Annotated in this window: 54 protein-coding genes (2 of these 54 cut by a window edge); 28 read left to right on the top strand and 26 right to left on the bottom strand. The window is 64.1% G+C overall.

Annotation, left to right across the window (positions count from 1 at the left end; genetic code table 11):
• Positions 1-719, top strand: partial view of a GlxA family transcriptional regulator gene (locus tag H040_RS06440; RefSeq protein WP_027920414.1) — the 3' portion only. It extends 289 nt beyond the left edge of the window; only the last 719 of its 1,008 coding nucleotides appear in the window; its start codon lies off the left edge, out of view; its stop codon occupies positions 717-719.
• Between the two features lie 6 nt (positions 720-725).
• Here H040_RS06440 and H040_RS06445 read toward each other — a convergent pair whose 3' ends face one another.
• Complete coding sequence (locus H040_RS06445) at positions 726-1,397, bottom strand: TetR/AcrR family transcriptional regulator (protein ID WP_027920415.1); 672 nt, start codon at positions 1,395-1,397, stop codon at positions 726-728.
• 567 nt (positions 1,398-1,964) lie between these two features.
• Between H040_RS06445 and H040_RS06450 the strand changes: the two genes are divergently transcribed.
• Complete coding sequence (locus H040_RS06450) at positions 1,965-3,161, top strand: OmpA family protein (RefSeq protein ID WP_085205636.1); 1,197 nt, start codon at positions 1,965-1,967, stop codon at positions 3,159-3,161.
• Positions 3,162-3,174: 13 nt separating this feature from the next.
• Here H040_RS06450 and H040_RS06455 read toward each other — a convergent pair whose 3' ends face one another.
• Positions 3,175-3,804 (bottom strand): dihydrofolate reductase family protein, encoded by a 630-nt coding sequence (locus tag H040_RS06455; protein WP_256208118.1) that lies wholly within the window; start codon positions 3,802-3,804, stop codon positions 3,175-3,177.
• A gap of 190 nt (positions 3,805-3,994) precedes the next feature.
• On the opposite strand from H040_RS06455, the gene H040_RS06460 reads away from it, so the two are divergent.
• Positions 3,995-4,243, top strand: a complete 249-nt coding sequence (locus H040_RS06460; protein ID WP_027920417.1) for a CsbD family protein — start codon at positions 3,995-3,997, stop codon at positions 4,241-4,243.
• A 24-nt stretch (positions 4,244-4,267) separates the two neighbouring features.
• Here H040_RS06460 and H040_RS06465 read toward each other — a convergent pair whose 3' ends face one another.
• The 4 genes from H040_RS06465 to quiC all read right to left on the bottom strand — a co-directional run bounded on the left by H040_RS06465 (position 4,268) and on the right by quiC (position 7,625).
• Positions 4,268-4,405, bottom strand: a complete 138-nt coding sequence (locus H040_RS06465) for a DUF2256 domain-containing protein (protein ID WP_079230518.1) — start codon at positions 4,403-4,405, stop codon at positions 4,268-4,270.
• 9 nt (positions 4,406-4,414) lie between these two features.
• Complete coding sequence (locus H040_RS06470) at positions 4,415-4,948, bottom strand: DUF3833 domain-containing protein (protein ID WP_027920418.1); 534 nt, start codon at positions 4,946-4,948, stop codon at positions 4,415-4,417.
• A 12-nt stretch (positions 4,949-4,960) separates the two neighbouring features.
• Positions 4,961-5,452 carry a chalcone isomerase family protein gene (locus tag H040_RS06475; RefSeq protein WP_050437261.1) on the bottom strand — a complete coding sequence of 164 codons (492 nt, stop codon included), beginning with the start codon at positions 5,450-5,452 and terminating at the stop codon, positions 4,961-4,963.
• Positions 5,453-5,717: 265 nt separating this feature from the next.
• The gene (quiC, locus tag H040_RS06480; RefSeq protein ID WP_027920420.1) at positions 5,718-7,625 is read right to left on the bottom strand and encodes a 3-dehydroshikimate dehydratase QuiC; all 1,908 of its coding nucleotides are present in this window, start codon (positions 7,623-7,625) and stop codon (positions 5,718-5,720) included.
• Between the two features lie 476 nt (positions 7,626-8,101).
• Between quiC and H040_RS06485 the strand changes: the two genes are divergently transcribed.
• Positions 8,102-9,475, top strand: coding sequence for an MFS transporter (locus tag H040_RS06485; protein ID WP_027920421.1), 1,374 nt, complete (start codon positions 8,102-8,104; stop codon positions 9,473-9,475).
• Between the two features lie 118 nt (positions 9,476-9,593).
• Here the strand turns inward: H040_RS06485 and H040_RS06490 are convergent, their stop codons facing one another.
• The 5 genes from H040_RS06490 to H040_RS06510 all read right to left on the bottom strand — a co-directional run bounded on the left by H040_RS06490 (position 9,594) and on the right by H040_RS06510 (position 15,832).
• Positions 9,594-11,006 (bottom strand): DOPA decarboxylase, encoded by a 1,413-nt coding sequence (locus H040_RS06490; RefSeq protein ID WP_027920422.1) that lies wholly within the window; start codon positions 11,004-11,006, stop codon positions 9,594-9,596.
• Between the two features lie 201 nt (positions 11,007-11,207).
• Positions 11,208-12,152: a LysR family transcriptional regulator gene (locus H040_RS06495; RefSeq protein WP_027920423.1), complete on the bottom strand. Its 945-nt coding sequence runs from the start codon at positions 12,150-12,152 to the stop codon at positions 11,208-11,210.
• A gap of 151 nt (positions 12,153-12,303) precedes the next feature.
• Positions 12,304-13,014 (bottom strand): YebC/PmpR family DNA-binding transcriptional regulator, encoded by a 711-nt coding sequence (locus tag H040_RS06500; RefSeq protein ID WP_027920424.1) that lies wholly within the window; start codon positions 13,012-13,014, stop codon positions 12,304-12,306.
• Between the two features lie 95 nt (positions 13,015-13,109).
• On the bottom strand, positions 13,110-14,501 hold the full coding sequence (locus tag H040_RS06505) for an FAD-dependent oxidoreductase (protein ID WP_027920425.1): 1,392 nt from the start codon (positions 14,499-14,501) through the stop codon (positions 13,110-13,112).
• A 14-nt stretch (positions 14,502-14,515) separates the two neighbouring features.
• Entirely contained in the window at positions 14,516-15,832 is a 1,317-nt protein-coding gene (locus H040_RS06510; protein WP_027920426.1) for an MFS transporter, read from the bottom strand.
• Between the two features lie 244 nt (positions 15,833-16,076).
• Here H040_RS06510 and H040_RS06515 point away from each other — a divergent pair, with 244 nt between their 5' ends.
• Together H040_RS06515 and H040_RS06520 are read left to right on the top strand one after the other, a co-directional pair.
• On the top strand, positions 16,077-16,946 hold the full coding sequence (locus H040_RS06515; protein ID WP_060485825.1) for a LysR family transcriptional regulator: 870 nt from the start codon (positions 16,077-16,079) through the stop codon (positions 16,944-16,946).
• 156 nt (positions 16,947-17,102) lie between these two features.
• Complete coding sequence (locus tag H040_RS06520) at positions 17,103-17,468, top strand: DUF2784 domain-containing protein (RefSeq protein WP_027920427.1); 366 nt, start codon at positions 17,103-17,105, stop codon at positions 17,466-17,468.
• Here H040_RS06520 and tam read toward each other — a convergent pair.
• Positions 17,465-18,241, bottom strand: a complete 777-nt coding sequence (gene tam / locus H040_RS06525; RefSeq protein ID WP_027920428.1) for a trans-aconitate 2-methyltransferase — start codon at positions 18,239-18,241, stop codon at positions 17,465-17,467. The genes H040_RS06520 and tam overlap by 4 nt on opposite strands.
• Before the next feature lie 96 nt (positions 18,242-18,337).
• Between tam and H040_RS06530 the strand changes: the two genes are divergently transcribed.
• On the top strand, positions 18,338-18,517 hold the full coding sequence (locus tag H040_RS06530; RefSeq protein ID WP_027920429.1) for a hypothetical protein: 180 nt from the start codon (positions 18,338-18,340) through the stop codon (positions 18,515-18,517).
• Between the two features lie 3 nt (positions 18,518-18,520).
• On the opposite strand, the gene H040_RS06535 is transcribed toward H040_RS06530, so the two are convergent.
• Positions 18,521-19,933: an amino acid permease gene (locus H040_RS06535; RefSeq protein WP_027920430.1), complete on the bottom strand. Its 1,413-nt coding sequence runs from the start codon at positions 19,931-19,933 to the stop codon at positions 18,521-18,523.
• A gap of 326 nt (positions 19,934-20,259) precedes the next feature.
• Between H040_RS06535 and H040_RS06540 the strand changes: the two genes are divergently transcribed.
• Complete coding sequence (locus tag H040_RS06540; protein ID WP_027920431.1) at positions 20,260-21,684, top strand: aminotransferase-like domain-containing protein; 1,425 nt, start codon at positions 20,260-20,262, stop codon at positions 21,682-21,684.
• Positions 21,685-21,811: 127 nt separating this feature from the next.
• Here the strand turns inward: H040_RS06540 and H040_RS06545 are convergent, their stop codons facing one another.
• Complete coding sequence (locus H040_RS06545) at positions 21,812-22,390, bottom strand: flavin reductase family protein (RefSeq protein ID WP_027920432.1); 579 nt, start codon at positions 22,388-22,390, stop codon at positions 21,812-21,814.
• Between the two features lie 171 nt (positions 22,391-22,561).
• Here H040_RS06545 and H040_RS06550 point away from each other — a divergent pair, with 171 nt between their 5' ends.
• A complete protein-coding gene (locus tag H040_RS06550; RefSeq protein WP_027920433.1) occupies positions 22,562-22,900 on the top strand; it encodes a hypothetical protein in 339 nt (112 codons plus the stop codon).
• Positions 22,901-22,939: 39 nt separating this feature from the next.
• Positions 22,940-24,373 carry a MocR-like pyridoxine biosynthesis transcription factor PdxR gene (gene pdxR / locus H040_RS06555; protein ID WP_027920434.1) on the top strand — a complete coding sequence of 478 codons (1,434 nt, stop codon included), beginning with the start codon at positions 22,940-22,942 and terminating at the stop codon, positions 24,371-24,373.
• Here pdxR and H040_RS06560 read toward each other — a convergent pair.
• The gene (locus tag H040_RS06560; protein ID WP_027920435.1) at positions 24,366-25,562 is read right to left on the bottom strand and encodes a CynX/NimT family MFS transporter; all 1,197 of its coding nucleotides are present in this window, start codon (positions 25,560-25,562) and stop codon (positions 24,366-24,368) included. The genes pdxR and H040_RS06560 overlap by 8 nt on opposite strands.
• Before the next feature lie 201 nt (positions 25,563-25,763).
• Here H040_RS06560 and H040_RS06565 point away from each other — a divergent pair, with 201 nt between their 5' ends.
• Positions 25,764-26,201, top strand: a complete 438-nt coding sequence (locus H040_RS06565; RefSeq protein ID WP_027920436.1) for a carboxymuconolactone decarboxylase family protein — start codon at positions 25,764-25,766, stop codon at positions 26,199-26,201.
• Between the two features lie 280 nt (positions 26,202-26,481).
• Here the strand turns inward: H040_RS06565 and H040_RS06575 are convergent, their stop codons facing one another.
• Both H040_RS06575 and H040_RS06580 read right to left on the bottom strand, forming a co-directional pair.
• The gene (locus H040_RS06575) at positions 26,482-27,210 is read right to left on the bottom strand and encodes a hypothetical protein (RefSeq protein WP_027920437.1); all 729 of its coding nucleotides are present in this window, start codon (positions 27,208-27,210) and stop codon (positions 26,482-26,484) included.
• Between the two features lie 80 nt (positions 27,211-27,290).
• Entirely contained in the window at positions 27,291-28,100 is an 810-nt protein-coding gene (locus H040_RS06580) for a sulfite exporter TauE/SafE family protein (RefSeq protein ID WP_256208121.1), read from the bottom strand.
• Positions 28,101-28,245: 145 nt separating this feature from the next.
• Here H040_RS06580 and H040_RS06585 point away from each other — a divergent pair, with 145 nt between their 5' ends.
• The 5 genes from H040_RS06585 (at position 28,246) to H040_RS06605 (ending at position 33,263) form a co-directional block, all read left to right on the top strand.
• Complete coding sequence (locus H040_RS06585) at positions 28,246-29,658, top strand: amino acid permease (RefSeq protein ID WP_050437257.1); 1,413 nt, start codon at positions 28,246-28,248, stop codon at positions 29,656-29,658.
• A gap of 129 nt (positions 29,659-29,787) precedes the next feature.
• Positions 29,788-30,324 (top strand): 2,4'-dihydroxyacetophenone dioxygenase family protein, encoded by a 537-nt coding sequence (locus tag H040_RS06590; protein WP_027920440.1) that lies wholly within the window; start codon positions 29,788-29,790, stop codon positions 30,322-30,324.
• Positions 30,325-30,385: 61 nt separating this feature from the next.
• The gene (locus H040_RS06595; RefSeq protein ID WP_027920441.1) at positions 30,386-31,291 is read left to right on the top strand and encodes a LysR family transcriptional regulator; all 906 of its coding nucleotides are present in this window, start codon (positions 30,386-30,388) and stop codon (positions 31,289-31,291) included.
• A gap of 35 nt (positions 31,292-31,326) precedes the next feature.
• Positions 31,327-32,574, top strand: a complete 1,248-nt coding sequence (locus H040_RS06600) for an aspartate aminotransferase family protein (RefSeq protein WP_027920442.1) — start codon at positions 31,327-31,329, stop codon at positions 32,572-32,574.
• A gap of 65 nt (positions 32,575-32,639) precedes the next feature.
• On the top strand, positions 32,640-33,263 hold the full coding sequence (locus H040_RS06605; RefSeq protein WP_027920443.1) for a glutathione S-transferase family protein: 624 nt from the start codon (positions 32,640-32,642) through the stop codon (positions 33,261-33,263).
• 53 nt (positions 33,264-33,316) lie between these two features.
• Here H040_RS06605 and H040_RS06610 read toward each other — a convergent pair whose 3' ends face one another.
• The 4 genes from H040_RS06610 to H040_RS06630 all read right to left on the bottom strand — a co-directional run bounded on the left by H040_RS06610 (position 33,317) and on the right by H040_RS06630 (position 38,762).
• Positions 33,317-35,713: a TonB-dependent receptor gene (locus H040_RS06610; RefSeq protein ID WP_027920444.1), complete on the bottom strand. Its 2,397-nt coding sequence runs from the start codon at positions 35,711-35,713 to the stop codon at positions 33,317-33,319.
• A 65-nt stretch (positions 35,714-35,778) separates the two neighbouring features.
• Complete coding sequence (locus H040_RS06615; protein WP_027920445.1) at positions 35,779-36,723, bottom strand: FecR domain-containing protein; 945 nt, start codon at positions 36,721-36,723, stop codon at positions 35,779-35,781.
• A complete protein-coding gene (locus tag H040_RS06620; protein WP_027920446.1) occupies positions 36,723-37,232 on the bottom strand; it encodes a sigma-70 family RNA polymerase sigma factor in 510 nt (169 codons plus the stop codon). The genes H040_RS06615 and H040_RS06620 overlap by 1 nt, the downstream gene beginning before the upstream one ends.
• Positions 37,233-37,592: 360 nt before the next feature.
• Positions 37,593-38,762 carry an MFS transporter gene (locus tag H040_RS06630; protein WP_027920447.1) on the bottom strand — a complete coding sequence of 390 codons (1,170 nt, stop codon included), beginning with the start codon at positions 38,760-38,762 and terminating at the stop codon, positions 37,593-37,595.
• Between the two features lie 94 nt (positions 38,763-38,856).
• Between H040_RS06630 and H040_RS06635 the strand changes: the two genes are divergently transcribed.
• The gene (locus H040_RS06635) at positions 38,857-39,768 is read left to right on the top strand and encodes a LysR family transcriptional regulator (RefSeq protein WP_027920448.1); all 912 of its coding nucleotides are present in this window, start codon (positions 38,857-38,859) and stop codon (positions 39,766-39,768) included.
• A 156-nt stretch (positions 39,769-39,924) separates the two neighbouring features.
• Here the strand turns inward: H040_RS06635 and H040_RS06640 are convergent, their stop codons facing one another.
• Positions 39,925-40,545, bottom strand: coding sequence for a TetR/AcrR family transcriptional regulator (locus tag H040_RS06640; RefSeq protein WP_027920449.1), 621 nt, complete (start codon positions 40,543-40,545; stop codon positions 39,925-39,927).
• A 123-nt stretch (positions 40,546-40,668) separates the two neighbouring features.
• Here H040_RS06640 and H040_RS06645 point away from each other — a divergent pair, with 123 nt between their 5' ends.
• The 6 genes from H040_RS06645 to H040_RS06670 all read left to right on the top strand — a co-directional run bounded on the left by H040_RS06645 (position 40,669) and on the right by H040_RS06670 (position 48,729).
• A complete protein-coding gene (locus tag H040_RS06645; protein ID WP_027920450.1) occupies positions 40,669-42,348 on the top strand; it encodes an amidohydrolase in 1,680 nt (559 codons plus the stop codon).
• A 27-nt stretch (positions 42,349-42,375) separates the two neighbouring features.
• Complete coding sequence (locus H040_RS06650) at positions 42,376-43,530, top strand: MFS transporter (RefSeq protein WP_027920451.1); 1,155 nt, start codon at positions 42,376-42,378, stop codon at positions 43,528-43,530.
• A gap of 106 nt (positions 43,531-43,636) precedes the next feature.
• Positions 43,637-44,614: a D-2-hydroxyacid dehydrogenase family protein gene (locus H040_RS06655; RefSeq protein ID WP_027920452.1), complete on the top strand. Its 978-nt coding sequence runs from the start codon at positions 43,637-43,639 to the stop codon at positions 44,612-44,614.
• 71 nt (positions 44,615-44,685) lie between these two features.
• Positions 44,686-45,186 carry a sigma-70 family RNA polymerase sigma factor gene (locus H040_RS06660; protein WP_027920453.1) on the top strand — a complete coding sequence of 167 codons (501 nt, stop codon included), beginning with the start codon at positions 44,686-44,688 and terminating at the stop codon, positions 45,184-45,186.
• Positions 45,187-45,191: 5 nt separating this feature from the next.
• The gene (locus H040_RS06665) at positions 45,192-46,127 is read left to right on the top strand and encodes a FecR domain-containing protein (RefSeq protein ID WP_027920454.1); all 936 of its coding nucleotides are present in this window, start codon (positions 45,192-45,194) and stop codon (positions 46,125-46,127) included.
• Positions 46,128-46,239: 112 nt separating this feature from the next.
• The gene (locus H040_RS06670) at positions 46,240-48,729 is read left to right on the top strand and encodes a TonB-dependent siderophore receptor (protein ID WP_027920455.1); all 2,490 of its coding nucleotides are present in this window, start codon (positions 46,240-46,242) and stop codon (positions 48,727-48,729) included.
• A gap of 28 nt (positions 48,730-48,757) precedes the next feature.
• Here the strand turns inward: H040_RS06670 and H040_RS06675 are convergent, their stop codons facing one another.
• Together H040_RS06675 and H040_RS06680 are read right to left on the bottom strand one after the other, a co-directional pair.
• Positions 48,758-49,201 (bottom strand): acetyltransferase, encoded by a 444-nt coding sequence (locus tag H040_RS06675; RefSeq protein WP_027920456.1) that lies wholly within the window; start codon positions 49,199-49,201, stop codon positions 48,758-48,760.
• A gap of 178 nt (positions 49,202-49,379) precedes the next feature.
• Entirely contained in the window at positions 49,380-50,168 is a 789-nt protein-coding gene (locus H040_RS06680; protein ID WP_027920457.1) for a formate/nitrite transporter family protein, read from the bottom strand.
• Between the two features lie 541 nt (positions 50,169-50,709).
• Here H040_RS06680 and H040_RS06685 point away from each other — a divergent pair.
• Together H040_RS06685 and H040_RS06690 are read left to right on the top strand one after the other, a co-directional pair.
• Positions 50,710-50,961 (top strand): hypothetical protein, encoded by a 252-nt coding sequence (locus tag H040_RS06685; protein ID WP_177326723.1) that lies wholly within the window; start codon positions 50,710-50,712, stop codon positions 50,959-50,961.
• Positions 50,962-51,054: 93 nt separating this feature from the next.
• Entirely contained in the window at positions 51,055-51,345 is a 291-nt protein-coding gene (locus H040_RS06690) for a YceK/YidQ family lipoprotein (RefSeq protein ID WP_033696581.1), read from the top strand.
• Positions 51,346-51,363: 18 nt separating this feature from the next.
• On the opposite strand, the gene H040_RS06695 is transcribed toward H040_RS06690, so the two are convergent.
• Positions 51,364-51,984, bottom strand: a complete 621-nt coding sequence (locus H040_RS06695; RefSeq protein WP_027920459.1) for a LysE family translocator — start codon at positions 51,982-51,984, stop codon at positions 51,364-51,366.
• 91 nt (positions 51,985-52,075) lie between these two features.
• Here H040_RS06695 and H040_RS06700 point away from each other — a divergent pair, with 91 nt between their 5' ends.
• From H040_RS06700 to H040_RS06710, 3 genes are all read left to right on the top strand, one after another.
• Positions 52,076-53,101 carry a 5'-nucleotidase gene (locus tag H040_RS06700; protein ID WP_027920460.1) on the top strand — a complete coding sequence of 342 codons (1,026 nt, stop codon included), beginning with the start codon at positions 52,076-52,078 and terminating at the stop codon, positions 53,099-53,101.
• A gap of 295 nt (positions 53,102-53,396) precedes the next feature.
• On the top strand, positions 53,397-54,734 hold the full coding sequence (locus H040_RS06705) for an MFS transporter (RefSeq protein ID WP_027920461.1): 1,338 nt from the start codon (positions 53,397-53,399) through the stop codon (positions 54,732-54,734).
• Positions 54,735-54,825: 91 nt separating this feature from the next.
• Complete coding sequence (locus tag H040_RS06710) at positions 54,826-55,539, top strand: GntR family transcriptional regulator (protein ID WP_027920462.1); 714 nt, start codon at positions 54,826-54,828, stop codon at positions 55,537-55,539.
• A gap of 8 nt (positions 55,540-55,547) precedes the next feature.
• Here H040_RS06710 and H040_RS06715 read toward each other — a convergent pair whose 3' ends face one another.
• Positions 55,548-56,009: the final stretch of a PDR/VanB family oxidoreductase gene (locus H040_RS06715; protein ID WP_027920463.1), read on the bottom strand. 489 nt of this gene lie beyond the right edge of the window; only the last 462 of its 951 coding nucleotides appear in the window; the start codon falls outside the window, past its right edge; it ends in the stop codon at positions 55,548-55,550.

Consider the following 56,009-nt stretch of genomic DNA (forward strand, 5'->3'; position numbering starts at 1 on the left):
ACCTGCTGATCGTCTGCGGCGGCCTGCGTACGCCGCTGAAATACCCCGAGCTCGACCGTTTGCTGGGCGACTGCGCGGCCCACGGCATGGCCCTGGGCGGGCTGTGGAACGGCGCCTGGTTCCTCGGCCGTGCCGGCGTACTCGACGACTACGGCTGCAGCATCCACCCCGAACAGCGCGCCAGCCTGTCCGAACGCAGCCCGCAAACCCGCATCACCCCGGCCAGCTTCACCCTCGACCGCGACCGCCTCAGTGCCGCCAGCCCCAATGGCGCCATGGAGCTGATGCTCGGCCTGGTGCGCCGCCTGTACGGCGACGGCCTGGCCGAGGGCGTGGAAGAAATCCTGTCGTTCTCTGGCGCGCGCTACCGCCAGGTCGGCCCTGGGGCGAAAAAGTCCATGAGCCTGCACTTGCGCACCATTGTCGAGCTGATGGAAAACAACCTCGAAGAAACCCTCAGCCTCGACCAACTGGCCGCCTACAGCGGCCGTTCACGCCGGCAGATCGACCGGTTGTTCCAGGCCCAGCTCGGTACTTCACCGCGGCGCTATTACATGGAGCTGCGCATCACCAAGAGCCGCCGCCTGCTGCAGTATTCCGACCTGTCGGTGATGGAAGTGGCAGTGGCTTGCGGCTTCGTTTCGGTGTCGCACTTCAGCAAGTGCTACGCCGCCTACTTCGGCTACCCGCCGTCACGCGAGCAACGGCTGGGCGAGTAAGAAAAGTCAGGCGCGGATGTAGCTCAGTACCACGTCGCAGATCATCTGCCGGTGGCGCTGCTTGACCTGCTCGTCGGCCAGGTCGATCTGGAAGATGTCGCCGAAGGTGTGGCGGTTGGACACCCGATAGAAGCAGAACGAACTCATCAGCATGTGCAGGTCGATGACCTCGATGCCTGGGCGGAACACGCCCGCTTTCACGCCACGCTCCAGGGTGCTGCTCAACGCCTGCAGCACCAGGCTGCTCATCTCGCGGATGGCCGGGGACTTCTTGACGTATTCGCCGTAGTGGATGTTCTCGGTGCAGACCATGCGCACGAAATCGACGTTGCGGTCGTGGTGGTCGAAGGTGAACTCGGCCAACCGGCGAATCGCCTGCTCGGCCGGCAGCGACTCCAGGTCCAGGCTCTGCTCGGTCTTGCGGATATCGCCGTAGAGCTTGACCAGGCACTCGACGTACAGCTGCTCCTTGCTGCCGAAGTAGTAGTAGATCATGCGCTTGGAAGTGGCCGTGCGCTCGGCGATGGCGTCCACGCGCGCGCCCGCCAGGCCCTGCTGGACGAACTCGTTGATGGCGGCCTGGAGGATGTCCTCGCGGGTTTTCTCGGGGTTGTTCTTGCGCGGTTGGCGCGTAGCCGAGGGTTCAGGCGGGCTGAGGGGGGCTACGGGGTCGGTCATGGGGGCTCACGGGGTGATTATTGGAATTGGGTAGGGATTATCCGTGAGTGGGGGGATGCAGGGAAGCGGCGCTTTGGCTAAGGGGGCAATTGAAATGCTGGTTGCGGGGCTGTTCAGGTAAATCCTGACCCGGCACATTACCTGAATACAAACGGTTCGTACGGGTAGCAGCAAAAGCGTGCATCGGACGTACAACATAGTCAGGGGCTGCCGCGCGTCCAGAGCCCGTGCACATCTCTACTTTCCGGTGCCTATCAACGCCGTCATGCTAAAGTGCCACCCCACTGTGGAGCCTAACAGGGGTTGAAGAAGCTTGGCCGCTTCAACTCACCTGCATGTCAAGGAAAGCCTGTTTAAATGTTAAGAACCTTAAATAAATTCACGCAACTCCTTCCATTCAATGAACGGGCAATCATAGGGCTCGGAATAATTGTAGTCACATTTTATTGCTTATTTAATATACAATTTTTTCCGACCGGACTTACAATTGGAGACACACTAGTCTTCGTATTTGCCGCCACTTTTTTTGGCATTTTTTATAGCTATTGGGTACTCATGAGCCTTTGCATGATGTACTACATCCTCTACCCTTTCTGCAAGCAGATACATGGCATCTCGAGCATAAAAGAAAGAGCACTGAATGGCTGTCTTGGCGTATTTATATTGCTACTCCAAATTCTTGCAGCCATCGCCGTCAGCATACTTCTGAAGGACGCTTATGCTTGGCTCCATATCTTGATTGCAGGTATTTTTTCAGGTTTGTCCCTGACGTTAGCTCTCTTTGTAGTAGGCAGACCCTCCGCAGAAACCAATCAATCCACCCAGCGCTTGCAATCTGCTGAAACCCAAACCGTTTCCTCCCGAACGGCGAAAATTATGGGGCTTCGCCCTCAAAACGTCTTTCGACTATTTCTCGTTCTGGTAGGTATATTACTACCTGCTCTACTTGGGCACGCACTCACTAACCTGTTCATTGAAGGCTCGATCGCAAAGATGGGCCTGAGCCGCAAACATGTCTCACTCGTGCTGGACGACCAAAACTATCACGCACTCAAGTCCGCTGCAGAGGCATTCGCACTTCCGATTCTTGACTGCAACCTGGAAAATGACAAAGCGCATATCATTCATAACGTCAACCTTCTATGGCACGGCGTCGGCAGTCGAAGCTTGGTCGCAATAACGGTACGCCGTAAGTCCGGAAACGAAACATTCCGTTTTGAACTGAAATCTGAAGGTATCTGGGTCATTGAAGCTGGCCAGTCACGAACCCTTGAAGGCTGCCTGCCTGTTGAGGCGAGCATTGACTTTGACTCCTACTTCTCCACCCCCAGCCGGCTGGGTGATGCTGAAACAAAAAGTCTGAGTGCTAGGGTAAGTGCTTCCGATTTAGCCATTCACAAGGTATCAGTGACTGGCCACGCCGATGCGATGCCTGTCAATTCCCGGAACGACTCCAACCGAGATCTTTCTCAACGGCGGGCAGAGTATATCGCCCGCCTGCTTCCCTCTGCAGCAGGCTCCGAATATGTGAGTGTGATAGGCGCTGGCATTAAGCATGAGTACTTTTCTTGCTTCGGGCAGAAATCTGGTGAGTCGCTTCGCGACTGCCTGGCGCCAGACAGAAGCGCATCTGTGAGGTTGCTGCTGAAGAATCAGCCTTCCCCCGAGTCCCGGAATTATTTTTTGGCAGATACACTGTTCCAAGCCACGGACTATGCGCTGTACATGGCAACGGTTGCGCATTACGCCGTACGCCTGCGATGAAAGTTTTGACGTCTCACGTCGCGCAAGTGTGTAGCGTCTTGCGTATGGAATATCTTGTCGACCTCAACTTTAGCCACGGGTTCGTGCAGGTTCTCGACAAGCGCCTGCCACTGCCAAACAGCACCGGTGCCAGGGCAATTTCCAGTTCATCGATGGCATCCATGCGCAAGTACTGCTGTATTACGTCCGCGCCGCCGGAGATGCGGATATCGCGCCCGCCTGCAACTTCCTTCGCCTTGGCGAGGGCTTGCGCTGGCCCATCGTTGCAGAAATGGAACGTCGTGCCGCCTGGGCGCACCCAGGGTTCGCGCTTTTCGTGGGTGAGCACGTATACCGGGCAATGGAACGGAGCTTCTTCCGGCCAACTGCGCTCACCCTGGTCGAACATGCGTTTGCCCATGATGGCGGCACCGGTACGCTCCATGGTATGGCGGAGCCTATCGTTGACCGGGCCGGTTTCGCCGCCCGAGGCGAACATCAGGTTCTCGCGGAAGTACTGCTGCTTGAGGATCCAGCTCATCAACTCCCCCCACCTGGCGCCCCAGTGCTTGTACTCGGGGCTGTCCCAGTGCGCCATATCCATGCCTTCCGGGGCCATGTAGCCATCAAGGGTCAGGCCGATGTTGACGAATACCTTGCTCATGATTGCCCTCTCGCTTCGAAGGGTTCACGTCATCTGACTACATGGCACACACGCATAGATGACCAGGACTTGAGCCCCGATGACGTGTAATTGCCAATCGGGCTGTTGCGCCATGGAACTAAGCCACAGCCTTAGCCCCCTAATCCTGTGCGATAAGCCCAATGCCATTTACAGGAAGGTTTGATCAATCATGAAACGTGAACAGATCGAAGGTGTAGCAGAGAAAGTAGCCGGCAAAGCGCAGAGCGCAGCTGGCAAGTGGCTGGAAGACCCGGCACTGGAAGCTGAGGGGGATGCGCGCCAGGCATCGGGCCAGCTCACTAAAAGCTATGGTGATGCACTGGATAACGTTTCGGCTTTTGTAAGGGAGAAACCGCTGACGTCGCTTGCCGTGGCAGCAGGGCTTGCGCTGGTTGTCAGCCGCCTGTTGCGGCGCTGATTACCAGCGCAAGGCGCTGGGGCCTCAGACACTGCGCTTGCTTGATCGACGGCAACGTTCAGAACAGTAGCGCACCTGGTCCCAGCACCGCGCCCAGCGCTTGCGCCAGCTGAACGGCAGGCCACAGACGGGGCAGATCTTGCTTGGCACAGGCTTGTTCATCTTCGTGTGTCAATGTGTGCCTGATGGCATACGGCGGAAGAACAAGCTGATCTGCCCGACCTCAACGCCCAGTTTGCTCATCCGGGTGCGGTTGACCAGGGTGTCTTCGTCCATCAGGTACATCCAGTCATCCATGTCCATGGTCCAGTGCCGGCCATCGACCGGCAGGTCCAGCTGATACCGCCACTGCAGGGCATTACCCGCCACCACGCCAGTTGCCTCGCCAATCACGTCACCAGCGGTGCCGCGCCAGCGGTTCGGGCCGTCGGGGGTCAGCGTCCAGGTGCGCTGCTGGCGCGTGCCATCGCTGTACAGGAAGTGCTCGTCAAGGATCAACCGCTCGCCTTCACGGCGGCTGTCGATGCGCACCTGGAAGCGCTTGACCACTTCGCCCGAGCGCTTCTGGAAAATGCCCCAGGCTTGAACCGGCTGCGAAAAGAACGCAACCAGATCCAGGCGCGGCTGCTCCTGGGCATAGTGCTCGACACCCACCTTGCAACTGCCCAGCAGCAGGCAGGCGACCACAAGCAACGCCTTGTACATACTTCGCCCTCCTCACTCGTTTGCGGCAACCCCCAACAGACGCTCGCGCAGCTGCGCATCGCGGGACCGGGGGTCCAGCCAGATGGCAAAGAACGCACGGGCCAGGACCGGGTCGGTTACTTCCTGGCTGAGCTGGCCATCGACATAGAAGCGGCAACCGTAGCCGGGAAGATACAGCCCGGTGATGCGTGTGCCGGGACGCACATCCACGAAGGCTTCAGTCAGGGTGGCCGCCCATCGCTCGACGGTATCGCTGGCCAATGGTGGCTTCGCCAGCCGTTGCATTTCTTCGATGCTGGCCTGTACCAAGGTGTTCCGGGAAAGCGCCCGGTGGTAGGTCAACTCGAGAGCGAACGGCTCGTTCCAGGTCCAGGCAGCACCCGCGCGCCACAGGCGGGCGGTGTAGAGACGAAGGCCGAACCAGGTGAAATCGCCGCTGCCGGACAGTTGCGCGGCAGGCAGGGATGAACGCCAGTCTGCAGAGGCGGGCTGAGCCAGGATCATCAGAATGACCAACGCGAGTGGGTTGATGGCCGACGGTCTGAGTGCCACGGGCGCTGCACCAGGAAGCGATTTCTATACAAGGATAGTTTTATGTATAGCTTTTTGAGGTTTTTTTCTAAGGCCCGGCACTACCCCTGTGGGAGCGGCGGTGCGGCGATCCGACTTGCCCGCGAACACCGGCGAAGCCGGTGCCCTGCACCGACTCGCCTTTTTCGCGGGCAAGCGCGCTCCCACAGGATGGGGGAACAGGCAACTCAACCGATGATCACAAGACCGGCTTGCGCACCGCCCCGCTACGCCGCTTGGCCATCGCCGCCAGGCGCACCGCGACGTTCGCCGCACCATACCCGGCATAGCCACCCTTGCGCTGGATGATCTCGAAGAAGAAGCGCTCTTCGAACGGCTCGGTATACACGTGGAACAGCTCGCCACCTTGGGCGTCACGGTCGTACAGCACGTTGTAGTACGCAAGTTCGCTGAGGAACTCGTCGTTGAAATCGAAGCGCGCCGCGAGGTCATCGTAGTAGTTCAGCGGGATCTCCAGCAAAGGCACGCCGGACTCCTTCGCCCGCGCCACTTCGCTGAAGATGTCTGCGCAATCGAAGGCGATGTGGTGCACACCCGAACCGCGATAGCTGGACAGCGCATGGGCAATGGCGGTGTTGCGGTTCTCCGAGATGTTCAGCGGCAGGCGCAGGCTGCCGCACTGGCTGCGCAAGGCGCGGCTCTTGACCAGGCCGTACGGGTCGGGCAGCACCACCTCGTCGTCGGCGGCAAAGTCGAACAGGCTCTTGTAGAACAGCACCCAGCTGTCCAGCGACTCTGCTGGCAGCGCCAGGGCCATGTGATCGATACGCTGCAGACCGCCGCTGGCATTGGCGGCCGGGTCCAGGCGGAAGTCGGTGTCGTACAGCGACGGCCCCTCCTTGCCCTGTTCCACCAGGTAGATCAGGCTGCCGTCGGGCGCGCGCACGGCCGGCACTTCGCATTCGTTGGGGCCGACCAGGCCACGGAATGGCTGGCCACGGAAGTCGGTGGCACGCTGCAGCGCAGCATGCTCGTCCTTCACCCGCAGGGCGGTGGCGCACAGCGACGGGCCGTGGGCCTCGAAGAAGTTGTGGCCGAAAGAGTACGGCTCGGCATTGAGCACGATGTTGATGTCGTTCTGGCGCAGCAGGCGCACGTCCTTGCTGCGGTGCTTGCCGGCTTCGGCAAAGCCCAGGCGCTTGAGCCAGCTGCCCAGGCGCGCGCCGACGGCCTCGTCGACGGCGAATTCGAGGAATTCCACGCCGTCATAGGCGCTGGCAGCCGGCGGAGTGAACAGCACGCCCGGCTCAATGGCAGTACCTTCCTGCTCCAGGCGCAGGCGGGTCTGCTCTTCGAGGTACAGCAACGAGCGCAGGCCGTCGGCGGCATTCTGCCGTGGCGGCGCGGCGCGGAAGCCGTCATTGAAGATTTCCAGCGACAGCGGGCCGCGGTAGCCGGTGGCGAGGATCGGCGCAAGGAAGCCGGCCAGGTCCATTTCGCCCTGGCCCGGGAAGTTACGGAAGTGGCGGCTCCACTCCAGCACATCCATGTTCAGGATTGGCGCGTCGGCCATCTGCACGAAGAAGATCTTGTCGCCGGGGATGTCGCGGATCGCCGCCGGATCGCCTTTGAGCGACAGGGTGTGGAAGCTGTCGAGAATCACCCCCAGCGCCGGGTGGTCGGCCTGGCGCACCAGGTTCCACACTTGCTGGTAGGTATTGACGTGGCGGCCCCAGGCCAAGGCTTCGTAGCCGATGCGCAGGCCGCGTTTGCCGGCGTGCTCGCCGAGCAGGCGCAGGTCATCCACCAGGATCTGTTCATCACCCAGGGCATCGGCCTGGACGTTGCTGCACACCAGCACCAGGTCGGTGCCCAGCTCTTGCATCAGGTCGAACTTGCGCTCGGCGCGGTCGATGTTCTTCTGCAGGCGGTCGCGGCGGCAACCCTCGAAATCACGAAACGGCTGAAACAGGGTGATGGCAATGCCAAGGTCGGCGCACATCTGCCGCACTTCACGCGGGCTGCCGGCGTAGTACAACAGGTCGTTCTCGAAGATCTCGACGCCGTCGAAACCGGCGGCGGCGATGGCTTCGAGCTTTTCCGGCAGGGTGCCGCTCAAGGACACGGTGGCTATCGAACGCTGCATGGAGGAGTTCCTTGTTATTGGACGGACGACGGGCCGAAACCCCACGGGGTTCCTGGCACTGTTGATTATTCGCAGGTACAGTCTGCCCGGCAATCTGTTTGTACGGAATGGTTAGTTTTGCGTTCGATTACCGCACAAAACCGATTTTGGCGAATTGATTCGCTGCCAACCCTAAGCAAACATGAACCCAGACGCAGGCACACCGACCGCCCTCTTCTGCCCCGACGGTCGCTCGGCACACCTGCGCAGACACGCCCAACGTCACAACATAATAAGTTCAATAAACCGGGTACCGACCTATGCACACCTCCATCGCCTTGCGATCCGCACCTGCTCGTTCGTCCTCCCTTTGCAGACACCGCCTGCGATCGCTCGCGCTATAACGCACGCCCTACTCCCGACAAGCGATCGCACCCCTCTGGCCGCCCTTGGCGACGCCAGCCGTGCGGCGACCTACAAGAACAACGGAGACAACGATGGCCCACTCAAGCTCTCAAGCCAAGAAAGCGACCGCCAGCGGATGGATTGGCTCGGCACTCGAATACTACGATTTCTTCATCTATGCCCAGGCTGCGGCGCTGATCTTCCCGCAGATCTTCTTCCCCAACACCGACCCGAAAATGGCCATCATCGCCTCGCTGGCTACCTATGGTGTGGGCTACCTGGCGCGCCCGGTCGGGGCCTTTGTGCTTGGCCATTGGGGTGACACCCGCGGGCGCAAGAACGTGCTGCTGCTGTGCATGTTCCTGATGGGCCTGTCGACCATGGCCGTCGGCCTGCTGCCGACCTACCACGACATCGGCCTGCTGGCCCCGGCCTTGCTAGTGGTGCTGCGCCTGGTCCAAGGCTTTGCCGTGGCCGGCGAAATCTCCGGGGCCAGTTCGATGATCATGGAACATGCCCCGTTCGGCCGGCGTGGCTACTACGCCAGCTTCACCCTGCAGGGTGTGCAGGCCGGCCAGGTGCTGGCGGCGGCGGTGTTCCTGCCACTGGCTTACTTCATGCCCAGCGAAGCCTTCAACGACTGGGGCTGGCGCATTCCGTTCCTGATGAGCGCCTTCGTGCTGGTCGCAGGCTTCATCATCCGTAAGGAAGTGCACGAAACCCCGGCGTTCGTGAAGGAAGAGAAACAGGACAAGGTTGCCAAGTCGCCGATCAGCGAAGCCTTCCGCCACAGCTGGAAGCACATGGTGCTGGTGATGTTCATGGCCCTGATGAACGTCATCCCGGTGGTCGCCACCATCTTCGGCGCGGCCTACGCGGTGCAGCCGGCCTATGGCATCGGCTTCGACAAGAGCGTGTACCTGTGGATTCCGGTGGTGGGCAACATCGTCGCGGTGCTGGTGATTCCGTTCGTGGGCAACCTGTCCGACAAGATCGGCCGCCGCCCGACCATGATCGCTGGCTGCCTGGGCTCTGGCCTGCTGGCGTTCGTCTACCTGTATGCGATCAGCATCCAGAACGTGCCGATGGCCTTCGCCGCGTCGATCGTGATGTGGGGCATGGTCTACCAGGGCTACAACGCGGTGTTCCCAAGCTTCTATCCAGAGCTGTTCCACACCCGCTATCGCGTATCGGCCATGGCCATCGCACAGAACATCGGCACCATGCTGACTGCCATGCTGCCGGCGCTGTTCGCCCTGGTGGCGCCACCGGGCTCGGACAACATTCCGCTGGTGATCGGTGGCCTGGCGTTCTTCATCACCTGCGTGTGTGCACTGGCGGCCTACATTGCGCCGGAGACCCACCGCATGGCGATGGAAGACCTGGGTAATCCAGACGCCAAGCCGATGGACAAAGATGCCTTTGAGGCCAGCCGCAAGGGTAGCTTTCAGGCTGTGAGCCACTGATAAATCGCAATGGGCCGCCTTGCGGCCCATTCGCGGGCAAGCCCGCTCCCACAGGGATATCACAGGCCTGTGGAAGCGGGCTTGCCCGCGAATGGGCTGCAAGGCAGCCTCAGCGATATCAGCCTGCAACCACTTCCTGCAGGTTCCGCCAAAGCTTCTCCAGATGCTCCCGCTCGGTCGGCAAGGCCCCCACCGAAACCCGCACCATCCACCGCCCTTCCAGCGTCGCCGGCGTCACATACGCCACCCCGGACGCATTCAACCGCTCAGCCCAAGCCTTGGTATGCGCATCCAGCGCCTCCCCTTCCACCCCCACCGGCCGATGGCGAATGCACAACGTCTGCAACTGCACCGGCGCCAGCACTTCCCACTCCGCCGCCGCTTCCACCTGTTGCGCCAGCCAGCGCGCATTCTCCAGGTCCCGCCGCAGGCGCTGCTGCAACGCCTCGACCCCTTCGCTGCGCAACATGAACCACAACTTCAACGCACGGAACCGCCGCCCCAGTGGAATCCCCCAATCCCGCAGGTTCTTCACCTCACCATCCACCGCCGATTGCAAATAACTCGGGTTGGTGCTCATCACCCGGATCAGGTGCTGTGGATCGCGCACGTAGTAAATCGAACAATCGAACGCCACACCCAGCCACTTGTGCGCATTGACTACCACCGAGTCGGCCAGCTCGATGCCATCCCACATCCAGCGGCATTCCGGCAGGATCATCGCCGAGCCGGCCATGGCCGAGTCGACATGCAGCCACAGCCCGTTGGCCTGGGCGATTTCGCCGATCGGGCGCAGCGGGTCGAGGGCGGTGGTGGTCGTGGTGCCCGTGGTGGCGACCACGGCACACGGCTGGTTGCCGGCTGCCAGGTCCTGTTCGATGGCAGCCTGCAGCGCCTCCGGGCGCATGGCGAACTGCTCGTCGGTGGCGATCAGGCGGATGTTGGCGCGACCGAAACCGGCCAGCAGTGCGGCCTTGTCCACCGAGCTGTGGGCATGGGCACTGACATAGACGATCAGCGGCTTGGCCTCGGCCTGCAGGCCGCCACGTACCAGTGCATAGTCGGTGGCGCGCTCACGGGCACTGATCAGCGCCACCAGGGTGCTGGTGGATGCGGTGTCCTGGATCACCCCGCTCCACTGGGCCGACAGGCCGAGCAGCTGGCGCAGCCAGTCAAGGGTGGTTTCCTCCAGCTCGCTCAGCGCCGGGCTGGATTGCCACGACAGGCCCAGCACACCGAGGCCGGTGCTGAGGAAGTCGCCGAGCACCGACGACAGGGTGCCGTTGGACGGGAAGTAGCCGTAGAAGTCCGGGTGCTGCCAGTGCGACAGGCCAGGCATGACCAGTCGATTGACGTCTTCAAGGATGGCTTCGAACGGCTCGCCCTGCTGTGGGGCGCCTTGTGGCAACTGGGCCTTGAGGTAGCCCGGCTCGACCTGGGCCATGACCGGGCGCTCACCGACGGATTGGCGGTAGTCGGCGATCAGGTCGATCAGCTGGTGGCCGTACTGGCGGAATTGTTCTGGGGTCACACGCGCTCTCCTGTGGCTTATCTTCTGTCTGCGCCGGCCTTTTCGCGGGTAAACCCGCTCCCACAGGATCACCACAGGTCTTCAGAGCAGTGGAACACCTGTGGGAGCGGGTTTACCCGCGAAGAGGCCGGCGCAGACCACACAATGCCCCCAGTCTAGGCGCCTGCGCCCAGGCAGATAACCCCGCTTTGCGCATACCTGCTATGGCAATTGCGCAACGGCGCCCTGCACACCGAACTGCGACTGGCGCCACAGCTCGAACACCCGGTTACGCAACCAGCGGTGCTCGGCCGAAGCCTGCAAGCGCTGATGCCACACCACCCAATAGCGCTGGGTATGCTCGACAAACCCCAACGGCCGCCACGCCAGCCCATGCAGGCGGCACAGCTGCCGGGCGATGTGCTCGGGCACGGTGGCCAGCGCCTGACTATTGCCGAGCACCTGCACGGTGGCCGAGAAGAACGGCACTTCCAGGCTGATCCGCCGCTGCAAACCCTGGGCGCGCAGGTGGCGATCGATGAAGCTGTCCTTGTCGCCACCGCCGGAAATGCGCACGTGCTTATAGGCCAGGTAATCGTCCTGCCCAAGCACCTGCAGAGCGGTCAACGGATGATCCCGGCGCATCAGGCACACTGCGCGGTCTTCACCGAGCAGGCGACCATGCAGGTTGGGCGGCGATTCGTCGAACAAGGTGGTGGCCAGGTCGATCTCGCCGCTGGCCAGCAAGGCGTACTGCCCGGCCTGCCAGGTGCGGTAGTCGATGGACACCCCCGGCGCTTCCTGCTCCAGCGCAGCCACCAGCAGCGGCAGCATGTGCTCGGCCACGTAGTCGGAGGCGGCCAGGCAAAAGCGCCGCTCGCAGCGGGCCGGGTCGAAGGTGGCGGGTTGGCGCAGAGCCTGGAGCTCTTCGAGCACCTGGCGCAGGGGCTCGACCAGCGCCTCGGCGTGTTCGCTGAGCACATAGCCGCGGCCTTGGCGTACCAGCAGCGGGTCGTCGAAGGCTTCACGCAGATGGGCCAGCTGGCGGCTCAGGGCCGATTGGCTGACGCCCAGGCGGTCGGCGGCGTGGCTGAGGTTCTTGAGCTGCAGGAGGCAGTCGAGGGTGCGCAGGTGGGCGAGGCTGAGGGAGGCGAAGGTGGGGTTCATCGGTGTTCGGCTCCGGATTGCTGGCGAGGGCTTCGCCCTCGTGTCGCGACACAAGGCCGCGTCTACAGGACAGCGCGCCACATTTGACAGCGGCGCTGCACCTGTCGGAGCGGCCTTGCGTCGCGAAAGGGCCGCAAAGCGGCCCCAGCGATTAAGCGGTCAGGCCAACGTAGACGTTCTGCACGTCATCGTTCTCGTCGATCGCTTCGAGGAACGCCTCAACCTCGGCCAGCGCTTCAGCACTCAGGCTGGCCGCGCTCACCGGGTTTTTCGGGGTGTAGCCGATCTTTGCCGAAGTGACAGTGAAGCCATGGTCCGGCAGCGCCTTCTGCACGGCATCCAGGTCGGTGGTATCGGTGATGAACAGGGTCGAACCCTCTTCTTCACCTTCCTCGAAGTCCTGGGCACCGGCTTCGATGGCGGCCATTTCCGGGTCGGCATCGCCTTCCGGAGTGGCTTCGATCAGGCCGACGTGGTTGAAGTCCCAGGTCACCGAGCCGCTGGCGCCCAGCTGGCCCTTGCGGAACAGCACGCGGATCTGGGCCACGGTGCGGTTGACGTTGTCGGTCAGGCACTCGACGATCAGTGGCACCTGGTGCGGGGCGAAGCCCTCGTAGCTGACGGCATGGTACTGCACCGCCTCGCCGTCCAGGCCTGCGCCTTTCTTGATCGCACGCTCAAGGGTCTCACGGGTCATCGACGCTTTCTTGGCCTGGACGATGGCCAGGCGCAGGCGCGGGTTCATGTCCGGATCGGCGCCGGACTTGGCCGCGATCTGAATTTCCTTGGCCAGCTTGCCCATGATCTTGCCCTTGGCGTTGGCAGCTGTTTCTCTATGTTTGGCTTTCCACTGTGCGCCCATGTCGACTCTCTTTGTTTCAGCGGCCGGTTCAGGAAGCGACCGGCCAAAAGTGGGAGCAGTTTATACGCCCTCGGGCAGTGGATCGACAAGAAATCTCATGCTTTGTCAGCCTTGCCCGCCGCCGCCGCGAAACGCGCCAGGCGCACATCCAGCCGGCGCGGCCGAACGCCACGGTCTTCGGCGTGCTCCTTGCGACGGATGGCGTTGCGCACCATCAGCGAGCCGAGGTAGCGGATAGGCTCGGGCGGGAACAGCCCCAGCGGCCCCTTGACCAGAGGCGAACGGGTCCACGGGTTGTCCAGGCCCAGCGCCAGCGACGACAGGATCTGCCCGCCCATGTGGCACGGCCCGACCCCGCTGCCGGAATAACCGAAGCCATAGAACACATTGCCCTGCCCATCCAGCTTGCCGAAGAACGGCAACCCGGTCACCGAGCGGTCCGACGGGCCGTTCCAGCTGGCCGCGAGCGGGACCTGGGCCAACGCCGGGAAGAATTCACCGAGGCTTTCGCGCAGCAGCGGCCGGTACGGCGATGGCTGGTCGAACACAGGCAGCATGCGCCCGCCATAGGCGAAGGTGTTGCCGCCCTTGCCAAGCATCAGCCGGCCATCACTGGTGTTGTGGTAGTAGTGGACGAAAATCCGTGAGTCGAGCACGCTGACCCCGGTGTTCAAGCCGATCTCGCGCAGCAGTTCGGGGCAAGGTTCGGTGATCACCATGTCACTGGAGACAATCGCCACGCTGCGCTCGAACTGCGGGAAGGCCCGCGCCATCCAGGCATTGAGGCCGAGCACCACGCGGTCGGCGCGAATCGTACCGCCGGCGGTACGCACCTGGGCCGGGGCGCCGTGTTCCAGGCCGGTCATGGCCGTGCCTTCATAGATGCGCACCCCGCGCTGCAGGGCGACCCGGCGCAAACCGCGCACCAGCTTGCCCGGCTGCACGGTGGCGGCGGCTGGCGAGAACCAGCCCTCCAGGTGCCGCGCCGAACCAGCCAGCTGCTGGACCTGGTCCAGTGGCAGGCGCTCGAACGAATTGATCCCCTTCTGCTGCAGCGCCGCAATCACCGCATCGGTGCCACCGACCTGAGCCTGGTTGGTGGCTGTGTACAAGGTGCCGTCCAGGCGGTAGTCGCAATCGATGCCATTGGCCGCACAGAACGCACCGATGGCCCCGATGCTGCGCTCCGACTCACGCACCAGGCGCACCGCCTCAGCCACCCCGAACAGGCGTTCGAGGGTGAAGTACTTGGCCGACCACGACAATGCACACCCGCCATTGCGGCCACTGGCACCGGCGCCGCAGATGTCGGCCTCGATCAGCACCACGTCCAGCGCCGGCACCGCCTCTTTGAGCATCAGCGCGGTCCACAAGCCGGTGTAGCCCCCGCCGACGATGCACACATCGCAGCGGGCATCGCCTTCAAGGGGCGGGCACACCGCGTCCTGCTCCGATTCCAGGGCCTGTTGCAGCCAAAAGGGTCTCATTCGCTCGCTTTCCTTCAGGTACGCAGTGGCTTGATCGCCATGCTGGTATTGGGTGCCACGTCATTGGCCTGGGGCGTACCGGCCGGGCGGCTGTTCCAGTGCGGCAGCAGCACAAGGGCCGAGAACAGCGCGCAACCGGCGAACACGATGAACACCGTGACGCTGTCGAAATAGCCCGGCAGCAAGCCGCCGAGCACCGCGCCCACCGAGCCGCAGCCGTTGACGAAGCCCGCGGCGGTGGCGCCGGCCTTGGCCGTGCCGAAATCGATCGCCGCCGCGCCGCTGATCATCGAGTCCGGCCCGTACAGGGTCAGGCCCATGACAAACAGCAAGGCCACCACCATCACGATGCTACCGGTGTGCATGGCCGCCATGAACGCTGCCAGGGTCACGGTCAGCAGCACCAGGCTGATCACACAGGCCGGCATGCGCCGGGCGCCGAACAGCTTGTCCGAAGCCAGGCCGATGATGATCGGGCCGAGCAGCCCCGCCAGTTCAAAAGCGGTGGGGATGATCGCCGCGCCCACCTTGCCGACCGAAGGCATCTGCTCGAAGACGATCACCGGGCCCCACAGCAGGATGGCGTAGCGCGCAGGTTTCAACAGGAAGTAGGCCAGGCCCAGGGTCAGCACGGTGCGGTTGCGCAGGATCTCGCGCAGCGGCGCCCATACGCTGCACAGGTTGCCACCCGGAGCCATGCTCTGCGGCTCTGGTTCGACCGCCGGCAGGCCGACGTCTTCCGGCTTGTTACGCTGCAGGAAGAAGAACAGCACGGCCACACCGGCCACCACCGCAGCACTGGAGAAGAACGCGGCATGCCAGGTGCCTACCAGGGTATACGCCCACCAGCCGGCGAACGGCGAAGCGACCAGGCCGCCGAAGGCGTAGCACGAACTCCACAGCCCCAGCACTCGCCCGCGCTGCGAGGCCGGGAAGAAGCTGCCGATGTTCTTGCACAGCCCGGCCCAGCCGGTGGATTGCGCCAGGCCCTGGATCAGCATGCAGGTGGCGAAGATCGGGAAGGTCGCGTAACTGCCCATCACCACCGCGGCCACCGCCGAGATCAGCAAGCCGCCCAGCACCACCACGCGCGGGCCGAAACGGTCGGCAAGCATGCCCCAGGTGAATTGGCCCACGGCGTAGGCGGCCAGGTAGATGGCGTCGAGGTTGGCCATCGCGGCCTTGTCGAGCATGAATGTCGGGTCTTCACCGATGCCGAGCTTGGCCACCGAGAAGGCCTTGCGGGTGAAGTAGAAGGCGGCGTAAGCCAGCCAGGTGATAGCAAAAATCTGGATGCGCCAGCGTTTCATCGCGGCTAGTGACTGATTCATTGACTCTGACCTCTTGCTCAAGTGTGCCGGCAGATTGTTAAAAAACGCCTGTCTTGTTGTTGTGTTGCGCACTGCATGACGAAGGCTCGTCATCTGGTCAGATGGCACCGGTGTGCGGGCCATGGCCCGGCCGCTGCTCATGGCGGCGGCCTCGGGTTGAAACGTATGGAAACAGTTGCTGACTGATAAATAAAATCGATTTATCGTATTTCACACATAAGTTCAGCTTGTTACTGGAGTCGGCATGTCGGTTTCCCACGCTCAACTCAAGGCGTTCCATGCGGTAGCCGTGCATGGCAGCTTCACCCGCGCGGCGCAAAAACTGTTTCTGACCCAGCCGGCGGTGTCCGACCAGGTGCGCAAGCTCGAGGAGCGCTTCGGCGTGCTGCTGTTCCACCGCAACAAGCGCTCGGTGCAATTGACCGACCTGGGCGAGCGCCTGCTGGGTATCAGCCAGCGCCTGTTCGCCTGCGAGGCCGAGGCCCATGACCTGCTGCAGGATTCACGTGCCCTGCACACCGGCAGCCTGGTACTGGCGGTGGATGCGCCGGTGCACGTGCTGCCGCAGATCGCCCGCTTCTGCCAACGCTACCCGGGCATCCAGGTCAAGGTCGAAACGGGCAACACCGATGAGTCGCTTTCACGGCTGTTCAGCTACCAGGCCGACCTGGCGTTGCTCGGGCGCGATGTCGATGACGAACGGCTGTACTGCGTGCCGCTGCGCCGCGACCCGATGGTGGCGTTCGTCTCGCACAACCACCCGTGGGCCAGCCGCGGCTCGATCAACCTGGCGGACCTGGACGACACGCCACTGGTGCTGCGCGAGCCGGGGTCGGTGACGCGGCAGACGCTGGAAGAAGAGATGCAGCGCGCAGGCTTGCGCATTCGCCCGGCGATCCAGGTGGAAGGGCGCGAGGCAGCGCGCGAGGCCGTGGTGGTGGGGATTGGCGTGGGGGTGGTGTCGGCAGCCGAGTTTGGCGCAGATGCACGGGTGTGTGCATTGCCGATTGTCGATTGCCAGCGGCATCTGACCGAGACCTTGGTGTGCCTGAGTGAACAGCGTTCACGGCGGGTGGTGGCGACCTTCCTGCAGATGGTTCAGGAAGGGTTGTAGGGCTGTACCGGCCCTTTCGCGGCTAAAGCCGCTCCCACAGGTACCGCACTGGTTTCACAACCTATGCAGTACCTGTGGGAGCGGCTTGAGCCGCGAAGAGGCCGGCACAGGCAACCCAACTATGCTGGGAATACCTCAATTGCAGCCTTTTCCACCATGCTCTACCGAATAGCCGCCGACGCCCTGGTCCTGCTGCACCTGGCTTTCATCCTGCTGGTCCTGTTCGGCGGCCTGCTGGTGCTCAGGTGGCGCCCCGCCCTGTTCCTGCACCTCCCTGCCCTGGCCTGGGGCCTGGCGGTGGAAGGCCTGCACCTGGGATGCCCGCTCACCGACTGGGAAAACCGCCTGCGCCTGGCGGCCGGCGACGCAGGCTACCACGGCGGCTTCGTCGATCATTACATCTGGCCGCTGATCTACCCCGCCGGCCTGACGCCGCAGATCCAGCTGCTGCTGGGCGGCGGCGTGCTGCTGCTCAACCTGGCCATCTACGGCTACGTGATCCGGCATTGGCGCCGACCTTAACGGGTCGCGACCACGAACAGCCGCGGGAACGGCAGCAACACGTTGCCGTCGGTGGCTGCCGGGTAGTCATGCTGCATGGCCTGCAGGTACATCTGCAGGAAGTCCGCCTGCTCGTCTTCATCCAGCTTCGCCAGATAGGGCCGCAGCGCCGACCCCTTGAACCACTCCACCACCGCCTCGGCGCCACCGGCCAGCGGGTGGTGATAGGTGGTGCGCCACACATCCACCCGCGTGCACTGCGGGCTGAGCAAGTCGTAGTAGAACCCCGCGTTATGCCGGGGCGGCAAGCTGAAATCGGCGAACTTGTCGGCCCAGCGGCCTCGGCCGGCGATCTCGCGAAGCTGGCGGTGCGCAGGCTCGTCGAGGTTGTCCGGGGTCTGCACCGCGAGGCTGCCGCCTTCGCTCAGCTGGCGCACCAGGTGCGGGTACAGCGAGCCGTGGTCGGGCACCCATTGCAACGAGGCGTTGGCCAGAATCAGGTCCTGGGGTTCGGGGGCGGACCAGGCGCTGATGTCGGCGATTTCGCAGCGCACCCGCGGGATGTGCAGGCGCTTGCGCTCGCGGGCCTTGTCGATCATGTCCTTGTCGCTGTCCAGCGCTGTCACCTGGGCATCCGGGCAACGCTGCAGCAGCACTTCGGTGGAGTTGCCCGGGCCGCAACCCAGGTCGGTGGCATGGCGCACCGGGCGGGGCGGCACGGCGGCCAGCAAGTCGCGCACGGCGCGGGTGCGTTCATCTTCAAACAGGGAATACTGGGTGGCGGACCAGGCCATGGAAGGCTCCTTTTGGCGGGCAATGGTGTGAGCATAAGCCATGTACCGCCGCCCATGAACCTGAACTGTCAGCCTATGCTTCAGGTCAGTTCCTGCATGCGCATGCCGATGAAGATATCCCTGGCCCTCGCCATCCTGGCCCTGATCGCCGCCGCCGCCCTGCTTGGTTCCCCCTGGATGAACCAGCCATTCCACATGCCCGCGGAAAAACCCCAGGCCCAACAACGCGAAACGGCCGGGTCCCCAAGGGAGCCGGCCGTTTCAAACAGCAAGTGACGCTTAGTGCTGCTGCTTGCCAGAGCGGATCTGGTGGATCACACCCATCGCCACCACGAGGGCCGCAGCGATGCCGGTGGAGATCACCAGGATCTGGTAGTCAGGCATGAAGGCCATGGTCACCAGCGCGGCGATGATGAAGCCGATCACCAGGTAGGTCAGCCATGGGAACAGCCACATCTGCAGGCGCACTTCCTTGCCTTCGGCAATCAGCTTGCGGCGCATGCGCAGCTGCGAGAAGGCGATCACCAGGTACACCAGCAGGGCGATCATGCCGGTGGTGTTCATCAGGGTTTCCAGCACGTCTTTCGGGCGCAGGGTTTCGCTGAAGTTGATCAGCGCGCAAACCACGGCCACGGCGCAGGAGCCGATGATCGCAAATACCGGTACACCGGTGCCGGCGCGGGTGATCTTGAAGAACGACGGCGCGTCGCCACGCTGGGCCAGGGAGAACAGCATGCGCGAAGCGGTGTAGTGGCCAGAGATCAGGCAGCTGCTCACCGAAGTCAGCACCACGAAGTTCATCAGCAGCTCGGCGTGCGGCACGCCCAGCAGCTCCAGGGTACGGCGGTAGGCACCATAGCCGGAAACACCCAGCTGCGGGTCGTTCCACGGTACCAGGCAGACGATCAGGAAGATCGAACCGACGTAGAACAGGCACACACGCCATACCACCGAGTTGGTGGCCTTGACGATCTGGGTGGCCGGGTCCTTGGCTTCGGAAGCAGCGATGGTAACGATTTCGGCGCCGAGGAAGGCAAACATCACACCCAGCAGCGCACCGATGACCGTGGTGATGCCGTTGGGCATGAAGCCTTCGGCGGTCAGGTGGCTCATGCCACGCACTTCACCGAACTGCCAGATGTTCATCACGGCAGCGCCGCACACGATCAGGAAGCAGATGATCGCAATCACCTTGATCAGCGCGAACCAGAATTCGAACTCACCGTAGTGCTTGACGTTGAAGAAGTTGACGGTGATCAGCAGCAGGGTCGTGGCCAGCACGAACACGTTGACGCTCACGTCGGGGAAGAAGCCATGCAGGATCTTGCCCGCCACATAGGCTTCCCAGGCCATCAGGATGACCCAGTACCACCAGTACAGCCAGCCGATGGTGAAACCGGCCCAGCGGCCGATCGCGCGGTCGGCGTAGGTGGAGAACGAGCCGGTGTCGGGCGAGGAAGTCGCCATTTCACCCAGCATGCGCATGATCAGGACCACCAGGATGCCGCCGGCGAGGTACGCCAGGACTGCGGCCGGGCCGGCGCTGTGGATCACGCTGCCGGAACCGACGAACAAGGCGCCGCCGATCACCCCGGCGATCGACATCATCGTCAGGTGGCGCGACTTGAGCGAGGCACTGAGCTTGCTCTCGTGCCCGCTTTTCGCGGTGGTGGTTGTGGATGTTGCGTCCATCAGTTGTGTACCCCGTGCTTCTTTTTATCCAAGGAAAACTGTGAAACCCCGATGGCTCTCGGTTTCACCTGTACATCAGTGCTAATGCGGGCAGGATGGTGTGCGCAAAACACACGCAGGCCTTCCGTGGCGGCCTGCTGACGCGCCCCAGGTTGGCACCTGAGGCGAACTGAACATGCTTTATGTGGCGATATCTGACACCTAATGTAAAAATGTCCGACGTATAGAGCCATGCACAGTGGCATGAATCTCGCACTGCACTGTACAGGCCGCCGATGCAATACACCCCGCTGGCGCTTGGCGCTCAGCACCTTTGAAGGCCCCGAATGTTCGAACTACATCCAGACTCCTCCACGCCGTTGGTCAACCAGATCATCGACGGCCTGCGCGAGCTGATCGACAACCAGACCCTCAAGCCAGGCGCCAAGGTCCCGTCGATCCGCGCCTTCGCGGCGACCTATTCGGTGAGCACCTTCACCGTGGTCGAGGCGTACGACCGCCTGGTGGCTCAGGGGCTGTTGGTGAGCAAGGGGAATGCGGGGTTCTTCGTCAACCGTGCGGTGGCCGAATTGCTGGACACTCATACCGCCGAGGCCGACGCCAGTCGACCATCGTTCAACTCCGAATGGTACCTGCAGCAGATCTTCGAGACCCGCCAGCTGCCGTTCAAGCCGGGCTGCGGCTGGCTGCCCAACGACTGGATGTACGAAGAAGGCCTGCGCCGCGGCCTGCGCCAGGTTGCTGGCAGCCCGCTGGAACTGTCTGGCTACGGCGACCCGATGGGCCTGCCGGAACTGCGTGCGCTGACCGCGCAGAACCTGCAGCAGGAGCTGTCGATCGTCTGCAATCCGGCACAGCTCATGCTTACCCACGGCGCCAGCCAGGCGCTGGACCTTGCCGTACGTACCTTGGTACGCCCCGGTGATGTTGTACTGGTGGACGACCCCGGCTACCCGAACCTGATGAGCATCCTGCGCACCCAGGGCGCAACGCTGATCGGCGTGCCACGCACCCCGAATGGCTATGACCTCAACCACCTTGAGCAACTGCTGGCGCACCACCGCCCTACCGCGTTTTTCACCCAGCCACACCTGCACAGCCCGACCTGCTCACGCACGCCGCTGCCGCAGCTGCACCGCCTGTTGCAGCTGGCCAGCCAGCACGGTTTGCGCCTGGTGGAAAACAACCTGTACGCCGATATGGTCGCCGAGCCGCAGCCGTGCCTGGCCAGCCTCGACCACCTGCAGCAAGTGGTATACGTGGGCAGCTATTCGAAGAGCATCTCGCCCAACGTGCGGGTCGGCTACTTGCTGGCCAACCCGGAGCTTTCGCAGAAGCTACTGCACCTGAAGATGCGCTCGGGGCTTACCACTTCGCAGGTGATGGAACGGGTGGTGTATGCCGCGATCATCGACGGGCGCTGGCGCAAGCACCTCAAGCGCCTGCGCCAGCGCTTGGCCGAGGCACATCAGGAAGTTGGGCGGCACCTGCATCGATTGGGCTTTGAACTGTTCATCGAATCGGATGAAGGGATGTATATCTGGACCCGTCACCCGGCGATTCCGGACAGCGCGGCGTTACTGGACGATGCGCTGGAGAAAGGCATCATGCTCGGGCCTGGGCAGTTGTTCATGGTCGATGCCAAGCCGACCGGGTGGATGCGGTTCAATGTGGCGTTCAGTACGGACCCGGCGATGTGGGAGTTGTTGGAGAAGGTGTTGGTCAAGCATGTGCGGCGGGGTGGGATCTAAAGGCAGTGGTGCGGCGTGGTGTTCGCCTGGGTATTTTCAGCGCCTGTGAGATCGAGCGGCGCGCGGGCGGCGCTCGATCTCACACAGGAATGGACTGCCCCCAAGAAGGAGGCCGACACTGGCGACCTTACTCTTGGGGGACCACCACCGGCTCGCCAATCGCATAAAAATGCCCACCCGCCACATAGTGCAGGCTACGCCACTGCGGGTCGGCACTCTCATAAGCCCAATGCCCATCGCGGAACACCCGGTCATCCGCCCAGGCCGCCACCACTTCGCCAATGAACAGGTCATAGGTGCTCTGGTTATGCGGCTCGTCGATCACCCGGCACATCAGCCAGGCCGAGCAGCCCTCGACCAGCGGCGCCGAATACCCCTCCACCCGCGCCAGCCCCACACCGATGCTGGCCAGCTTGTCGGGCTGGTCGAACAGGCTGCGGGTTCCCACCTGATGGGTCAGTTGCGCCTGGGCGGCGGTCGGTACCTGGATCACGAACCAGCCGCTGCCCTCGACCAGCTGCCGGGTACGGGCGATCTTGTCCAGCACCACAGTGACCTTGGGCGGGTCGAAGTCCAGCGCGCAGGCCCAGGCAGCGGCCATGACGTTGTCCACACCTTCGTGGCTGGCCGACACCAGCACGGTCGGCCCATGGTTGAGCAGGCGGTAAGCCTTTTGCAGGTCGACGGCTTGGAAGTGGCTGTTCATCGGTGTCCTCGCTCAGCACAGAAATCAGTCGAAGAATTGTGCCGCATCAAGGCAGCGCAAGCACCCTCCTCGCAGCATCAGCAAATTCCTACAGCCTGTTCTGAAGCGTCCTACTTGTCGCCGTGGATCGGTGAAAACAAGATCGAACCTGCGACCCAGAGGAGGCTGCGCATGCACCCAGAAACCCGCACCACCGTCGAACTGCGCAGTGCCCTGCGCGAACTGCTGGCCCACAACGTCAGCAACCCGGATGACGACCCGCACCTCTCCGGTGTGCTGTTTTTCTGTGCCACCGACGAGCGCACCCGGCAACTGGTCGAGCACATCGAACTGCTGGCCAGCGAACTCTTCTTCAACCCGCGCGGGCAAGCCATCAGCCACCGGATGCGCGCCATCGGCGTCAAAGGCGTGTGCATCAAGCAGAAGCGCAAGGCCTCTGCGGATGAAACGGTCATCCGCATTGACCTCAACGGCAAGGGCTACATCACGGTGAGCACCGTTCGGCTCTGATCCGCTATCCTCAGCACTCTCGTGCTTCGGACAGTGATCATGGAACTGCATATCCGCCTGGACGGCCGCAAAGGCCTGGCCGACCAGCTCTATCAGCAGCTACGCGCCGGCATCGACAGCGGCCACCTGGCCGCCGGCACGCAACTGCCGCCGACCCGGCTGCTGGCCGAGCAACTGGGCGTGTCGCGCAAGACCGTGGCCGAAGCCTATTCGCGGCTGACCTACGACAACCTGCTCAGCGGCGTGGTCGGCCGCGGCACCTTCATCACCCCGCGCCAACCGCTGCGCAGCGATGAATCCCAAACCGTGCCCCTGGCCGCTGCCGCCTCATTGCAGCGCTGGCAGCAACGCGCCACGGTGCTCGCCCGGCGCACCCAAGAGGCCCCTTCGCGCTACGACTTTGTCGGCGGCGCCTCAACCAAGGCTCAGTTCCCCTTCGACCAGTGGCGCAGCTGCCTGAACTACGCCCTGCGCCGCAGCCAGCGCCACCCGGAGCGCCAGTTTGCCGCCCAGGGCCTGCCTGAGCTGCGCGAAGCCATTGCCCACCATATCGCCTACGCCCGCGGCGTCCATTGCAGTGCCGCGCACGTGCTGGTGTGCAACGGCGCCCAGCAGGCCTTGGACCTGATCGCCCGGGTGCTGGTCGAACCCGGCTGCCAGGTGGCCATGGAAGACCCCGGCTACCCGCCGGCGCGCCAGCTGTTCCTGGCCCTGGGGGCAAAGCTGCAGTCCGTGCCGGTGGACGATGAAGGGATGTGCGTTTCTCAGATCGCCGATGGCACCCGGCTAATCTACGTCACGCCTTCGCACCAGTTTCCGCTCGGCATGCCGCTGAGCGAAGCCCGCCGCCATGCTCTGCTGGCACGGGCCGCCGAGCTCGGCGCGTTGATCATCGAGGACGACTACGACTGCGAGTTCCGCTACCAGGGCCCGGCCGCCGACGCCCTGCAGCGCCTCGACCGGCAAGGCCTGGTGGCGTATGTCGGGACCTTCTCCAAGACCTTGCTGCCGGAACTGCGCCTGGGTTACGCGGTGCTGCCGCCGGCGGTGCTCAGCGCCGCCTGCGTGGCCAAGCACCTGAGCGACTGGCACAGCCCGACCTTGCTGCAGTGGGCGCTGGCGCGGTTCATTGGCGAGGGCCACCTGAACAAGCACATCCGCCGCTGCCACGACATCTACAGCGCCCGCCGCGCGCGCATTCTGGCACGGCTGGACGACGACCTGGCGCCCTGGTTCAGCACCGTGCCGGCCAGTGCCGGGTTCCACCTGAGCGCGCTGGCGCGGCCGGGGGTGGACGTCGAGATGCTGGCCAACCTCGCCCGCAAGGTGGAAGTGGGGCTGTATTCACTGGCGCCGTTCTTCAGCGAAGCGCCAGTACGCCCAGGACTGCTGCTGGGCTTCGGCGCCATCGAGCTGCTGGATATCGACCCGGCACTGGACCGGGTCCGCGATACCTTGCAGCGCCTCAGTTGACCCACACCGCGTGGCCACCCTGCCTTGGCCGGGCGATGGCCGCCGCATAGCCGCGCGGGGCGAAACAGGCGGTCACCAGCAGCATCGCCAGCACGGTGACGCTCAGCAACGTCCACGATGCCTGGAAATCGCCGCTGACATCGCGCAGCCAACCGGTGATGTACGGGATGATGCCGGTGATGATGAAGCCGATGCCCTGCACGAATGCCGCCAGGCTGCCGGCTTCAGCGGGCGTCTTGAGGTGCTCCAGGGTCAAGGTCAGGCTCAGGCTGAAGCAAGCGCCCAGGCCAAAGCCGATCATCGCTACCCACAGGCCCATGGCCAGGGTCGGCGCCAGCAACAAACCAAGGAAGCCCACCAGCTGGATCGACAGCGCCAGCCACAAGCCTGGGCGACGGTCGGCAAACCCGCGCAGCAACAGCGGCAGGCCCAGCGCGCCGCAGACCTGAAAGATGGTCATCAGGCCCACCAGGTCGCCACCGCCTTGCGCCGTGCCACCGTGCTCCAGGTGATAAGCGGGCAGCCACGCGACCATGCTGGTATAGCCACCATTGATCAAGCCGAAGTACAGCGCCAGCAACCAGGCCCGGCGCGTGCCAAACCAGTGCCCGCCGGTGGCGCCGGCCAGCTTCGGTGCGTTTTGCCCAGGACGCAGCGCGGCCCAGGCCAGCACTGCCAGCACTGCCGGGATCGCCCACACGCCAAGCCCGGCCTGCCAATGGCCGAAGTGCCCGCTGATAGACGGGCCGAGCACCGCTGCCAGGCCACCACCACTCATCAGCGCCGCCGAGTACAGGCCCATGGTCCCGGCCAGGCGGCTGGGGAACCAGCGATTGACCAGGCCTGGCATCATGCCCTGCACCACTGCCACACCAAGGCCGGCCAGCACTGCGCTGGCGATCAGCGCCCAGGCGCTGTCCAGTTGCAGCCGCCACAGGCAGGCCAGGGCAATGGCGCTCAGGCCGCCGAGCATGCCGCCGTGTTCGCTGATCCAGCGCCGCAGCCAGGGTTGCAGTAACGGCACCAGGCCCATGCACAGCACTGGCAGGGCCGTCAGCAGCGCCGCCTGCTGGTAACCCAGCCCGGTGCTGGCGCGCATTGGTTCGAGCAACGGGCCGATACTGGTCAGGATCGGCCTCAGGTTCAATGCCAGCAAGATCACCAGCAACAGGTTCAACGCCCCTCTCATCACGAATCGATACTCCCAAGCAAGACCCGGTCATTATCCTGTCCAGGCAGTCAGGGTAGAAATGAAGAGATTGGATGCAGGTCAGTGGCCACCTTAATGGGCCGATTGGCCTCCCGGCAAAGTGCGCGATTGGCTATCGGGGCGGTGGACGGCGGGGGTTAAGGTAACGCCATGTCCACAACGCATCCCCTGGAGTACACCATGCACAACCGTATCGAATGGGCCAAACACTCGCCGGAAGCCTACAAAGCCATGGTCGGCCTGGAACAGGCGCTGGCCAAGAGCGGCCTGGAGAATTCACTGCTGGAGCTGGTGCGCCTGCGGGCCTCGCAGATCAACGGCTGCGCCTATTGCGTGAACATGCATGCCAATGATGCGCGCAAGGCTGGCGAGACCGAGGCGCGCCTGCAGACCCTGTGCGTCTGGCAGGAAACGAACTACTTCACCCCACGTGAACGTGCCGCGCTGGCCTGGGTGGAGTGCCTGACCCGGCTACCCGAGCGTGGCGCCCCGCAGCCGGAATACGAAGCACTGCAGCAGCACTTCGAGCCGGCCGAAGTGGCCAACCTGACCTTGGCCATCGCCACCATCAACGCCTGGAACCGCTTTGGCGTGGGGTTTGCCATGGTCCCGGCCTGATCGAGTGAATGGGTGGGATTGAAGGTTTTCAGCGCCTGTGAGATCGAGCGCCGCCCGCGCGGCGCATCGCGGATGAATCCGCTCCTACATCTGTTTCGGGCCAATCAAACCTGTGAGGTCACCGCTGCCCGCCTTGTTTGTAGGGCTTACGTCATGCGAAAAGGCTGGCAACCATGGCCTAACAGGTTTGGCACGTTGCAACAAATGTAGGAGCGGATTCATCCGCGATGCGCCGCGTGGGCGGCGCGCGATCTCACAGGCGCTGCAAACGCAGAACTGATCACACCACAGCCCGTCGCCGTCTGCCGAGGCAGGCATACCCCATTCCCAACACACCCATCAACAACCCCCCCAGCAGCCCCACCAGCTCGCGGCTGTAGCGCGCCACCAGCGCCGGGAACCCGACGAACTCGCGGTAGACCCGCACATCCGCCTCGCCCCCCGCAAAACTCACACCAATACCCCCCTGGCGAATCTGCGAATAGTCGGCATCGAAGTAAACCCAGACCCTGCACTCCCCGCCCTGCTCGATAGCCGGTATCACCACCTGCGCGGTCGACGCCTCGTAAAGGGTGTCGTTACCCGCCGTATCGCGCACCTGCACCAGGCCCTTGGCTGGCAGGCGGATCTTCACCTCACGCACGTCGCTGTCGCCACGGTTGTGCAGGTCGATGAGCAAGCCCGTGCGGTGATCGACCAGCCCGGCTTCGAAGGGTTTGGCGAACAGTTGCACATAAGGCGCCTGGGCCAGTTCGATCAGCTTGTCGACCTGGTACTGGTTCAACGCGCCGCCGCTGATGCTGTTGATGCGCGGCTGCAACTGCGCGTACTTGAGCTGCTCGTTGGCCTTGCCGATGCGCTCGCTGAACTGGCTGGGATAGGTGAGGTAGGCGTAAGTCAGGGTCGCCTCAAGCCGTGGCGTGGCCTTGAGCAGCACATAAGCCACCAGCAAGACCATCAGGCCAAGCAGCATGGCAACCAGCAGTTTGCCGACTTTGTCCCAACTCAACGGTGCGGTTCCTTCTGTTTTTTCGGCACGCAAGATCGATGCGACGCAGAGTGACAAGTTCAGCGCCGCCAGACAAGGGCTCAACGGCTCAATAAAGCCGGCAGCGACGCCATCAGCATGGCCACCCCGGAGGCCGTCAGCAAACTCAGTACCACCCGGCGAAACGCCAGTTCGCTGATCCCCAGGTACACCCGCGTACCCAGTATCGCTGGCAACGCCATGGCCAGCAGCACCACGCCGAACGCAGGCAGCATGTCGCGGGTCACCACCCCGGTACCGAGGTAGGTGAGCATGGTCACCAGCAGCATCGACAGGTTGAAGTTCTGGATCACCGCGCGCTGGGTATCGCGCTCGAAGCCGCGCAAGGTACACCACAGTGTAGGCACTGTGCCGGTAAAGCCACCGATCCCGCCCAAGGCGCCGCCCACCAGGCCCACCGCACCATCGGCCAGGCGGTTGCCCGGCAGCCGTGGCAGGCGCGGCGCCAGCAGCATCAGCGGGCACCACAGCACCAGCAGTGTGCCGAACACGGCCTTGAACCAGAGCATGTCCAGGTACGGCAGCACCCACACACCTAGCGGAATGCCAGCCAGCCCGCCAAGCACGAACGGCCACAACAGCGCCCAGCTGAAGCCGCGGCGCACGCTGAACACAGCGATGAGCTGGCCGGTGAGGCTGCCGAATACGGTCAGCGATGCTGCCAGCCGCGGTTCCAGGCCCCAGGCCCAGAACGACATGGCCACCATGCCGAAGGCAAAGCCGGAAAGGCCCTGGACGAAACCGGCGACGATGGCGCCGAGGGCGATGAGGTAGAAGGCATCCATAGAGCAATGCAGGCCTGGCGTGATCGGCGTTCTACCTTGCCAGAGCGGCGGGCGAATGTCTGCCATGGCGTCGCCAACTGTGAACGCTCGTCACACCCGCTATGCCGCTGCACTGCCTAATCCTGCGCCCTATTGGCGCATAAGGTAGCAGCCAAGGCCATCTTGCCGATGGCCCATGAAAACAACAAGCGTGCAACCGAGGGGCGAGCCGATGCGTGGCGAACAACAGATACAGAACGACAAGCTGGGGAATGGCCTGAAAGGCCGGCAGGTGACGATGATCTCGATTGGCGGGGTCATCGGTGCCGGGCTGTTCGTGGGTTCGAGCAACGCCATCGCTGCGGCCGGGCCCGCCGTGCTGGTGGCTTACGTGATCGCGGCAGCGATCGTGGTGCTGGTGATGCAGATGCTCGGCGAGATGGCCACGGCGCGGCCGGATACCGGCTCGTTCTCATCCTACGCCGACCAGGCCATCGGCCGCTGGGCCGGTTTCTCGATCGGCTGGCTGTACTGGTGGTTTTATGTGCTGGTAATTGCCATCGAAGCCATCGTCGCCGGCAACATTCTGGGCGACTGGCTGGGCTTGCCGCACGCCTTCACCGCCTTTGCCATCAGCCTGGTGCTGATCGGCTGCAACAGCCTCAGTGTCGGCTCGTTCGGCACGCTGGAATACTGGCTGTCTTTGTTCAAGGTGGTGTCGATCGTCACCTTCATCGTGCTCGGCGTACTGGCGATCTTCGGCCTGCTGCCTGGCTCATCGACCAGCGGCATCAGCAACCTGTGGGCCAACGGCGGCTTCGCGCCCAAGGGTAACGTGGCCATTGTCGCTGCGCTGCTGACCGCCATGTTCAGCTTTCAGGGCAGTGAGGTGGTGACCATCGCCGCTGCCGAATCCCGTGACCCGAAAGCCAACATCAAGAAGGCCATCCGCGCGGTGGTGTGGCGCCTGGGCCTGTTCTACCTCGGCTCGATGTTCGTCGTGGTGTGCCTGGTCCCGTGGAATGCACCCGGCCTGGCGCAGGGTTCGTACCAGGCCGTGCTCAATGCCATGAACATCCCCTGGGCGCCGGGGATCATGAGCATCGTGGTGCTGGTAGCCGTGACCAGTTGCCTGAACTCGGCGATCTACACCGCTTCGCGCATGGCTTACTCACTGGCCCGGCGCGGCGACGCACCCAAAGCGGTATCGCACACCACCGCGCAGGGCGTGCCCCTGCTGGCCGTCGCCCTTACCGCCGGTGCCGCGCTGGCGGCCTTGGCGGCCAACTACCTGCTGCCCGCCGAAGTGTTCCAGTTTCTGCTGGCCACCAGCGGCGCACTGGCCCTGCTGATGTATCTGGTAATCGCCGTCACCCAGTTGTGCATGCGCCGCAAGCTGGTGGCGCTGGGCAAGCGGCTGGAGGTGCGCATGTGGCTGTTCCCCTGGCTGACCCTGCTGACCATCGCCTTCATCGTCGGAGTGTTTGCGGTCATGGCGGCCTTCCCGGGGCAACGGGCAGAGCTGCTGTCCACCCTCGGCCTGACCGGTGCATTGGTGGCCATCGGTGCCTATCTGCAAAAACGCCAACCGGCACTCTCGGCCCAGCGTGCCTCGCTGCGCCTGGACGAAGCAGCCAACGCCTGAACTGTGACACGGCTTCACAGCGGGTGTGCCGGCGAGGGCCTTTTTCGGCCTGCGGCACACCCCTAACCTGACGACAACGCGGGGCAGACCGCCCCGTTCATCCCAAGATAACCCTGTGTGGAAAACCTCATGACCGTAGCCCGCAAACCCGACGAACTGGCCATTCCCTATCAACTGCCGCAAGTCCCCTTCATGTCGCCCGACATGGTCCACCCCGGCGTGCTGGGCAAGTGGCTCGAAGATGACGCGCTGTGGGTGCCGGTAACCGCCTCGGTGTCGTTCAAGCCCCTGCTGCTGAACGTTTCTGGCGGCTATTACATCAACCTGTTGCGGGTGCGCCAGAGCGGCGTGCTGTCGCGCCACCGCCACACCGGAGGCGTGCATGCCCTGGTGCTCAAGGGCCGCTGGTTCTACCTGGAGCACGACTGGGTCGCCGAGGAAGGTTCGTTCGCCTACGAGCCACCGGGCGAGACGCACACCTTGTTCGTACCGGAAGATGTAGAAGAAATGATCACCTGGTTCCATGTGCAGGGCGGCTACACCTACGTCGACCCACAAGGCGTGGCGGTGGGTTACGAGGACGTGTTCACCAAGCTGGAAAGCGCCCGCGCGCACTACAAGGCACTGGGCCTGCCGGACGACTACATCGAACAGTTCATTCGCTGAGTGCAGGTTGCCAGCACCCGGCAGCGCTGCCAGTCTTCTGCTCAATCACCGGAGGCGGAACATGGACAACTACTCGCAACTGCTGGCGTTTCTCTGGGCCACCGAGCACGGCAACTTCTCTGCCGCTGCGCGGGCCTGCGGGATGACGCCCTCGGCCATCAGCAAGCTGATTTCACGGCTTGAGGATCGCCTGCAGGTGCGCCTGTTCCAGCGTGGCACCCGCAGCCTGACGCTGACCGAGGAAGGCAGCGCCTACCTGGTCAGCGCACGGGCGGTGGTCAATGCCATGGCCGAGGCCGATTCGCTGGCCGAGGCCTTCCCGACCCGGGTCAGCGGGACCTTGCGCGTGCACACCATGACCACCTTCGCCAAGCACCAGATCATCCCCTGGCTGCCAGAGTTCCTGGCCGCCTACCCAGGGCTGACCGTGGATATTCAGGTTGGCGCGCAGTTCTCCGACCAGTTCGACCAAGGCCTGGATGTGGCGATACACAGCGGCGTGCTGCCCGACTCGACGCGCATCGCCCGCAAGATCGGCCAGAGCCGCTGGATCCTCTGCGCTGCTCCCCAATACCTGGCCCGCCACGGCACGCCGGCGCAACCCGGCGAACTGCTGGCGCACACCTGCTTTTCCTTCGGTTTCAGCAGCGTTTGGAACACCTGGAGCTTCGTTGTCGATGGCCAGACCGTGACGGTGCCGGTGGTGCCCAAGGCCACCTTCGCCCAGGGCGACCTGCTGCGCGACCTGGCCCTGGACGGTGCCGGCATCGTGCGCCTGGCGGAATTCCACATTGGCCAGGACATTCAGGAAGGCCGCCTGGTGCCGTTGCTCGAAGCGTACAGCAGCGACAGCGTCGAGCCGATCTACCTGATCTACACCAATCGCAAGCACCTCAGCCCGCGTATTCGCGTGTTCCGCGACTTCCTCGAACGCAAGCTCGCGCAGAGCCCGTGGCATACCCGCTGAGCCCCAAGCACCCGACCCGAACACAGAGGTACCCCATGCACAATCTCGTAGGCGATGTTTCCAGCGCCGCCCGCATCCTGCCTGACCTCGACGGCCAGGCCCTGTTCATCCGCAACGGCAAAGGCCCCTACCTGTACGACGACCAGGGCCGCCGCTACATCGACACGGCGCTCGGCTTCGGCGCCGTGCTGCTCGGCCACGCCAACGACACGGTCAACGGCCAGGTGGCCGCAGCCCTCGCCGACTCCGCTTCGCCGTCGTGGGCCCATGTGCGTGAACACGCCGCCGCCACCGCCCTGGCCGCGCACACCGGCGCGCTGAGCAAGGTGATCTTCACCAACTCCGGCAGCGAGGCGGTGCACCTGGCCTGCCGGGCTGCCCGGGCCTTCACCGGGCGTGGGCGCATCGCCAAGATGGCGGCCGGCTTCGATGGCTGGTTCGACGACGTCAGCTTCGGCAATGTCGGCTCCGCCGAGGCGGCTTTCGCCGATGGCCAACGCCCTGCCACTGGCCGCACCACGCTGCTGCGTTTCAATGACTTCGATGACGTCGAGCGGCTGTTCGCCGAAGACCAGGACATCGCCGCCGTCATCCTCGAACCGATGCTGGCCAATGCCGGTTGCCTGATGCCGGCCCCCGGTTACCTGCAACACGTGCAGCAGGTTGCGCGCCGCCATGGCGCGCTGGTGATCGCCGATGAGGTGCTGATGGGCTTTCGCCTGCACGCCGGGCTGGCCAGCCAACTGGCCGGGCTCGACCCGGACATTGCCAGCGTCGGCAAGGCCATCGGCAATGGCGTGCCGGTGTCAGCCATCGTCGGCAAACCGGAGGTCCTGGCCGCTTTCGAACTAGGCAAGGTATTGCGCGGCGGTACCTTCAGCGGCAACCCGCTGGCCTGCGCGGCGGTGATGAGCACCCTGGGCCAGCTTGACCAGCTCGATTACCCCGGCCTGATCGCCCGCGGCCAGCAGTTGCGCCAGGCGGTGGAGGCGATCTTCGAAGCGCAGGGCATCGTGGTAAGCACCAGCGGCTATGGCAATGTCTTCAGCCTGTGGCCTTCACGCCAGGCACCGACCACCTATGAGCAGGCAGTGGCCGTGGGCAGCGCGGCGTTCAGCAAGGCCCTGCACCTTGCGCTGCGCGAAGCCGGGGTGCTGGTGATGCCGTCGCAATATGGCCGCCTGTACCTGTCGTTCGAGCACGACGAAGCGGTGGTGGAGGCGATGACAGTGGCCTTCGAGCGCGCCGCGGTCAAACTCGCAGCGCAGTTCGCCAGCCGCTGACACCCGCTTGACCGGAGGGAGCCAGGTGATCGACGATCAGCGCTCCCTCAATCAAGGATGGCGGCATGTTACGGATATTGGGCAGGGCCTCTTCGATCAACGTGCGCAAGGTGCTGTGGGCTTGCGCCGAATTCAACATCGCCTTCGAGCGCGAGGAATGGGGCAGCGGCTTCCAGCCCACCGACGCGCCCGAATTCCTCGCACTCAACCCCAACGCCATGGTCCCGGTGATCCAGGACGGGGACTTCACGCTGTGGGAATCCAACAGCATCATCCGCTACCTGGCGAACCGTTATGGCGATCCGGCCTGCTACCCGCCCGAAGCGCAGGCACGGGCGCGCATCGACCAGTGGATCGACTGGCAGGCGTCGGACCTCAACCGGGCATGGAGCTACCCATTCATGGCACTGGTGCGCCACTCGCCCGCGCATCAGGATGCCCAGGCGCTGGCTGCCGGTTGCGCACAGTGGGCCCACTTCATGGGCATCCTCGACCGGCAACTGGCAGCGACCGGGGCCTTCGTCGCCGGCGACTGCTTCACCCTGGCGGACATCCCCATCGGCCTGTCGGTGCAGCGCTGGTATGCAACACCGATAGAGCACCCCCGGCTGCCCGCCGTGAGCGCCTACTATGAACGCCTCAGCCAGCGCCCGGGTTACCTTTCCCATGGTCGCAACGGCCTGCCTTGATGGCTGAGGAGCCCTGGAAGCGGGTGATAACCCTGTGGGATCGCACTCGGTGTTCAGAAGCCGAGGGTGGCAGATAGCAGATAGGTGCGCGGGGTAGACAAGGTCAGCCCCGGCTCGCTGTCGTCCGACGCCCCCGCCGATGCCCAATAGCGCTTATCCATTACGTTCTCGACACTGGCACGCAAAGTGACCTCGGAGGCATCGACCTTGAAGGCATAGCGCGCCCCCAGGTCGAAGCGTTCCCAGCCGTCGATCTGCTTGCTGTTGTCCTGATCCAGGTACTGCGAACTGGAGTGAATGCCACGCGCCGTCAGCGTCAGCCCGCTCACCCCAGGCACATCCCACTCCGCGCCGAGGTTGACGTTGTACTCAGGTGTCGCCGGGGCGCGGTTGCCGTCGAAGGCGCCATTCACGGTGTCGGTCAGTTCGCTGTCGATATACATCACCCCGCCCAGCACCCGCACGCCGTCGAGCGGCTCGCCGAACACGCTGAGCTCGATACCGCGGTTGTCGCGCTTGCCGTTGGGGCCGAACACCCGCGACTTAGCATTGGTCTCGTAGGCCGGCTGGCGAATGCGGAAGGCGCTGGCAGTGAAGGCGACACGGCCCAGGTCGTACTTGGCACCGACTTCGACCTGGCGGCTGATGAACGGCGGGAAGATCTGGTCTTCGTTGACCGAAGTCGACGGGGCGATCTTGCCTTGGCTCAGGCCTTCCATGTAGTTGGCGTAGAGCGACAGCTGGTCGGTGACCTTGAGCAGCACGCCGCCCGAGGGCGAGACCTTCTCCTCGTCATAGGCAGTGTCGCCCTTCACGCCATCGCTCCAGTCGTCCACTTGCACCCGTTGCCAGCGGGCACCCAGGGTCAGCAGCAGGCGGTCGTCGAAGAAACCGAGGGTGTCGGCCAGGGCGACGCCAGAGAAACGGTTTTCGGTGTACACCTCGGGGTCGATGCGCGTGGGCGTGGCGGGCGTCGGGGTGGCGATCGGGTTGTACAGGTTGCTGGGCGCAGAGGCGTAGCGCGCACCGCCGTTGGTGAAGTCCATGTAGAAGTAGCTGGCGGCCAGGTTGAGTTCATGGCTGACGGGGCCGGTGTGGAACCAGTCGCGCAGCCCGGCCATGGCGGTGCGCACCGACTCGTCACGGGTGAAGTCACGCGGCTGCACGGTGAAGTCACCGGCGTCGTTGATGATCGACACGTTGTGGCGCAGGAAGTCGTGGTTGCTCTTGCGCGCGCCCACCGCGCCATAGGCCATGAGCGAGTCGCTGATGTCGTACTCGGCATTGAGCGCACCGAAGGTGTCGTGGGTGCGCGCCTTGCTCCAGGCCTGGGCGTAGTTGTGGTGCACATCGCGGGCATCGGGCACCTTGGCATTGGCGCCGACCAGCACACGTTCCTGCGGGGCGTCGGTGTCACGCTCGGTGTGGCCGAGGTCCGCCGACAGGCGCAGGCGCTCGCCACGAAAGTCCAGACCGAGCACGGCCATTTCGCGGTCGACGCTCTGGTGGTCCCACTCGGTGTCGCCAGCTTGCTTCACGGCGTTAAAACGCAGGCCGAACTGCTCGCCTTCGCCGAAGCGGCGGCCGACATCCACCGCAGCGCCGGCCTGGCTGCCCGAAGCGTAGCTGCCGGTGAACTCGGTGACCGGCTTGTCGCCGGCGCGCTTGGGTACCACGTTGATGGCGCCACCGACGCTGCCCCGTGGCGAGATGCCATTGATCAGCTGGCTCGGGCCTTTGAGGATGTCGACGCGGTCGGCCATCTCCATGTCGATCGAATAGGTCGGCAGGATGCCGTACAAGCCGTTGTAGGACACATCGCTGTTGAACAGGCTCAAGCCACGAATGGTGAACTGCTCGAAGCGCCCGCCTGCGGGGTTGGTGGCCCGCACCGACGGGTCGCTGGCCAAAAGGTCACCCAGGGTGCGGGCCTGCTGGTTCTTCACCAGCTCGTGGGTGTAGGTGGTCATGCTGAACGGCGTGTCCATGAAGTCACGCGAACCGAGCAAGCCTTGCGAGCCCTTGCGCGCCACTTGGCCGCCGGCGTAGGGCTGGGCGTCGCCGGGCGAGGCCTGGCCGCCGACAATGGTAGTCGGGGCGATTTCCAGGGCATCGCCGCTTTGCGGGGCCGCCACCAGAGTGAAGGCGCCCTCGCCTACCGGCTGCAATTGCAGGCCGCTGCCGCGCAGCAGTTGCAGGAAACCTTCGTCGACGCTGTAACGGCCAGACAGGCCACTGCTCTGCCGGCCACTGACCAGGGCCGGGTCAAGCGACAGGCTGACGCCGGCCTGGTCGGCGAAGCGCGTGAGCGCGGCGCCCAGGCTGCCGGCGGGTACCGCGTAGGTACGCAGGGTTTTGTCAGCGGCCCACACGGGCGAACTGAACAGCAGGCTCATGGCGAAGCTGGCACGCAGCAGTGGGCGCGTGGCGAATGGCAATACAACAGGCATTGAAGAAGGCTCCCCTTGTGTTCTCCTACCGGTAATGACCGGCGAGGGAAAAAAAGGGGACAGCCTCACGCACGGTTTTCTCGCGGGGCCAGGGTGACCCAGTAGCGCGTGCGCGCCCGCACCTCCAGCGGCAGGCTGGCGGCCAGCAGCGCCAAGACCCGGTCGGTGTCGTCGAGGCGAAAGGTGCCGGTGACCCGCAGGCGCTCCAGCTCCGGCGCCCAGCGCAGCAGGCCGGGGCGGTACCTGCGCAGCTCGTGCAGCAGGTCGCCCAAGGGGCGGTCGTCCACGCGCAGCACGCCGTCCCGCCAGCCCAACAGCAGATCATCCACGGCCGTGACCGGGCCAGGCCCGCTGGCACCTAAGCGGGCCTGCTGACCGGCTTGCAGCACCACAGGCTTGCCCTGCAGCGGCTGCAAGGTGGCGAAACCGTTGACCACCGACACTCGGCAAACCTGATCGACAAGGCGCACGCAGACCTCAGCGCCACTGACCCGGACCTGCCCATAAGGCACCTGCAGGTCCAGGCTGACCGCGTCGGGAACGGCGACGGCCACCTCGCCCCGCAGCAGTGTCACACGCCGGGCCGCAAGGTCGATGTCGACTGCGCTGTCGGTGTTCAGCTGCAAGGTCGTGCCGTCGCTCAATAGCCGCTGCCTGCGCTCGCCGACAGCGGTATGCACGTCGGCGGTCCAGGCATCCAGCGGCAGCTGCCGGCTCACCAGCCAGGCCGCTGGCACCACTGCGGCCACGCCCAATGCCTGCTTGAGCAACGCGCGGCGGCTGGCATCCGGGCGATCGAGGGTGGCCATGGCCAGCTCGCCGGGTAGTTGGGAAAAGCGCTGGCGCAGTTGCTGCGCCTTTTGCCAGGCGTTCTCGTGCAGGCTGTTGCTGGCACGCCATTGCGCCAGGCGCTGGAGGTCATTCTGGCTGGCCTGGCCAGACTCCAGCAGCGCCAGCCAGCGGGCAGCGGCGCGCACCACTTCGCGAGCGTGGGTGGAAGGCGCGGCCATTACAGCTCCGCCAACAGGCAGTGCTCGTAGGCCTGCGCCATGTAGCGTTTGACGGTGCGTTCGGAAACCGCGAGGCGTTCGGCGATTTCGCAGTAGCCCAGGCCTTCCAGCTGGCTCCAGAGAAAGGCCTTGCGCACCGGGGCCTTGAGGCCGTCGAGCAGCTCATCCAGTGCTTGCAGGGTTTCCAGCAGGATCCAGCGCTGCTCCGGCGACGGCAGGTTCTGCTCGGGCAGTTGCGCCAGCGCGTCGAGGTAGGCCTGCTCCAGGCTGCGGCGCTTGTGGAAGTTGCTCAGCAGGCGCTTGCCCACAGTCAGCAGGTAGGCGCGGGGTTCGCGGATCTCGGCCAAGGGCTGGGCGCTGGTGAGTACCCGCAGGAAGGTATCCTGGCTGAGGTCCGCCGCATCCCAGGCGTTGCCCATGCGCCGGCGCAGCCAGGCTTCCAGCCAGCCGCGATGTTCGCGGTATAGAGCAGGCAGGCTGTGCTGCGGGGGCGGCGCGGCGTCGATCATGGGCAGGGTCTGCGACGGAGTAAATGGTAGTGATTCTAATTTACTCGGGCTGCGGATCCAAGGGGGGCTGGAAGGTGCTTGCCACCACATCTTCAGGGCCTATGAGATCGAGCGCCGCCCGCGCGGCGCATCGCGGATGAATCCGCTCCTACATCTGTTTCGGGCCAATCAATCCTGTGAGGTCACCGCGGCCAGCACGCCGCCAAGGGCTTACGCCATGCGAAAAGGCTGGCAACCATGGCCTAACAGGTTTGGCACGTTGCAACAAACGTAGGAGCGGATTCATCCGCGATGCGCCGCGCGGGCGGCGCTCGATTTCAGCCGCCCTGCAAAAGCCAAGGCAAGCCCTGCAGCCCCCCCCTACGCCACTGCCCCCACCCCCACCGGGCGACTACGCCAGGCCAGGGTCAACACCAGCCCCAACCCCGCCATCAACGCCCCGGCAAACGACACCGCCGAATACCCCAGCCCGGCATTGATCACCGCGCCACCCAGCGCCGCGCCAATGGCATTGCCCAGGTTGAACGCACCGATGTTCACCGCCGAGGCCAGGTTGGGCGCCTCCTTGGCGGCGTCCATCACACGCATCTGCAGCGGCGGCACCAGGGCGAAACTGGCGATGCCCCAGACCAGGATCGCCAGTGCCGTCGGCAGCGACCCGCCAAGCATCGCCGGGAACACCAGCAGCACCGCAATCAGCACCAGCAGCGACACGATCAAGGTACGGTCCACCGAGCGATCCGCCGCCTTGCCACCCCACACATTGCCCAGGGTCAGGCCGACGCCGAACAGCACCAGCATGGCGGTGATGAAGGGGGTGCAAGCCTGGGCCTGGCTGTGCAGGATCGGCGCTATGTAAGTGAACACCGTGAACATCGCGCTGGAGCCAACCACAGTCAGCGTCAGCGCCGCCAGCACCGGGCCACGCCCCAGCACACGAATCTCGGCCATCACCCCGGCGCTCTTGGGCAGTGGCACATTGGGCAGGGCAAACCAGAGCGAAGCCATCGCCACCAGACCCAGGCCGGCAATGCCCCAGAATGCTGTGCGCCAGCCAAGCAGTTCACCGAACCAGGTGGCCAGCGGTACACCGCCAATGGTGGCCAGGGTGAGGCCCATGAACATGGCCGCCACCGCCCCTGCCCCTGCCCGCTTCTCGGGCGGCACCACGCTGGCCGCCACCACCGAGCCGACGCCAAAGAACGCGCCGTGGTTGAGCGAAGTCACCACCCGCGCGATGAGCAGGCTCTGGTAGTCGGTGGCCAGGGCCGACAGCAGGTTGCCCAAGGTGAAGATGGCCATCAGCCCGATCAGCAGGTAACGCCGCGGGACCTTGCCGGTGGCCAGGGTCATCAATGGGGCACCGATCAGCACGCCTAGCGCGTAGGCACTGACCAGCAGGCCTGCAGCCGGGATCGACACGCCAAGATCGGCGGCGATGCCGGGCAGCATGCCCATGGGGGCGAACTCGGTTACACCGATGCCGAAGGCACCGATGGCGAGCGCCACGAGGGGGGGATTGATACGCATACAAGGCTCCTTATCTATGACGGGAATGCTACGATCCAGCCTTTGAATGCACTAGACCGGTTTTCCGGCAACCACCTTTGCGCTGGAGGCACAGATGGACTACAACGGGCGATCCGGGGAGATGGAGGTGTTTGCCAGGGTGGTGGATGAAGGCAGCCTGTCTGCCGCCGCGCGCGTGCTGGGCCTGACGCCCTCGGCGGTAAGCCGCATCATTGCCCGCGCCGAGCAGCGCTTGGGCACCCGCCTGCTGCTGCGCACCACCCGGGCGATCACCCTCACCACCGAAGGCGAGGCGTACCTGCGCGGGGCGCGGCGCATCCTGGCAGACCTGCTTGAGGTGGAAGAGGCGATCACCGACCAGGGTGTGCCGCGCGGGCGATTGCGGGTCAGCGCGGCGCTGGGGCATGGGCGGCTGACGGTAGTGCCGTTGCTGACCGCGTTCAGCGCGCGGTATCCGCAGGTGCTGGTCGACCTGACGCTGAGTGATGAAATCGCCGATATCCATGGCGGACAGGCCGATGTGGCGCTGCGCTTTGGCCAGCTGCCGGACAGTTCGCTGAGCGCGCGCTGCATTGGCCATACCGGCCAGGTGGTCGTGGCCTCGCCCGAATACCTTGCACGCTGCGGTACGCCGCAGGAGCCAGAGGACCTGGCGCAGCACAACTGCCTGCGCTTCAACTTCCGGCGGGCCGCACCGGATTGGCCGTTTCGCCGGGAGGGGGAGGATTTTTCATTGAAGGTGACGGGGAATATCGAGTGCAGCAGTGGCGAGGCGCTGGCGCAACTGGCCAGGCTGGGGGCGGGTATTGCCCGGATCGGGACCTTTACCGTGGCCGATGAGCTGAACAACGGTCAGCTGGTGGCGCTGCTGGAAGACTACAACCCCGGCGACCGCGAGCCGCTGCATGCAGTGTTCGTGGGTGGGCCGGCGATGCCGGCGCGGGTGCGGGTGTTTGTCGACTTTCTGCTGGAGCATCACCAAGGCTGGCCGCTGACGCCAATGTGACACGGTCTTGCAGGGGCGGCCTCGTGTCGCGAAAGGGCCGCAGCGCGGCCCAGGGATTTGAGCAGCACTGCTGATCGTGCTGGGGCTGCTTCGCAGCCCTTTCCGACCGGTCCGGCGCCCCGGCAAGGCAGCGCCTACAGAGACCACAGTCGTTGCTTAACGCTGCATCCCTTTCAGCAAGAACCCCATGAACCGGCGCACATCCTCGCGGTGCGCCACCAGGTCCAGCGGCTCGCGACTGCACAGCCGCAGAAGCTGCAAATGCCCGTAGTCGTTGATCAGAAACGCCGCATAGCCCACATCGAGGTCGGCACGCAGCTTGCCGCTGTCACACAGGTCCTGGAGCAGGTGCTTGAGCTCTTCGACCAGCGCGTCGTTGACCCGCTTGTAGGCCCCTGGCACATCGCGCTGATTGCTGCCCAGCAAGGGCAGCAAGGGCGGCAGAATCTCCCGCCACAACGGTGCCGGCAGCACCTCGAAGGCGTAATCGGTCAGGTGCGTTTCATAGCAGCACAATGCATCCAGCGCCTGCTCGAATTCCCCAAGGCGCCTGCGCGCCTCGGCTACCGCGCGGTGGTCGGCCTCGCGCAACTTCTCGAGCAGGATCTCCTGCTTGCTGCCGAAATAGGCGAACACCGTGGGCACCGACACCGCCGCCAGGCGGGCAATCTGCTCCATGGTGGTGGTCTGGAAGCCCTGGCGCTCGAACAGGCCCAGCGCTGTACGGCTGATCGTCTCCCGGCGCAGCGCCTTCTGCTGCTCGCGCAATCCGCTCACTTTGCAACCCTTTGTCGAAACCGGTGGCAAGCATACCGCAAAGCCAACCCGCAAAAATATTTTATTGACTAAAACTTTTAACCGACACAAAACTAGCGCGGCATTTTGCCCCAGGGAGCCGCCATGACCACCGCCGCCGATCTCATCATCCACAACGCCCGCATCTACACGGTCGACCCGCACCAGCCATGGGCCAGCGCCGTGGCTGTGCAGGGCGAGCGCATCCTCTGCGTTGGCGACCACGCCAGTGTCATGGCCCACGCAGGCCCCGCCACGCGCTTGCTGGACGCCGCTGGCAAGCTGGTGCTGCCGGGCTTCGTCGAATCGCACTGGCACTTCTCGAGCACCGCCTTCGCCTTCCAGGCCCTGGTCAACCATGAAGACCCGCATGAGGTGCTGGCGTTGCTCAAGCGCTACGTGCAAGCCAACCCTGGCGAGAAAGCCATCACCGGCATGGGCTGGATTCAACCGCTGATGCCAGCCGACATGCTGCGCCGCGAAGTGCTCGACGACATCTGCCCGGACAAACCGGTGTGCCTGCTGTCCACCGACTACCACACCATGTGGGTCAACACTTACGCACTGAAGGCTGCCGGCATCGACCGCGACACCCCGGCCGTGGAAGAAGGTGCCAGCTGGTTCGAGAAGGACCCGCTCACCGGCGAGCCCACCGGCGTGATCATCGACTGCGCGGCCTACTCGCTGCTGATGCAGCGGCTGAGCGAAGCCGGTTACCTGCCGACCGGCATCGACCTGTACCTGCGCTCTATCCCGTTCTGGCAAGAGAAGCTGGTCGCCGCCGGCATCACCACCGTGTTCGACGCAGGCTTTCTCGACCCGGCCGGGGACCAGACCCTGCTGTACGAAACCCTGCAGCAGCTGGAGCGCGAAGAGCGCCTGAAGCTGCGCGTGGTCGGCAGCTACATCAACATGGGCACCGAGGATGACCCGGTAAGCATCCTGCAAGGCATGCGCAGCCGCTATGACTCGCCGCTGGTAAAAGCGCAGACCCTGAAGCTGATGCTCGACGGCACCGAGCTGAACCACACCGCGTTCCTGCTCGAACCCTACTGCGACAAGCCGCACTGCGGCTCGACGACCATGCCCGAAGCGGTATTCGAGCAGCATGTACGCCGGGCCGATGCCGCCGGTATCGATGTGATGGTGCACGCTGTGGGCGATGGGGCCGTGCGCATGGCGCTGGACGTGTTCGAACGGACCTTCGCCAGCAACCCGCCGCGCGACCGCCGCCATGTGATCACCCACGCCTTCCTCACCCACCCTGATGACATCCCACGCTTCCGCCGCATCGGGGTCATGGCCAACACCCAGCTGCAATGGGGCGTGGTCGATGCCTACGCCGAGGCGATCCAGCAGTCCTATGGCTTCAAGCGCTGGGCGTCGATGTACAAGTTCCGCACCTTCATCGACCAGGGCGTGACCGTGTCGATCGGCATGGACGGCCTGGTCTGCCAGTGCCGTTGCCAGCACAAGCCGGCGGAGCACATCGAGTCGGGCCACACCCGCCAGCTCAGTGGCGAGCCTGATGCGCCAGTGATGCCCGATGCCGACGAACGCCTGAGCATTCCGCAACTGATCGCCGCCTACACCCTCAACGGCGCCTATCAGCTGGGGCTGGAAAAAGAGATTGGTTCGATAACCGCCGGCAAGCGCGCCGACATCATCATCCTTGAGCAGGACCTGTTCGAGCTCGACCGCTACCAGATCGGCAAGACCGATGTGGCGCTGACCGTGATGAACGGCCGCATCACCCACGACGCAGGCACCCTCCCCCACGCCTGAACCTGATGCCCTACCCGGGAAACTTCAATGCACAACAATAAAAACAACCTGCTGCTGCGTGCCGCCCTGATCTACATCGCCGCCACGGCGCTGATCATCATTGGCGTGCAACCGCTCTTCATCGGCCTGTTGGCAGAACGGCTGAGCCTGGACCTGAGCCAGCAAGGCTGGGTCTTGTCCAGCGAAATGACCGGGACCTTGCTCGGCAGCTTGTTGTTGCCGCTGCTGGGCCGGCGCTTCGGTGGCCGCGGCCTGTACCTGGCGGGCGCACTCGCCGCACTGGCGCTCAACCTGCTCAGTGCAACCCTGGATTCACTGGCAGCGCTGGTGCTGTGCCGGCTGGCGTGCGGTGTCGCCACCGGCGTGCTGTATGCCGGCGCGATCAGCGGGCTGGGGCGCTTGCCAGGGCAGGATCGTTCGTATGGTTTGTCGTTGCTGATCCAGACCGCCGTGTTCGCCCTGTACGCCACCTGCATGCCACAGCTTGCGGAGCTGGTCGGCAATCGAGGGGCAGTGGCCAGCATCGGCTTCTGGTTCGTGCTGATCGCCCTGGTCGCGCTGGCCATTCCGCAGCGGCTGCACCGCGAGGCCCCCGTGCCGGTGATCCAGAGTGGCGTGGGTTGCGCCACGCTCGGGCGTTATGCCTTGCTGGGGATGCTGTGCCTGCAACTGGCGATCTACTGCATCTGGGGCTTTGTCGACCAGCTGGCCCGCGAGCGCGGCATCAGCCCGGTGGACGTGGGTTGGGCATTCGGCCTGGGGATCCTCGGCGGCTTGCCCGGCGGGGCCTTGCCCAGCGTGCTGGGCGCGCGGGTGAGGCGTGGGCCGATGATCGGCTTCGGCTCGCTGCTGGTACTGCTGTCGATCGTATTGCTGGCGCGCCATGCACAGGATGCCGAGCAACTGTGCGTGGCGCTGTTCCTGATGAACTTTGGCTGGGTGCTGGCGCTGACCTACTACATGGGCGCCATTGCCACCAACGACCCGCGCGGCACCTTGACGCCGTGGGTGAGCATCCTGCAGGTGGCGGCTGCGGCACTGGCGCCGGCGTTCGTGGCCTTGCAGCAGCAGAGCGCCGGGCACGAGACGATTTTTGTCAGTGCCGGGGTCGCGGTGATGCTGGGGGTTGTACTCAAGGGCATGGCCGGGGTGATGCAGCCACGCACACAATCAGCCGGCTGACGCCCCGCACTTGTAGGAGCGGCCTTGCCGGGGCGCTCCTACAGAGACCGCGTTATGCTTGGGGAACCGTCGCAACTCGACACACTTAACTCCAGGGCCGACCACCATGCGCATTGCTATCCCCGACGACTACCAAGACGTCATTCGCTCACTCGATTGCTTCAAGCGCCTGGCCGGGCATGAAGTCAGCGTGTTTCACGACACGCAGCCCGCCTCGCTGGACGAGCTGGCCGCACGTTTCGCCAACGCCGACGCCCTGGTACTCACCCGTGAACGCACGCGCATCGATGCCGCCCTGCTCGACCGGCTGCCCAACCTCAAACTGATCAGCCAGACCGGCAAAGTCGCCGGCCATCTGGACCTCGAAGCCTGCACCGCCCGCGGCATCGTCGTCACCGAAGGCCGCGGCTCGCCGGTGGCACCGGCGGAACTTGCCTGGGCGCTGATCCTCAACGCCCGGCGCCAGCTGGTGCCGGCGATCGAAGCGTTCAAGCAAGGTCAGTGGCAGGTCAACCTGGGCCAGGCAGTGGCCGGCCAGGTGCTGGGGATCTGGGGCTACGGCAAGATCGGCCAGCGCCTGGCGCGCTATGCCCAAGCGTTCGACATGCAGGTGCTGGTGTGGGGCAGCGAAGGCAGCCGGGCAGCGGCCGAGGCGCACGGGCATCGGGCAGCGAAATCACGTCAGGCGTTCTTTGCCGAGGCCGATATCCTCAGCCTCAACCTGCGGCTCTTGGATACAACACGCCATGGCGTGACCTTCGACGATCTGTCGCGGATGAAAGCCGATGCCCTGCTGGTGAATGTCAGCCGCGCCGAACTGATTGCACCTGGGGCATTACTGCAAGCGCTCGACACCGGCAGGCCGGGCTTCGCTGCGGTGGATGTATTCGAGCAAGAGCCGGTACTCGAGCCAGGCCACCCCCTGCTCACCCACCCGCGGGTGCTGAGCACCCCTCACCTGGGCTACGTGGAAAAGAACGGCTATGAGCTGTACTTCGGCGATGCCTTCGACAATGTGCTGGCATTCACCCAAGGTGCACCGAAGAACGTTGCCAACCCGCAAGCGTTGAATGCCGACCGCTGACAGCACTTGCAATTACAGACCTGCGCCGCAACAATGCGAACAATTCCCAGTTAGGTTACGGATTGATCCCTATGTCGGCGCTCGATGACGCAGCTATCCACCGGCTGTACAGCGAAAACAGCGGCTGGCTGAAACACTGGCTACGTATGCGCCTGGGCAATGCCGCCGATGCGGCCGACCTGGCCCACGACACCTTCCTGCGGGTGATGACGGCACGCAGCCAGTTGCCGATCCGTGAGCCGCGCAGCTACCTGAGCGCCATCGCCCGCTCGCTGCTGATCGACAAGGTACGCCGCCGCGCTATCGAGCAGGCCTACCTGCAAGCGCTGGCACTGCGACCGGAACCCGTCGAAGTGTCGCCGGAAATCCGCCTGTCCATCATCGAAATGCTGGTCGCAATCGACAGCTTGCTTGACGAGCTGGGGGCGCGCACCCGCGATATCTTCCTTGCCGTGCAACTGGAAGGGCTGACCTATGCGGCTGCGGCGGAACGTTTCGAGGTGTCGGTGACCACGGTGAAAAACCACCTGATCCGCGCCATGACCCGCTGCCTGCTGCTGGTCGAGGCCTGACTCTTTTGGAACTCAAGACCCTCGAAGCCGCCGCCACCTGGTACGTGCAACTCAACGACGGCGTTGCTGACCTCGCCCGCACCCGCGCCTGGCGCCAGTGGCTGGAAGCCAGCCCGGAGCACGCCGCAGCGTGGGCGCGGGTCGAGAAACTTCAGCAACAATGGGCCCTGGTACCTGCGCAGGCGGCGCTGAAAGGGCTTGGTGCCGCACAGGCACAGCGCCGTGATGTGCTGAAAGTACTGGGCTTGTTGCTGGCCATGGGCGGCGGCAGCTGGCTTGCCGCCGAGCAGTTACCTTATCGCACCCTGCTCGCCCAGCAGCACACCGGCACTGGCGAGAGCCGTTCGCTGCAATTGGAAGACGGTTCGCAGCTTGAGTTGAACGTCGGCACCGCGCTCGACGTGCGCCTTGGCCAGAAACTGCGAACGGTCCAGTTGTATGGTGGCGAGATACTGCTCAAGGCCGCGTACGACCCTCGGCAGCGGCCCTTCATCGTGCACACCGATGACGGCAGCATCGTTGCCCGGGAAGCTGAATTCAGTGTGCGCAAGCTGCCGGGGCAAACCCGCGTCGGCGTGCTGCAGGCTGCCGTCGAAGTGCGGCCACAGCACCATCCTGAGCACCTGCTGCGCCTGCCCGCAGGGCAACAGGCCAGCTTTAACCGCGACCATATCAGCCCCGCCCTGCCCCTGCCCGCCGACTCGACTGCCTGGCAGCACGGCATGCTGAGCGTCAACGACTGGCGCCTGGCTGACTTCATCGAGGAACTGGGGCGCTACCGGCCCGGCGTACTGCGCTGCGCCGCGTCGATTCGCTCGCTGAGCATTTCCGGGGCATTTCGCATCGACGATACCGATATTGCCCTGGCCAACCTCGACCAGACCCTGCCCGTGCGGGTGCGTTACCTGAGCCGGTACTGGGTCAGTGTGGAACCCGCCTGAATCGCCCGTGGAAAAAACTTCACTGCGAACCTTGCTGATTTCGATTCTCGTCCGTCCCTGACACAAGCCGCGACGACAGCGACTTTCTGCCATGACACGGAAGGATCACGCAATGCCCCATACTCACCCCTCCCCAGCCACCACACTGAGCCAGGCCGTACGCCGGGTGTTGCTCGGCCTGACCCTGGCCAGCGCCCCCAGTCTGCTGCTGATGCCAGGCAATGCCTTGGCCCAGAGCCAGACCACCTACCATGTGGCCGCCGGGCCACTGGGCAATGCAATCACCCAGTTCGGTGTACAGGCCGGCGTGACCATTTCGTTCGATACCGAACAGGCCCGTCACCTGACCAGCAATGGCCTGGAGGGCAGCTACAGCATCGACGAAGGCCTGACCCGCCTGCTTGGCAACAGCGGCCTGCAGGCCCGGCGCCTGGGTAACGGTGGCTATGTGCTGATACCGGCCAGCGATGACGCAGCGATGGAACTGGGGCCCTTGAACATCGATGCCGACCGGCTCGATGCGACCAGTGAAGGCACGCAATCCTACACCGCCCGCGCGGTAACCATCGGCAAAGGCGTGCACACGCTGAACGAGACACCCCAGGCGGTCACAGTGATGACCCGCAAGATGCTCGACGACCAGAACCTCAACACCCTCGAGCAGGTGCTGGACAAGACGCCGGGCATCACCGTGTACGACTCCCCCATGGGCGGCAAGTACTTCTACTCGCGTGGCTTCAACCTCGACGGCCAGTACCAGTATGACGGCGTGCCGCTGGACGTGGGAGGCAACTACGTGCAGGCCAACAGCTTCTCCAGCGACATGGCGTTCTATGACCGTGTCGAAGTGCTCAAGGGGGCGGCCGGCATGATGAAAGGCTCCGGCTCATCGGCCGGCGGCGTGAACTTTGTACGCAAGCGCGGCCAGGAACAGGCCGCCACCAGCCTGACCCTGTCCGCCGGCACCTGGGACAATTACCGCAGCCAGGTGGACGTCGGTGGCCCGCTGAACGACTCGGGCAGCGTGCGCGGCCGCGCCGTGGCCGCCGTGCAGGACCGCCGGTACTTCTACGACCATGCCGACCGCCAGGACCAGGTGTACTACGGGGCCCTCGACTGGGACATGACACCCGACACCACCCTTGGCGTCGGCCTGGCCTATGAGGATGTCGATGCCTCGCCCTGCTACAGCGGCCTGCCGCGCTACGCCAACGGCAGCGACCTCAAGCTGCCGCGCTCGACCTGCCTGGGTGCCAGCTGGAACAGCCTGCAAAGCCAGCGCGTCACCGGCTTCGCCGACCTCAAGCATCAGTTCAATGATGACTGGTCGCTGAACTTCGCCTCCGTTTACACCCACAACGACCAGGACATCGAATATGCCTTTGCCGAAGGTGCGGTAGCAGTGGGTGCCACCAGCTCCAGCATGAGGCGCACCGCCGGCAACTTCGACTACGACCAGACCGACTATGGCTTCGATAGTTATGTCGATGGCAAGTTCGAGGCATTCGGCCTGCAGCACGAGTTGATCATCGGCGCCAACGCCAGCCGCCAGAAGACCCACGACTACTTCGCCCTGATGCCGCTCAGTGGCAGCCAGAATCCCTTCGACCCGTCGGCGAATTTCCCTCATCCATCCTCGGCAGACTACCTGGTCAACCCGAGCCGGGGCGGTAGCGTACCGAACGACTCCACCACGACCCAGTACGGCTCTTACGCCAACCTGCGCCTGAAGCTGGCCGAGCCACTGACGCTGGTGCTGGGTGCACGGGTAAGCTGGTACCGCAACAAGAGCGACGCCTACACCCAGGCCTACGACTACTGGGTGCACAACCGCAGCGCGAAAAATGGCCAGGTCACGCCATTCGCTGCCGTACTGTACGACCTCAACCCGCAATGGACCGCCTACGCCAGCTACGCCGACATCTTCCAGCCGCAGGGCAACCTGGTGGATGCCCAGGGCCAGGCCCTGCAGCCGAAGACCGGCGCCAACTACGAAATCGGTATCAAGGGTGAACTGCTCGATGGCGCACTGAACACCTCGTTCAACCTGTTCCGCACCGTCGAAGAACACCGCGCCGAAACCGACTACGCCGACACCTGCCTGGGCTCGGGCGACGGTTATTGCTACAGCGACAGCGGCAAGGTTCGCGCCCAAGGTTTCGAGGCCGAGATCAGCGGCGCGCCGATCGAACGCCTGCAACTGCTGGCCGGGTACACCTATACCCAGACCAAGTACCTGAAGACCATCAACGACACCGACCCGACCGAGCTGACCTTTACCTCCAGCTTCATTCCGCGGCACATGCTCAAGGTCTGGGGCGATTACCAGCTGGACGGTGCACTGGAGCGCTGGACGCTGGGTGCGGGGCTGAACAGCCAGAGCGAGAACTTCCGAAAGACCGGCAGCACCAAGGCTGTCCAGCCGGGCTACACCTTGTGGAACGGCCGCGTGCAGTACCGCATCGACCCGCATTGGACCGTCGCACTCAACGGCAACAACCTGTTCGACAAGAAGTACTACTCCACCATTGGTGCGCCGGGGTGGGGCAACTTCTATGGCGAGCCGCGCAACTTCATGGTCACCCTGCAAGGGACGTTCTAGGGTTCTGCGGGGCTCTGCAGGATGCGGCTTATGCCTTGCCAGCCAAGGCCATATGTAGCAAGGGAAACGGCCGGCCTTCGCCGTCCAGCGGCGAACGCCCGGTCTGCATGAAGCCGTAGTGGAGGTAGAAGCCCACTGCCTGCGGATTCTGCTCGTTCACGTCGACACTCAAGGTATCGCGCGTGTTGCGGCAGAAATCCAGCAGCGCCCGGCCGATGCCCTGCCCCCGCCGGTCGGGATCGATGAAAAGCATTTCCACATGGTTTTCATTGAGCCCGATAAAGCCCAGCGGCCTATCTTCAGGGTCGATAGCCACCCAAAGCTCGACGGCAGGCAAGTAGACATCGCGCAGTTGCGGCAGCAACGCATCGATGTCGGACGCCTGCAGGAAGTGATGCGTCGCGCGCACGGCGCGCAGCCAGATGTCGACCAGCCGAGGGTGATCGGCGGCGATAGCTTGGCGAATGATCATGGAATCATCCTGATATTTTCTGATGACGGATTATCGGTACGCCTTGGCAAAGCGACCGTACTCATGTCGGCATCATGTATGCCCGCTTCGCGAATCAACGCCTGGGCGGTGCACGGCAAAACAGCCGGAAAGGGAGGAAGCGCCATGCTACCCACCCTTGCCAGTGTGGTAAAGACGGTTACTGCGCCGTCGCCTGCTCCTGAGCGGCGGCACCGAACGACACGTAATACGCCAGGCCGACGAAGATCGCCCCGCCCACCGCATTGCCGAGGAACACCGCGACCAGGTTGTGAACCAGCGCGCCCCAGCTGAGGTAGCCGGCAAAGATCGCAGCCGGGATCAGGAACATGTTGGCCACCACGTGCTGGAAGCCGATGGCGACGAAGGCCATGATCGGGAACCAGATGCCAAGGATCTTGCCGCTCATTTCACGGCTGGCGTAGGCCAGCCACACTGCCAGGCACACCAGCCAGTTGCAGCCGATGCCGGAGACGAAGGCATGGACGAAATCGGCACTGGCCTTGCTGGTGGCGGCAGCCACGGTCTTGTCCAGGTAGGCGCCCTCGGTCAGGCCGAGCAGGTGGCCGAAGAAATACGCCACGAACAGCGCGCCCAGCAGGTTGGCCAAGGTCACCAGCAGCCAGTTGCGCGCCACGGCCGCCAGGCGAATGCGCCCGGCGAACATGGCCAACGGCAGGCTCATCATGTTGCCGGTCAGCAATTCGCCGCCCGCCAGGATCACCAGGATCAGGCCGATGGGAAACACTGCGGCGCCCAGTAAGTTGCCCAGCGAAGCCCACTGCCCAGGGATCATCGCGCTGACATGGATGGCCAGGATGAAGCCCATCGAGATGAAACCACCGGCGAGGAAACCGAGGATGAGCAGCGCGCGGGTGGGCAACTGGGCTTTCTTGGTACCGGCTTCGATGACGAGCTCGGTGATCCGGGAGGGGGCATTGACAGACATTTCAGTAACTCGAACGCAGGGACGCCAGCCATGCCCAGAGGCATGCCGGAGGTCGGGAATTAATGGATTGCGGGAGTACGGCAGAGGTGCTTCAGGGGGAAGGCAAAACGGGTGGTCTCTGGGGCTGCAACGAAGAGCCGCGCACGTTACTGAGGCAGAATGTCGCAGTCAAATTGATAGGGTGGATGGGTTGATAGATGGGGTCGATGAGGGGAGTGTTCGCCTCAACATCTCTAGCGCCTTTGAGATCGAGCGCCGCCCGCGCGGCGCATCGCGGATGAATCCGCTCCTACATTTGTTGCAACGTGACCATGCCTGTGAGGCCATGGTTGTCAGCCGATCTGCAAGCCTCGAGACATGCACCAAGGCAGACGACCATGGCGTAACAGGTTCGGCACGTTGCAACAAATGTAGGAGCGGATTCATCCGCGATGCGCCGCGCGGGCGGCGCTCGATCTCATAGGCGCTGAAGGTCTTCAGGCAGACTATTGCGCGAAACGGGTTACACTGCCGGCCCTCAGGGAAGCCGACAGGACAAGGAATGCTCTTCTCTTCTACAGCGCAAGCCGCTGTGCGCCGTGCATGGGTGCGCTGGCTGCAAGCCGCGGCGCTGATGCATCTGCTGATTGGCCTGGGCCTGACCTGGGCCGGTCATAGCCCACTGCTGGGCAACTACCAACTGAGCATCGAGCAGGCCTTCTGGGGCCAGGCAGCGCCAGCGCCTGCACGCGAGCAACAGGTGTGGTGGCTAACTGCGCAAGCCTTCGGCGGTGCTGCCGCAGGTGAGCAGTGAGTGGCTGGGGCGCGAGGTGCAGTATCGGGATGGGGAGTTGCTGTTGGTTGAAGGGCAACAATGATGAACGACAGGGAGGGTTCAACGAAGCGTATGAAAAGGATTGCCAAATGCCTGGCGCTCACGGTGCCGCTGATGCTCAGTGGTTGCTGGAGCACGCTCATTCACCTCGATGGCGAGCGCTGCGTGTATCCGGGCACACGCTTTGGCTGGAACTTTGCCACTCAGAATGGTGCTGGCGGCTGGGTTGGTCTGATCGACGTGCCCTTCTCTATTGCGCTGGATACGGTGCTACTGCCTTATGACCTGACGGCCTTTCTGCCTGAAGACAGGGGGGGTGATAACCGGGAATGCGACCTGGATGGGTCGTTCAAGGTGATGTAACCACGCTGCGTACGGCACCTATCGCTTGCCCAGCGCCAACCGAGCCGCAAACAGCACGAATACCAGCCCGGTCGCACGGTCCATCCACTGGATGACCTTGTCCCGACGCAACAGCCCCGCCAGCGGACGGGTCGCGCCAATCAGCAGCAGTGCCCACAACAGGCCGAGCACCACGTGGATGCTGACCAGGCCGAAGGTCCAGGCCACCAGGGGCTGGCCTTGAGGGATGAACTGGGGCAGGAACGACACGTAGAAGATCCCGACCTTGGGGTTGAGCAGGTTCCCCATCAGGCCCTTGAGAAACCAGTTGGCGGCGCGCTGGCCATCCTCACCGGCGGGTGCCAGCGATTGCCGCGGGCGCAGGAGCATGTTGACGCCAAGCCAGGCCAGGTAGGCGGCCCCGCAGTACTTGAGGATGTTGTAGGCAAGCGCTGATACCGCGATCAATGCACCCAGGCCGAAAGCGACGGCTGCGCCCCACAGCAGGCAACCGGCGTTGATGCCCAAGGCTGCGCGCATGCCATGCTGACGGCCCTCTACCGTGGCTGTCCTGAGAATCAGGGCAGTGTCCAGGCCTGGAGTCAGGGTCAGCAGCGTGGCTGCCAGGGTAAAGGCGATCAGGTTGTCGACGGTGGGCATGCGGGTTCAGGCCTCGGTGGAACTCGGGCGCAGATTAGCATGGCGTTAGCCTATGATGGTGGCTGGCCCCCCGCCCTTTCCAGGAAAGCCCATGCCTTACCCCATCGAACAGAAACTCGTCGTCGGCGTCGCTTCCAGCGCCCTGTTCGACCTGACCGTCTCCGACAACCTCTACCAATGCAAAGGCGTCGAAGCGTACCGCCTGCATCAGGAAGAAAACCTCGACGTGCCTTTCCCCAAGGGCGTGGCCTTCCCGTTCATCCGCCGCTTCCTGAGCATCAACAAGGCCTTCCCCGAGCAGCTGCCGGTTGAGGTGGTGCTACTTTCGCGCAACTCGCCGGAGACCGGCCTGCGGGTGTTCCGCTCGATCAACCATTACAACCTGGACATCACCCGCGCAGCGTTCATGTCCGGCCGCTCGCCGTACGAATACATCCCCGCGTTCAACGCCTCGCTGTTCCTCAGTGCCCATGAAGGCGATGTGCAGCGTGCCATCGATGCCGATTACCCGGCCGGCCTGGTGCTGCCGACCAAGATCTACGATGACGAAATCGACACCGAGTTGCGAGTCGCCTTCGACTTCGATGGCGTGATTGCCGATGACGAGGCCGAGAGCGTGTACAAGCAGCGCCTGAACCTGGATGAGTTCCAGGCCCATGAACGCGAGCGTAAGGCGATCCCGCATCAACCCGGCCCCTTGGCGGACCTGTACAGGAAACTGTCCCTGATCCGCCAGCTCGAAGACCGCAAGCTTGCGCTGGACCCTGAGTACAAGCGCATCCTGCGCATCGCCATCGTCACCGCGCGCAATGCACCGGCCCATGAGCGGGTGGTGACGACCTTGAAAAACTGGGGCGTTTCGCCGGATGAATCCTTCTTCCTCGGGGGAATGGAGAAAGAGCGGGTGCTGCAGATTCTCAAGCCGCATATGTTCTTCGATGACCAGCGCAGTCATCTGTACTCGGCGGCGGGGGATCTGCCGATGGTGCATGTGCCGTTCGGCGTGGCGAACAACGGCACAGACAAGCGTCCGTTGCCCCAGACCGTCGACGCGACGGCACCGAGCCCGGCAGCGGCGCAAGACTGCAGGACCGTCACGGGGCGAGTGGATCCATAAACGATAAATCAAACGCCGTTCGATAATCGAACTGAATTAGCCACTTACAGATTTAAGCAACTTATTGATTTATATTGGATTTAAAAAAATAAAACTAAAATCCTGCTCTGGAATTGTTAGGCAGCCAAGCAAGCCTCTTGATGTATGGATCCACAAACGCTTTGATTCGCACCTGACGTGCTGGCACTCGGGCCGGTACCGATAACAAGAACAAAGGTGCTTCAATGTCCGAACCCTACCAAGCCGCCTTGCGGCTGCATACGCCTTCCTGCCTTGCTGCCCCCGAGGTGCTGCCATGAGCCAGTGCCTTAAAGAGGTGATCAACGAACACCCGATGCGCCCGTTCCAATACCTGGCCATCGGCGTCTGCATCGTGCTCAACATGATCGATGGCTTCGACGTGCTGGTGATGGCCTTCACCGCCTCGTCGGTCGCCAGCGAATGGAACCTCAATGGCGCCCAGATCGGCTTGCTGTTGAGCGCGGGGTTGTTCGGCATGGCGGCAGGCTCGCTGTTCATCGCGCCATGGGCAGACCGCTACGGCCGCCGCCCGCTGATCCTGTGCTGCCTGGCACTGTCAGGTGTCGGCATGCTGCTGTCAGCTCATACCCAGACACCCTTGCAACTGGCCCTGCTGCGCGGGCTGACCGGGCTGGGGATCGGCGGCATACTGGCCAGCAGCAACGCCATTGCCGGCGAGTACGCCAACAAACGCTGGCGCGGGTTGGCGGTGAGCCTGCAGTCAACCGGCTACGCCCTGGGCGCAACGTTCGGCGGGCTGTTGTCGGTGTGGCTGCTGACTCACTACGGCTGGCGTTCGGTGTTCACTGCCGGCGGTTGGGCTACCCTTGCCACGCTACCGGTGGTCATGCTGTGCCTGCCCGAGTCGTTGGACTTTCTGCTGGCCAGACGCCCGGCCAAGGGTGTCGCGAAGCTCGACCGCCTGGCCATCCAGCTCGGCCAGCCTGCCCCTGGGGCCTTCCCTGCCGCCACAGCGGCCCCGCAAGCAGCACATCGCAGCGCTCTGCTGCAGTTGCTCAGCGCACAGACGCGACGCACCACCTTGCTGCTGTGGGGGTTGTTTTTCCTGGTGATGGCCGGCTTCTACTTTGTCATGAGCTGGACGCCGAAACTGCTGGCGTCCGCCGGGCTGTCCGCGCAGCAGGGCATCAGCGGCGGCGTGCTGCTCAGTGTCGGCGGCATCGTCGGCGCCGCACTGATCGGCCTGCTGGCATCGCGCTGGCGATTGGAGACGGTCCTCTCGCTGTTCATGCTGGTCACGGCCGGGCTACTGGTGCTGTTTGCTTGCACGGCCAGTTCGGTGACATTCGCGCTGGCCTTGGGCCTGCTGATCGGCCTGGCCGCCAATGGTTGCGTTGCAGGGCTATATGCGCTGTCACCGATGCTCTACGGCGCGTCGGTGCGCGCCACCGGCGTGGGCTGGGGGATCGGCATTGGCCGCATCGGCGCAATCCTCTCGCCCAGCGTTGCCGGGCTGCTGCTTGACGATGGCTGGCAACCCTTGCACCTGTATGGCGTGTTCGCCATGGTGTTCGTGATCGCGGCCGCGGCGTTGCTGCTGTTCCTCCCACGGCCTGAGGCGCGGCAACCCGGCGCACTGTCCAACGCCTGAACCTTGCGGCCCTGATGCGGCATGCCCCCCGACCTGCACAGCCTTGATTCGTTGCGCTACCATGGCGGCCTCTTTCCTGAGGTCGCCTGCAATGAGCAAACACGGCCAGACCATCCTGGTCGCCCTACGCAAGATGATCGCTTCCGGTGAACTGGCCGGCGGCGAGCGCTTGATGGAGGTCCCTACTGCGCAGCGCTTCGGCGTCTCGCGCATGCCAGTGCGCATGGCATTTCGCACCCTCGAGCAGGAAGGCTTGCTCGTGCGCCACGGTGGCAAGGGCTTTCAAGTCAGGGCCCTGAGCGTCGAGGACATCGCCGGTGCCGTGGAGGTCCGCGGTGTGCTGGAGGGCCTGGCGGCGCGGCAGTGCGCAGAGCGCGGCCTGACACCCGAGGCGCTGACCACGCTCCAGCAATGCCTGGACCAAGGTGACGTGCTGTTCGACAAGGGCTACATCACCGAGCAGGACCTGGAGACCTTCCACGACCTCAACCTGCGCTTTCACCAGGTGATCGTCGAGGGCAGCGGCAACCCGGCCATTGCCGAGGCCCTGGCGCGCAATGACCATCGCCCTTTCGCTTCGGTGTCGGCGCTGGCCTTCGACCGCGACGACATGGCGCGTGAGTACCGCCGCTTCAACTTCGCCCACATGCAGCACCACTCGCTGCTCGATGCCCTGCGCAGCCGCCAGGGTGCGCGCGCCGAAGGCATCATGCGCGAACACGCCAACGCCACGCTGCGCTACGCCGAAGTGTTCGGCGCAGCCAGCGCGGCGGGTGGGGTACAGGTCATTTCCAGGGGCGACTGACCCCTGGCCTACAGGTCCAGCACCAGCTCGGCAGACCTGGCGCGTGAGCAGCAGGGTGTGAACTGGTCGTTGGCCGCCTGCTCGGCTTCGGTCAGGTACAGGTCGCGGTGCTCCGGCACCCCGTCCAGTACCCGTGTCAGGCAGGTGCCGCACACCCCTTGCTCGCAGGAAACGGCAATCGACACCCCGTGGCTTTCCAGCACCTGGACCACCGTCTTGTCCGGCGGAATGTGGAACACCTGCCCAGTGCTGCCGAGCCTGACCGAAAAGGCGCCATCACTGCTGGTGTCGACCGGTGTGGCGGCAAAGTACTCCCGGTGCAGTTGCGCTTGCGCCCATCCCTGGTCGCGAGCAGCGTCCAGCACATGCTGCATGAACCCGGCCGGGCCGCAGACATACAGGTGGTCATCAGCACTCGGCCGCGCCAGCACCTTGGCCGCATCGAGACGTGACTCGGGGTTTTCGTCGAA

Origin of the sequence: Pseudomonas sp. URMO17WK12:I7 (assembly GCF_003269045.1) — a bacterium.
Taxonomy (GTDB): Bacteria; Pseudomonadota; Gammaproteobacteria; order Pseudomonadales; family Pseudomonadaceae; genus Aquipseudomonas; species Aquipseudomonas putida_J.

Bases quoted from the DNA above. Each gene is read 5' to 3' on its own strand.
- H040_RS06595 (WP_027920441.1), top strand. From the start codon at position 30,386: ATGGACAACTACTCGCAACTGCTGGCGTTTCTCTGGGCCACCGAGCAC.
- H040_RS06590 (WP_027920440.1), top strand. From the start codon at position 29,788: ATGACCGTAGCCCGCAAACCCGACGAACTGGCCATTCCCTATCAACTG.
- H040_RS06685 (WP_177326723.1), top strand. From the start codon at position 50,710: ATGCTCTTCTCTTCTACAGCGCAAGCCGCTGTGCGCCGTGCATGGGTG.
- H040_RS06530 (WP_027920429.1), top strand. From the start codon at position 18,338: ATGCGCATGCCGATGAAGATATCCCTGGCCCTCGCCATCCTGGCCCTG.
- H040_RS06455 (WP_256208118.1), bottom strand. From the start codon at position 3,804: ATGAGCAAGGTATTCGTCAACATCGGCCTGACCCTTGATGGCTACATG.
- H040_RS06500 (WP_027920424.1), bottom strand. From the start codon at position 13,014: ATGGGCGCACAGTGGAAAGCCAAACATAGAGAAACAGCTGCCAACGCC.
- H040_RS06680 (WP_027920457.1), bottom strand. From the start codon at position 50,168: ATGTCTGTCAATGCCCCCTCCCGGATCACCGAGCTCGTCATCGAAGCC.
- pdxR (WP_027920434.1), top strand. From the start codon at position 22,940: ATGGAACTGCATATCCGCCTGGACGGCCGCAAAGGCCTGGCCGACCAG.
- H040_RS06510 (WP_027920426.1), bottom strand. From the start codon at position 15,832: ATGAATCAGTCACTAGCCGCGATGAAACGCTGGCGCATCCAGATTTTT.
- H040_RS06660 (WP_027920453.1), top strand. From the start codon at position 44,686: ATGTCGGCGCTCGATGACGCAGCTATCCACCGGCTGTACAGCGAAAAC.
- H040_RS06560 (WP_027920435.1), bottom strand. From the start codon at position 25,562: ATGAGAGGGGCGTTGAACCTGTTGCTGGTGATCTTGCTGGCATTGAAC.
- H040_RS06495 (WP_027920423.1), bottom strand. From the start codon at position 12,152: ATGAACCCCACCTTCGCCTCCCTCAGCCTCGCCCACCTGCGCACCCTC.
- H040_RS06610 (WP_027920444.1), bottom strand. From the start codon at position 35,713: ATGCCTGTTGTATTGCCATTCGCCACGCGCCCACTGCTGCGTGCCAGC.
- H040_RS06565 (WP_027920436.1), top strand. From the start codon at position 25,764: ATGCACAACCGTATCGAATGGGCCAAACACTCGCCGGAAGCCTACAAA.
- tam (WP_027920428.1), bottom strand. From the start codon at position 18,241: ATGGCCTGGTCCGCCACCCAGTATTCCCTGTTTGAAGATGAACGCACC.
- H040_RS06465 (WP_079230518.1), bottom strand. From the start codon at position 4,405: ATGAACAAGCCTGTGCCAAGCAAGATCTGCCCCGTCTGTGGCCTGCCG.
- H040_RS06600 (WP_027920442.1), top strand. From the start codon at position 31,327: ATGCACAATCTCGTAGGCGATGTTTCCAGCGCCGCCCGCATCCTGCCT.
- H040_RS06615 (WP_027920445.1), bottom strand. From the start codon at position 36,723: ATGGCCGCGCCTTCCACCCACGCTCGCGAAGTGGTGCGCGCCGCTGCC.
- H040_RS06445 (WP_027920415.1), bottom strand. From the start codon at position 1,397: ATGACCGACCCCGTAGCCCCCCTCAGCCCGCCTGAACCCTCGGCTACG.
- H040_RS06650 (WP_027920451.1), top strand. From the start codon at position 42,376: ATGCACAACAATAAAAACAACCTGCTGCTGCGTGCCGCCCTGATCTAC.
- quiC (WP_027920420.1), bottom strand. From the start codon at position 7,625: ATGCAGCGTTCGATAGCCACCGTGTCCTTGAGCGGCACCCTGCCGGAA.
- H040_RS06545 (WP_027920432.1), bottom strand. From the start codon at position 22,390: ATGAACAGCCACTTCCAAGCCGTCGACCTGCAAAAGGCTTACCGCCTG.
- H040_RS06485 (WP_027920421.1), top strand. From the start codon at position 8,102: ATGGCCCACTCAAGCTCTCAAGCCAAGAAAGCGACCGCCAGCGGATGG.
- H040_RS06700 (WP_027920460.1), top strand. From the start codon at position 52,076: ATGCCTTACCCCATCGAACAGAAACTCGTCGTCGGCGTCGCTTCCAGC.
- H040_RS06670 (WP_027920455.1), top strand. From the start codon at position 46,240: ATGCCCCATACTCACCCCTCCCCAGCCACCACACTGAGCCAGGCCGTA.
- H040_RS06450 (WP_085205636.1), top strand. From the start codon at position 1,965: ATGATGTACTACATCCTCTACCCTTTCTGCAAGCAGATACATGGCATC.
- H040_RS06585 (WP_050437257.1), top strand. From the start codon at position 28,246: ATGCGTGGCGAACAACAGATACAGAACGACAAGCTGGGGAATGGCCTG.
- H040_RS06705 (WP_027920461.1), top strand. From the start codon at position 53,397: ATGAGCCAGTGCCTTAAAGAGGTGATCAACGAACACCCGATGCGCCCG.
- H040_RS06620 (WP_027920446.1), bottom strand. From the start codon at position 37,232: ATGATCGACGCCGCGCCGCCCCCGCAGCACAGCCTGCCTGCTCTATAC.
- H040_RS06695 (WP_027920459.1), bottom strand. From the start codon at position 51,984: ATGCCCACCGTCGACAACCTGATCGCCTTTACCCTGGCAGCCACGCTG.
- H040_RS06475 (WP_050437261.1), bottom strand. From the start codon at position 5,452: ATGATCCTGGCTCAGCCCGCCTCTGCAGACTGGCGTTCATCCCTGCCT.
- H040_RS06580 (WP_256208121.1), bottom strand. From the start codon at position 28,100: ATGGCAGACATTCGCCCGCCGCTCTGGCAAGGTAGAACGCCGATCACG.
- H040_RS06460 (WP_027920417.1), top strand. From the start codon at position 3,995: ATGAAACGTGAACAGATCGAAGGTGTAGCAGAGAAAGTAGCCGGCAAA.
- H040_RS06635 (WP_027920448.1), top strand. From the start codon at position 38,857: ATGGACTACAACGGGCGATCCGGGGAGATGGAGGTGTTTGCCAGGGTG.
- H040_RS06535 (WP_027920430.1), bottom strand. From the start codon at position 19,933: ATGGACGCAACATCCACAACCACCACCGCGAAAAGCGGGCACGAGAGC.
- H040_RS06470 (WP_027920418.1), bottom strand. From the start codon at position 4,948: ATGTACAAGGCGTTGCTTGTGGTCGCCTGCCTGCTGCTGGGCAGTTGC.
- H040_RS06520 (WP_027920427.1), top strand. From the start codon at position 17,103: ATGCTCTACCGAATAGCCGCCGACGCCCTGGTCCTGCTGCACCTGGCT.
- H040_RS06505 (WP_027920425.1), bottom strand. From the start codon at position 14,501: ATGAGACCCTTTTGGCTGCAACAGGCCCTGGAATCGGAGCAGGACGCG.
- H040_RS06710 (WP_027920462.1), top strand. From the start codon at position 54,826: ATGAGCAAACACGGCCAGACCATCCTGGTCGCCCTACGCAAGATGATC.
- H040_RS06690 (WP_033696581.1), top strand. From the start codon at position 51,055: ATGAAAAGGATTGCCAAATGCCTGGCGCTCACGGTGCCGCTGATGCTC.
- H040_RS06515 (WP_060485825.1), top strand. From the start codon at position 16,077: ATGTCGGTTTCCCACGCTCAACTCAAGGCGTTCCATGCGGTAGCCGTG.
- H040_RS06540 (WP_027920431.1), top strand. From the start codon at position 20,260: ATGTTCGAACTACATCCAGACTCCTCCACGCCGTTGGTCAACCAGATC.
- H040_RS06645 (WP_027920450.1), top strand. From the start codon at position 40,669: ATGACCACCGCCGCCGATCTCATCATCCACAACGCCCGCATCTACACG.
- H040_RS06550 (WP_027920433.1), top strand. From the start codon at position 22,562: ATGCACCCAGAAACCCGCACCACCGTCGAACTGCGCAGTGCCCTGCGC.
- H040_RS06630 (WP_027920447.1), bottom strand. From the start codon at position 38,762: ATGCGTATCAATCCCCCCCTCGTGGCGCTCGCCATCGGTGCCTTCGGC.
- H040_RS06655 (WP_027920452.1), top strand. From the start codon at position 43,637: ATGCGCATTGCTATCCCCGACGACTACCAAGACGTCATTCGCTCACTC.
- H040_RS06605 (WP_027920443.1), top strand. From the start codon at position 32,640: ATGTTACGGATATTGGGCAGGGCCTCTTCGATCAACGTGCGCAAGGTG.
- H040_RS06675 (WP_027920456.1), bottom strand. From the start codon at position 49,201: ATGATCATTCGCCAAGCTATCGCCGCCGATCACCCTCGGCTGGTCGAC.